Below are 57671 nucleotides of genomic sequence, written 5' to 3' on the forward strand. Positions count from 1 at the left end.
CGCCCCGTTGACGGCGCACAACGGCCGCGCCTGGAAGTGCGGCGCCCACTCCTCGACCGGTGGCGTGATGCCGAACTCCGCGGCGAGCCGGAACCCGAAGCGCGAGTAGTAATCCGGACTCCCCAGCAGCACCACCAGCGGCTCGTCCAGCGCGTCGGCGGCCCCCAGCACCGCGTGCACCAAGGCCTTCCCGACCCCCGCCCGCTGGTGCGACGGCAGCACGCTCAACGGCCCCAACCCCAGCGCCGGAGCACCGTCCACAGTGGCCCGCGTGCACACCACGTGCCCCACGACGGCGTCACCCGCCACCGCTACCAGCGACAGCGCCGGGATCCACCCCGCGTCGGCCCGCAGCCGGTCGACCAGCTCGTGCTCCCCGCCGGGACGCGCGGCGAACGCCGCCTCGGTCACCGATCGGATGGCGTCCACGTCACCGGGCACTTCGCGTCGAATCAGCACGGGACCCACCCTAGGTACCGCCCGCCGGAGCACCACCGAATATCCGAACGGCGGATGTGAGTAAGATTCACCTTCCCTACGCTGGCCCGCATGAGGCTGATCGCCCTGCTCCTGGCGGCGCTGCTGGTCCCGGTTCCCACGGCGGGAGCGGCCCAGGACGACACCGCCGTCCACGTCCAGGCGGGCGCGTTCCGCGACGACCGGGGCCGCGAGGTCACCCTCCGCGGCTTCAGCGTCTCCGGCACCGCGAAGCTCGCCGAGAACCGCGGCCTGCCGTTCGCGACCACGGCCGACGCGCGGAGGTCGGCCAGGGCCATGAAGGAGATGACCGGCGCGAACTCGGCCCGGTTCCTGGTCACCTGGGCCTGGGTCGAACCGGAGCCCGGTCGGATCGACCACGCCTACCTCGACCGCGTCACCGAGCAGGTCAGCGCGTTCACCGACGAGGGGATCCTGGTCTACCTGGACTTCCACCAGGACCTCTACTCGCGGTACCTCTTCAACCCCGACAGCTGGTACACCGGCGACGGCGCGCCCGCGTGGGTCGTGCGGGCGGGCGGCTACCCGCGCGAGTCGTGCGGCCTGTGCGTGCACTGGGGCCAGAACATGAAGAGCAACCGGGCCGTCACCGACGCCACGTACGACTTCTGGCACAACCGCGAGATCACCACGGCCGCGGGCCCGGTCCGGATCCGCGACGCCTTCCTCCGCCAGGCGGGGGAGACCCTGCGGCACCTCAGGGCGAACCTGTCCGCGAGCGCGTTCCGGCTGCTGCTCGGCGTCGACCCGATCAACGAGCCCTACGCGGGCCGCTACGACGCCGGCCAGTCGAGCACCGACTGGGAACGCGACCTGCTGTGGCCGTTCTACCAGCGGTTCCGGGCGGTGATGGACGCCGAGGGCTGGGCGGGCAAGGCCGCCTTCGTGGAACCGCTGGTGTTCTGGAACCAGAACGTCGAGTCCTTCGCCGAACCGGGCGGCTTCCCGGCGGTCCAGCACCTCGGCGACCGCTACGCGTTCAACTCCCACTTCTACGACGGCAGGGCGCAGTCCGGAATCCTCAAGCCCGGCAAGGCGAAGGACGGCGAGTACTCGGCGGACTTCCGCCGGATCGCCGACCGGGCCACTGCCCTCGGCACGACGTCGATCGTCTCGGAGTTCGGCCACCCGGTCGCCGGCTACACCTCCGACAAGACGCCGACGATCCTGAAGGCGATCTACCAGTCGCTCGACTCCCGCCTCTCCGGTGCGGACTGGTGGGCCCGCCCCGCCGACTCCGGTCCGGCGCTGTCGGGCAGCCAGTGGCACTGGGACGTCAACCACGGCAGGCACCGCGAGTTGATGAACGACAACCCGAACAAGGTCAAGACCGACGGCGACGCCATGAACGACGAGCACTTCTCCGCCGTGCGGCTGGACGACGCGGGCACCCCGCTGCTCACCGTCGACAGCAGGTTGGTCGACCGGCTCTACCCGCTCGCGGTCGCGGGCGACACCGTCGCGTTCACCTACGAGGACCTGGCCAGGGACGGCTCGACCACGCCGGTCTGGAACCGGGTCCCGGCGACCATGCCCGCCGTGCGGGCCCTGGTCGGCGGCGGCCGGTACGGCGTCCTGGTGTGGCGTTCGACGGGCAGTGCCCCGACCGAGCTGCACCTGCCGCGGACGTTCACGACGACCACCGTGGTGACCGACGCCGACGCGACGACGACGGGGGACCGGCTGCTGCTCACCGCGTCCGACGGCCTGCGCTTCGCGCTGGTCGCGAACACCCCGGCGTCACCCGAGCAGCGCGCCGCGGCCGCGGCCGAGCTTCGCGACTGGGTCGGCCGCACGAACCCCTGACGGCAGTTCCGCACCGCGCAGGAAGCTCAGCAGCACCGAGCGGAACGCCCGCGCCGCACCCGTCGGCGCGACGTCCGTGCGGTGCGCCAGCGCGATGGTCCGCCTGATGCCCGGCGCCGCCAGCGGGGTGCCGTGCAGCAGGGGCCGGGTGGCCAGCACCATGCTCGGCACCAGCGCGACGCCCAGCCCGGCCTCGACGAACCGCAGCACCGCGTCCATCTCGCCGCCCTCCACCGAGAACCGCGGCTCGAACCCGGCCGCGCGGCAGGCGGCGACGGTGGTCTCCCGCAGGTCGTAGCCCTCGCGGAACATCACCACCGGCTCGTCCCTCAGGTCGCTCAACCGCACCCGGTCGCGGCCCAGCGGCCGGGCGGAGGCGACCACCAGTTCCTCCGACAGCACCGGCACGGCGGTGAGCGACAGCCCCGGCGACGCGATGACCAGCGCCAGGTCCAGCGCGCCCGCGGTCAGGTCCCGCTCCAGGTCGCGCGACCCGGACTCGGTCACCAGCAGCCGGATCCCCGGATAGGCGTCGTGGTAGCGCTTCAGCACGTCCGCGAACAGGCTGGCGCACAGGCTCGGCGGCGCGCCGACCCGCACCCGGCCGCTGCGCAGCCCGACCAGCTCGGCCACCTCAAGGTGCGCGGTGTCCACATCGGACAGGATCCGCAGCGCGATCGGCAGCAGCGCCTCACCGGCGGGCGTCAGCGCCACGTTCCCGCGCGCCCGGCTGAACAGCTCGGCCCCCAGCTCCTTCTCCAGCGCCTGGATCTGCTTGCTCAGTGAGGGCTGCGCCACACGGGACTCCTCCGCGGCGCGGGTGAAGTGCCGCGTCCTGGCCACGGCCAGGAAGTACGCGAGCTGCTGGAGCGTCATAGCCCAAGGCTATCGAACCGAGGCTTTCGATGTATTGGACGACTCGTCAAAACCGCGCCTACCGTCGCTGACGTGCACACACTCCGCCTGTACCGGTCGACGGTCGGCAAGAAGGCCGTGATGGCCGTGACCGGCGTCGGGATGCTGCTGTTCGTCGTCGGGCACATGATCGGCAACCTGACGGTGTTCTCCGGACCGGCCGCCATCGACGGCTACGCCCGCTGGCTGCGCGAGATCGGCGTCGTCTGGCCGCTGCGCTTCGGGCTCCTGCTCTGCGTCGGCGCGCACATGGTCGCGGCGGTCCAACTCGCCCGCCGCGCCCGGAGGGCCCGCCCGCGGGGGTACGAGCACGGCCGCCGCCCGCAGAGCTACGCGGCGCGCACGATGCGCTGGGGCGGCGTGATCATCACCCTCTTCGTCGTCTACCACCTGCTCGACCTCACGGCGGGCGTCGCGAACCCCCACGGCGTCCAGGGCGAGGTCTACGACAACCTCGTCGCCGACTTCCAGCTCTGGTACGTCGTCCTGGCGTACGCGGTCGCCGTCCTGGCGCTGGGCCTGCACATCCGCCACGGCGCGTGGAGCGCGTTGCAGAGCCTCGGCGTCACGGCCCCGCGCGGCATCGCGCTCGTCATCGCCTGCGCGATCTGCGCCGGCTACCTGTCCGTCCCCGCGGCAATCGTCCTCGGAGTGGTGAAGTGATGTACACCGAAGGCACCCCCATCGCCGACACCAGGGCTCCCGGCGGCCCCGTCGAGAACCGCTGGGAGCAGCGCAGGCTGTCCGCCCGGCTGGTCAACCCGGCCAACAAGCGCAAGCTGTCCGTGATCGTCGTCGGCACCGGGCTGGCCGGTGCGTCGGCCGCCGCGTCGCTCGGCGAACTCGGCTACCGCGTCACGTCGTTCTGCTACCAGGACAGCCCGCGCCGGGCCCACAGCATCGCCGCGCAGGGCGGCATCAACGCGGCCAAGAACTACCGCAACGACGGCGACAGCGTGCGGCGGCTGTTCCAGGACACGGTGAAGGGCGGCGACTTCCGGTCGCGCGAGTCGAACGTGCACCGGCTGGCCGAGCTGAGCGTGCGGATCATCGACCAGTGCGTCGCGCAGGGCGTGCCGTTCGCCCGCGAGTACGGCGGACTGCTGGACACCCGGTCGTTCGGCGGCGCGCAGGTGTCCCGGACGTTCTACGCGCGCGGCCAGACCGGCCAGCAGCTCCTGCTGGGGGCCTACCAGGCGATGGCGAGGCAGATCGCCGCCGGGACCGTGACCTCGTTCCCCCGCACGGAGATGCTCGACCTGGTGGTGCACGAGGGCCGCGCCCGCGGCGTGGTCGTCCGGGACCTGGTCACCGGCGAGGTGTCCGCGCACACCGCCGACGCCGTCGTGCTCGCGACCGGCGGCTACGGCAACGTGTTCCACCTGTCCACCAACGCCAAGGGTTGCAACACCACCGCGATCTGGCGGGCCCACCGCCGCGGCGCGCTGTTCGCGAACCCCTGCTTCACCCAGATCCACCCGACGTGCATCCCGATCTCCGGCGACCACCAGTCGAAGCTGACGCTGATGAGCGAGTCGCTGCGCAACGACGGCCGGGTGTGGGTGCCGGTGGAGCGGGACGACCCCCGCCCGCCCAACGACATCCCGGAGGCCGAGCGCGACTACTACCTGGAGCGGATGTACCCGAGCTTCGGCAACCTGGTGCCGCGCGACATCGCCTCGCGGGCCGCCAAGAACATCTCCGACGAACGCCGGGGCGTCTACCTGGACTTCGCCGACGCCATCGCGCGACTCGGCCGGGACACCGTGGAAGCCCGCTACGGCAACCTGTTCGAGATGTACCAGCGGATCACCGGCGAGGACCCGTACACCGCGCCGATGCGGATCTACCCGGCCGTGCACTACACGATGGGCGGCCTGTGGGTCGACTACGACCTGCGCAGCACCATCCCCGGCCTGTTCGTCGTCGGCGAGGCCAACTTCTCCGACCACGGCGCGAACCGGCTCGGCGCGAGCGCGCTGATGCAGGGCCTCGCGGACGGCTACTTCGTGCTGCCCAACACGATCGGCGACTACCTGGCCGACGGCCCGTTCGGCCCGTGCACGCCCGACGTGAGCGAGGTCGAGGACCGCGTGGCCGCGCTGCTCGCCGTCCAGGGGGACCGCACCGCCGAGTCGTTCCACCGCGAGCTGGGCAGGCTCATGTGGGACGAGTGCGGCATGGAGCGCGACGAGGCTGGCCTGCGCAAGGCGCTGGAACGGATCCCGGAGCTGCGCGCGGAGTTCTGGCGGCGGGTCAAGGTCCCCGGCACCGGGGAAGCCCTCAACCAGGAGCTGGAGAAGGCCGGACGGGTGGCCGACTTCCTCGAACTGGCCGAGCTGATGTGCGTGGACGCGCTGCACCGCACCGAGTCGTGCGGCGGCCACTTCCGGTCCGAGAGCCAGACCCCGGAGGGCGAGGCGCTGCGCGACGACGAGGCGTTCGCCTACGTGGCCGCGTGGGAGTACACCGGCGGCGAACCCGTGCTGCACAAGGAACAACTGACCTTCGAGCACGTGCGCCCCAGCACGAGGAGCTACAAGTGAAGCTGACCCTGCGGATCTGGCGGCAGTCCGGCCCGACCGGCGCGCTCGTCACCTACCCGGTGGACGACCTGTCGCCCGACATGTCGTTCCTGGAGATGCTGGACGTCCTCAACGAGTCGCTGGTGGTGCGCGGCGAGGAACCCGTCGCGTTCGACCACGACTGCCGCGAGGGCATCTGCGGCATGTGCGGGCTGATGATCAACGGCGTCGCGCACGGCCCGGAGAAGGCCACGACCGCGTGCCAGCTCCACCTCCGGCACTTCTCCGACGGCGACACGATCACCGTGGAACCGTGGCGCGCCAAGCCGTTCCCGGTGCTGCGCGACCTGGTCGTGGACCGCTCAGCCCTGGACCGGATCGTGGAGTCCGGCGGCTACATCAGCGTCCCCACGGGCAGCGCGCCCGACGCCCACGCCACCCCGGTCCCGAAGGAGGCCGCCGACACGGCGTTCACCTCCGCCGCGTGCATCGGCTGCGGCGCCTGCGTGGCCGCCTGCCCGAACGGCTCGGCGATGCTGTTCACGGCCGCCAAGGCCACCCACCTCGGCGCGCTCCCGCAGGGCCAGCCCGAACGCTGGAGCCGCGCGCAGGACATGGTCCAGACCCACGACGACCTGGGCTTCGGCGGCTGCACCAACGCGGGCGAGTGCACCCCGGCGTGCCCGAAGGGCATCCCGCTGACCACGATCGCGCAGCTCAACCGCGACCTGCTGCGTTCCCACCTCCGGTGACGGGCGCACGGGGTTCAATGGGGGCATGAGCTGGTTCCGCCGACGCCGTCCCGAGCCGTTGCCCCCGGTCCACCTGCCGAGCCCCCACGAGGCCGCGGTGGCGTTCTGGCGGGGCTGGTTCGACCTGCTGCCGACGGTCAGCGCGGCCATCGGCGACGGCGAGCCGCACCGGGTCGAGAACGAGCTGTGCGAGCTGGTCGCCGCCGTCCACCCCGACCTGCACTTCTCCCTGGAACGCGGCCACCGGGCGATCTACGCGCTGGTCGTGAGCGGCCAGGAGGACCCGCGGCTGCGCCCGTACACCGACGCGTGGATCGAGGCCGCGCCGCCGGAGGACATGATCTGGGAGTACCACGACTCGGTCCCGCCGGTGCCCGACCCGACCGGGGTCACGGTGAACCTCGCGGGCCACCACCTCCGCCTCGGCGACTTCCGGATCGTCGCGCAGGTGACCGACGGCGCGGTCGACGTGGCCGTCTACCACCCGGAGCTGGCCGAGCTGGAGGAGGAGGCCCGCAGGGCGATGACGTTCCTCCCCCTGGACGTCACGCTCGGTGAGCGCCTGGCGGGGGAGTGGCTCGGACGGGTGGAAACGGCCGCGCAGGAGCCGTCGGACACCATCGACCTCCTGGAACTGCGGGAACTCGTCCGCTCACTGGCCCGTGTGGACGAACCGCCCCTCCCGGAGTCGTAGCCCGGAATTGTCGGACCCCCTCGTTACGCTCCACCCGTGACCAGCAACGAGGATCTCAACCCCACCTCAGCGACCGCCGAGGGCGTCGAGGACGTGCCCACCGAGTCGCGTGAGCGCCACGCCGCCCTGGCGGAGGAACTGCTGGGCCACCAGTTCCGCTACTACGTGCTCGACTCGCCGACGGTGACCGACGGCGAGTTCGACGCGCTGCTCAAGGAGCTGGAGGCCCTGGAGGCGGCGCACCCGTCCCTGGTCACCCCCGAGTCGCCGTCGCAGCGCGTCGGCGGCACGTTCTCCACCGAGTTCACCGCGGTCGACCACCTCGAACGCATGCTCAGCCTCGACAACGTGTTCGACCTGGAGGAGCTGCGCGGCTGGTTCGAGCGCATCGAGAAGGCGTTCAGCGGCGAGACGCACTACCTGTGCGAGCTGAAGATCGACGGGCTCGCCATCAACCTGCTCTACCGCGACGGCAGGCTCGTGCGGGCCCTGACCAGGGGCGACGGCCGCACCGGTGAGGACGTCACGCTGAACGTCCGCACGATGGCCTGCGTGCCGCAGCGGCTGACGGGCACCGCCGAGTACCCCGTGCCCGCGCTGGTCGAGGTGCGCGGCGAGGTGTTCATGCCCGTCGAGGGCTTCACGGAGCTGAACGCGAAGCTGGTCGAGGCGGGCAAACCGCCGTACGCGAACCCCCGCAACACCGCGGCGGGCTCGTTGCGGCAGAAGGACCCCAAGATCACCGCGAGCAGGCCGCTGGGGCTGATCTGCCACGGCATCGGCAAGCGCGAGGGCTTCGAGCCCAGCAGGCAGTCCGAGTCGTACGAGGCGCTCAGGGCGTGGGGCCTGCCCGTGTCGACGCACACCGTGGTCCTCGACTCGTTCGAGGAGGTCGCCAAGCACGTCGAGCACTGGGGCACCCACCGCCACGACGCCGAGCACGAGATCGACGGCATCGTCATCAAGGTCGACGAGGTCTCGCTCCAGCGCCGCCTCGGCACCACCTCCCGCGCCCCGAGGTGGGCCATCGCCTTCAAGTACCCGCCGGAGGAGGCGACCACCACGCTGCTGGACATCCAGGTGCAGGTGGGCCGCACCGGCCGCGTCACCCCGTACGCCGTGATGGAGCCGGTGAAGGTGGCGGGCTCGACGGTCGCCAGGGCCACCCTCCACAACGCCAGCGAGGTCGAGCGCAAGGGCGTCTGGATCGGCGACCGCATCGTCATCCGCAAGGCGGGCGACGTCATCCCCGAGGTGCTGGGCCCGGTCATCGACGTCCGCCCGCCCGACGCTCACCCGTTCGTGATGCCCCTGGCGTGCCCCGAGTGCGGCTGGCAGTTGCGCCCCATGAAGGAGGGCGACGTCGACATCCGCTGCCCCAACGCCCAGGCGTGCCCCGGCCAGCTCCGCGAGCGCCTGGCGTACCTGGGCAGCCGTTCGGCCCTGGACATCGAGGTGCTGGGCTACGAGGCGGCCGTCGCCCTCGCCGATTCGGACGCCTACGGCGACGAGGGCGACCTCTTCACCCTGGACGCGGACAAGCTGCTGGAGGTGGACCTGTTCCGCACCATGCAGGGCACCCTCAACGCCAACGCGCAGAAGCTGCTCGACAACCTGGAGACCGCCAAGCAGCGTCCACTGTGGAGAATCATCGTCTCCCTCTCGATCCGCCACGTGGGCCCGACGGCGTCCCGCGCCCTGGCCAGGGAGTTCGGCTCCATCGAGCGCATGACCACCGCGTCCGAGGACGAGTTGGCGTCCGCCGAGGGCGTCGGCCCGACCATCGCCCTGGCCGTCCGCGAGTGGGCGGAAACCGAGTGGCGCCAGGAGGTCGTCCGCAAGTGGCGGGCCGCTGGCGTCCGCATGGAGGAGGCCAGGGACACCAGCGTCCCCCGCAACCTGGAGGGCTTGTCCATCGTCGTCACCGGTTCCCTGGAGTCCTTCTCCAGGGACGAGGCGAAGGAGGCCATCCTCTCCAGGGGCGGCAAGGCAGCGGGCGCGGTCTCGAAGAAGACGGCGTTCGTCGTGGTCGGCGACGCCCCCGGCTCCAAGTACGACAAGGCCGTCCAGCTCAAGGTCCCGGTGCTGGACGAGAACGGCTTCCGCACCCTCCTCGCCGAGGGCCCGGCGGCGGCCACCGAACAGGCCACCATCGGTGCGGAGGCTGAGGATGAGTGACGTCACCGTCCGCCAGGCCACCCCGGACGAGTGGGAGGCGGTGGCCCGCATCACCGTCGCCGCCTACCTGGCGGACAACCACATCGACTCCCACACCGGCGGCTACGCGGACCAGTTGGCCAACGCCGCCGCCCGTGCCAGGGAAGCCGAACTCCTGGTGGCCGTCGCCGACAACGAGGTCGTGGGCACGGTGACCGTGGTCCAGCCCAACAGCCCGTGGTCAGAGATCTCCCGCGAGGGCGAACTGGAATTCCGCATGCTCGCGGTGGCCCCGGAAGCCAGGGGCAGGGGCATCGGCGAACTCCTCGTGCGAGCGGTGCTGGCCAAGGCCAAGGAACAGGGCGCCCACCACCTGGTGCTCAGCAGCTCAGAACACATGAAACCAGCCCACCGCCTCTACACCCGCCAGGGCTTCACCCGCCTACCAGCCCGCGACTGGCAACCACGCCCAGACCTGACCATCCACGCCTTCATCCTCGAACTCTGACGAGGACGAGACGCGACCTCCGGTGAGGTGGTGGGTGGGCGAGAGGCCGGGCCGGGGGGGTGGGGTCGGGAAAGTCTGGGCTGGCGGGGTGGAGTCGGAAAGTCTGGGCTGGCGGGGTGGAGTCGGAAGGGCTGGGGGCGAATTCCGGGCAGGCCGGGGCAGCTGAGCGAGGCGACCTTCAGACCAGCCCAACCCGGACCAACCCAGGTCGGCCCAACCCAATCCGGACCAGGCCAACCCGGCCCAACCTGGATCAGCCCAACTCGAACCGGCCAATCCGGACCAACTCGGACCGGCCCGGACCAAACCAACCCAGGTCAATCCAAACCAACCCAGGTCGGCCCAACCTGGCCAGGTTGGCCGAACCTGGGTTGGCTCAGCCTCCAACCAATCTGGGCCGAACCAACCTGATCGGCGGCGCGAAGTGTGATCGCCTCACCGCCCATCAGTGTCTTGACCAGCAAAAGCAAGGACGCTGCCCTGAACCGTGGCCGATTTTACTCGGAGGATTTGACCCTTACCCTCGTTGATCGGGCAGGTTGCTACCACCTGCCCTTTAGCCCGATCAAAGGGTCAAATCGAGGGGTCCCCGAGTCAAATCGGCCACACCACAACGGCAGCCGCGCCTACCGCGCACCCCCACCCGCACCAGCCCCGCCCGTAGATCAATCAGTCCCCAATCTCCTTGCGGGGACACAACATCCCCCCTCTCTAAGATCCCCACGTGATCTGCTTCGAGACTGATCAGCTGACCGGTCTGCACCGCTTCGCCTACCTCCCCGGCGAGGACCTCCCCCTGGACGACCCCTGGCCAGGTCTCTTCGACGAGTGGACCGACAACGGCGTCCTCCTGAACCGCACCCCGATGACCGAGTACGCCGTCAACAACGTCAACTGCGAGGAGGTGGCGGTCTACCTGGGCCTCCTCTGGCGCCTCACCGAAGGCGGCAACAGGTTCGCCATCCCCGCCTACTACCGGGACGAGGCGACGCGGCTCACCGGGCAGGACCCGGCCTTCGTCGACTGGGAGTACAACGTCGAGGCGACCGCTCCCGACGTGGTGGCCAGGGACCAGGGCTTCGTCCCGGCCAGGGCGTGCGTCCCCTTCCGCCCGGAACCCACCCCGTGGCAACTGGAGCACGCCGCGCGGGCCGGCCTGTTCGCCCTCACCTCGCCCACCGACCTGATCGCCATGCTCCGCGCCACCATCGGCGACGCGACGGCGGAGGTCACGGTCTTCGCCGTCCAGGACCACGAACGACTGCTGGCGGGCCTGCGAAGCCCCGACAGACCCAGCCTGGCCGACCTGCTCCAGCCGGGTGACGTCTTCGCCGACCTGACGATCGGCGTGGACGAGCCCTACTCCGACTCCCTCATCGTCGTGGCCCACGAGGACCTGACCCCGAGGGTCACCGAGGTCGTCCTGCACGCCGAACGCCGGATCGCCGAGTACGAGCCGGCGGGACTAGCGGACATGTCCGCGTTCCTCGACGCCATGGGCAGGCTCAGCGGGTTCGCCTGAGTCGTAGATCAGCTCGTACAGCGACCGGTCGCGCCCCGCCTGGTGGTAGAGCAGCTCCACCAGCCGCTCGTGGTCCAGCGTCCGCAGGTGCGACCTCAGCTCCACGTCCTCGGCGTCGGCGGGAGGCACCTCGTGCCCGCGGTCCAGCAGCACCAACCCGACCGCCACGAGGTGCTTGCAGAAGAACCCCTGCTCCCCGTACGGGCACGAGCACTCGCCCGCCAGCTGCCCGTCCCGCCAGGCCAGCTCCACCGAGTACGAATCGGCCCCGTCGACCCGCGCCGCGACGTGCCTGCGCAGCACCCGCAGTTCGACCACCGAGTCGCGGTAGCCCAGTCCGCGCCAGAACGACTTGGCGCCCGCTTTGTGCTGAAGCATCTCGGTGGTGAGCGTCGGCATGATCGTATTCAACTACGAGCTGACATTTCACCCACAAGGATGGTGTTCCTAACCCGTCACCGACCGGCGGGGGAGCACCGGTCGGTGACGGCGGGAAGAACACCGGCCGGCGACGGCGGGAGAGCACCGGTCGATGACAGCGGGAGAGCACCGCCGGCGACGGCGGAGAGCACCGACCGGTGACGCGGACCGCGCCTCAGCCGGAGTTCTTCTCCAGGTCCAGCAACGTCACCGCTGCCCGGAAGTACTTGTTCGTGCCCAGGTCCCGCACCGTCTTGATGTTGAACGCCGCCTTCAACTTCTCCGCGTCGCCCTCGCTGACCCCGGACAGCGCCGCCACCGGCGCGTCGAGGATGTCGGTGAGCGGCAGGTTCTCGTACGCCTTGTCCAGCAGCGAGTCGAGGTTGACCGAAACAGCCATGATCGCGTCCTCCTGGTACCCGAAGGGGATCGTGCGCGCCGATTGTCACCGCCCCGCGCCGAACCCGCAGCGCGTGATGACGCGAGGGCCGCCCTGCGGCCTGGTGACCGGGAACCGCCTGTGGTTACGTGGATCGCGTGCTGCAAGCCTGCCTGAACGGCGCTCGCCCGCTCGGAAGCCACCCGGCCCTGCCGGTCTCACCGGCCCAACTCGCGGCGGACGCCGCGAAGGTCGCGGAGCTGGGTGTCACGGCGCTGCACCTGCACCCTCGCGACCTGGTCGGGCTGGAGGTCCTCGCCGGGCCGGAGGTGGCGACGACGGTGTCCGTGGTCCGCGCCGCCGTTCCCGGCGTGGAGATCGGGGTGGCCACGGGAGCGTGGATCCGGCCCGACCCGGTCCGGCGGGCCGAGCTGGTGGCGGGCTGGGCGGGGCTGGCGGCGGGGCGGCCGGACGTCGCCTCGGTCACCGTGCACGAGGACGGCTGGTCGGAGGTGTGCGCCGCGCTGCACCAGGCCGGGATCGGGATCGAACTGGGCGTCTTCCACGGGGAGGCCGCGCGGGCGCTGGCCGCCGCGGGCCCGCCGCCCGGCACCAGGCGGGTCTCGGCCGGGGTCCGTCCGGGACCCGACCCGATCCCACGAGCCGAGGCGCTGCTGAGCGTCCTGGAACCGCTGGGCCTACCGGTGCTGCTGCACGGCGAGGACGACACGGCCTGGCCCGTCCTCGGCCACGCGGGCCGCCTGGAACTCGACACCCGCATCGGCCTGGAGGACACCCTCCACCTGCCCGACGGGACCCCGGCCAGGGACAACGCGGCCCTGGTCACCCTCGCCCGCCGCACCCTCCGCAACCTGGGCGTTCGCTGACGAGATCCGACGCCCCCACGGGCCAGGGCGCCCGACGTCCTCCGCAAACCGGCACCGGCTACCGCGACGAGACCGCCCAGCCACCCGCCACCGAGCCACGACCACCCCGCCACCGAGCCACGACCACCCCGCCACGCGACACCCGCCACCGCGGCACGACCGCTCCGCCACCCGTCTACCGAGCCACGAGCGTCTGCCACCCCCTACCGCGACGAGACCGCTCCGCCGCCCGCTCCCGCGACGAGACCGCCCCGCCACCGCTACCGAGCCGAGACCGCCCCGCCACCCGCTACCGAGCCGAGATCGGTTCCTGCAACTCCGTCACCCACTGGCCGCGGTCGTCGGGGCACTCCAGGTACAGCTCCCGCGAGTACCCCGTGGACCGGTACCCGTGGTCGTCGATCCACCGCCCCAGAGCCTGCCCCGTCGGCATCACGTCGTCCATCGAGCCGCGGTGCACGATCGTCGCCGCCCGCTCCAACCCCGGCAGGTCGACCACCTCGAAGTCCCCGGCACCGGGAGCGCACGAGACGGTGACCCCGGCGTGCACCACGACCCCGTCGGGCGCGTCCTCGTAGTACGCGACGCTCGGCCCGCTCGGCACGACCCCCGCGGCCCCCAGCCTGCGGTGCAGCTCCCGGTACAGCGGCTGGATCACCGGCCCGACGTCCTCCGGGCCGAAGCTCGCCGCCAGACCGCTCAGTTCGGCCAGCCGGACGGCCGGAACGCTCTTCACCACCACGTCGTCGGAAGGCATGAGCCCCTCCCTCTCGATAGTCCGGAGCCTCGCCTCGACCCCCACCAGCCTGGCCTGGTCCGCGACGATCGACGCCGCCAGCTCGGCCTGCCGCAACCGGAGCATCCCGCGCAGCGCCTCGACGCCGACCTTCTCGTCGAGGATCTCCCCGACCTGGACGAGCGTGAACCCGAGGTCCTTGAGCGCGATGATCCGGTTGAGCCTGGCGAGCTGCGAACCCTCGTACGTGCGGTAGCCGGTGAACCGGTCGACGTGCGCGGGCGTGAGCAGGCCCGTCTCGTCGTAGTGGCGGAGCATGCGCACCGACACACGACCGTGCTTGGCGAAGTCCCCGATGCTGAACACAACACCCCCGAGTCAACGGCCTCACACGGTGTCAGGGTCAATCCGGCAGCACGACCGCCACGATCCCGGCGAGGTGGGCGAGCCGCGCGACCTCGGCGGCGCGGAACATCGGACCGCCGGGACGGCCGACGAGCAGCACGCGGTCCGGCTTGCCCAGCGGCGTGGCGGCCAGTTCGGTGCCCAGCTCCTGCCACGTCTCGGGGACCCAGTCCTCCTCGCCGTCGAGCACGGTCGCGCGCTGGAGCGGGAACCACGGCGGGTTCGTCATGCGGGTCTCCGGGGCCGCCGAGCTGGCGGTGATCCGGTGGACGCCCTTGGCGTCGTGGCCGAGCACGACCGCCCAGCCCGCACGGATGATCTTCGGGACGCCCTCGGTGAAGACGGCGAGGCCCTTCGCGGGCTCCTCGGCCACCTCCTCCACCAGCTCCAGCTCGCGGTGCGTGTCCAGCACGCCCGCGTACGGGCGCACCGCGTCGACCTCGACACCCTCGATGGACTCGGCCGCGGTGATGAGCACGTCGGGGAGGCGGCCGGAGGGCAGTTCGACCACGAGGTCGTCGATCGCCACACCGCCGCCGCGTTCCACCACGTCCACGCTGAGGATGTCTGCCCCGATCTCGCCGAGCGCCGAAGCGACCGCGCCGAGCGTGCCGGGACGGTCCGGGAGTTGAACCCGGATCAGGAAGGACACGGTGAACGCCTCCATGCTCATGCGCGGGAGATGATCACCCGAGCGGTTTCGGTGAGCGGTACGCGCCACGTGCCGTTACCGCCGACCGGTGATTCTCGCAGACGAACTATCGCTTTCCGACTCTCCTCCGACAGTTGCGCTCCGGTAAAATCGCGCACCGCCCGATCGGCCGCCCCCGGCAACCCGGTCGGAGCCGGTGCTGACCTCGCCATAGACTCGTGTAGTCCAAAAATCCGACTACCGACCCACGGGGGTTGACGAGGTGCCCAGCATCTCCCGCGACGAGGTCGCGCACCTGGCCAAGCTGGCCAGGCTGGCCGTCACCGACGACGAGCTCGACCTGTTCGCCGGTCAGCTCGACGTCATCCTGCAGTCGGTGTCCGCGGTGGGCGACATCGCCACCGCCGACATCCCGCCGACGTCGCACGCCGTTCCGCTGACCAACGTGTTCCGCGAGGACGTGGTGCGCCCGAGCCTCGGCCAGGCCAAGACGCTCGCGGGCGCCCCCGCCGCCGAGGACGGCCGCTTCCGCGTGCCCCGAATCTTGGGTGAGGAAGCATGAGCCTGATCCGCAGCACGGCCGCCGAGCTGGCCGCCAAGATCCACGGTGGCGAGGTGTCGGCGGTCGAGGTCGCCCAGGCGCACCTCGACCGCATCGCCTCGGTCGACAAGGGGATCAACGCGTTCCTGCACGTCGACGCCGAGGGCGCTCTCGCCGCCGCGAAGGAGGTCGACGACGACGTCGCCGCGGGCCGACCGGTGGCGTCCCCGCTGGCGGGCGTCCCGCTGGCGCTCAAGGACGTGCTCGTCGCCGAGGGCATGCCGACCACGTGCGGGTCGAAGATCCTGGAGGGCTGGCACTCGCCGTACGACTCGACGGTGACCCGCAAGCTCCGCGCCGCGGGCGTCGTCATCCTCGGCAAGACCAACATGGACGAGTTCGCGATGGGCTCCTCCACCGAGAACTCCGCCTACGGCCCGACCCGCAACCCGTGGGACACCGACCGGATCCCCGGCGGCTCGGGCGGCGGCTCCTCCGCGGCGCTGGCCGCGTTCGAGGCGCCGCTGGCCATCGGCACCGACACCGGCGGCTCCATCCGCCAGCCGGGCGCGGTGACCGGCACGGTCGGCGTGAAGCCGACCTACGGCTCGGTGTCCCGCTACGGCCTGGTCGCGTTCTCCTCGTCGCTGGACCAGGCCGGGCCGTGCGCCCGCACGGTCCTCGACACGGCGCTGCTGCACGAGGTCATCGCGGGCTACGACCACATGGACTCCACGTCCATCGACGCCCCGGTGCCCCCGGTCGTGGCCGCGGCCCTCGAAGGCGCGTCCGGCGACCTGTCCGGCGTCCGCGTCGGCGTCGTCGCGCAGTTCAGCGGCGACGGCTACCAGCCGGGTGTGCTGGCGTCGTTCGAGGCGGCCGTCGAGCAGCTCCGGCAGCTCGGCGCGGAGGTCGTCCAGGTCTCCTGCCCCAGCTTCGACTACGCGCTGCCCGCGTACTACCTCATCGCGCCCAGCGAGGCCTCGTCCAACCTGGCCCGCTTCGACGCGATGCGGTACGGCCTGCGGGTCGGCGACGACGGCACGCACGGCGCGGAGGAGGTTATGTCGCTGACCCGCGAAGCGGGCTTCGGCGCGGAGGTCAAGCGCCGCATCATGATCGGCACGTACGCGCTGTCGTCCGGCTACTACGACGCCTACTACGGCTCGGCGCAGAAGGTCCGCACGCTCATCTCGCGGGACTTCGACGCCGCGTTCGCGACCGTCGACGTGCTGGTGTCGCCGACCACGCCCACCACGGCGTTCAAGATCGGCGAGCGCTCCGGCGACCCGATGGCCATGTACAAGGCCGACCTCTGCACCATCCCGTCGAACCTGGCGGGCAACGCGGCGATGAACGTCCCGAGTGGACTTTCCGCCGACGACGGGCTGCCCGTCGGTCTCCAGATCATGGCTCCGCCGCTCCAGGACCACCGCATGTACCGGGTCGCCGCCGCCTACGAGGTCGCCCGCGACGCGGCCCAGGGCGGTCCGCTCATCCAGCGCGTCCCGCAGTTGGAAGGGATCTGACCATGAGGAAAGCCCGAGGGCTCTTCGGCCTGCTCGGCGCGGCCGCCGCCGCCGCGAGCGCGTTCTCCACCCTGCGCACCGCCAGGGGTGAGAAGGACAAGCTGGCGCTCGCGAACGCGGTGGCCAGCGTCGTCGTGGCCATCACCGGCGCGGCGCTGACCGTGCGCGGGTTCCGGAAGGACGGGAAAGCGTGACGAGCGTGGCTGACCTGATGGACTACGCCGAGGTCGTCGAGCGCTTCGACCCGGTGCTGGGCTTGGAGGTGCACGTCGAGCTGCACACCAGGACCAAGATGTTCTGCGGCTGCGCCAACGAGTTCGGCGGCGAGCCGAACACGCACGTGTGCCCCGTCTGCCTCGCCGCGCCCGGCGCGCTGCCGGTCGTCAACGGCGTCGCGGTCGAGTCGGCGATCCGGATCGGTCTCGCGCTCAACTGCGAGATCGCCGAGTGGTGCCGCTTCGCGCGGAAGAACTACTTCTACCCGGACATGCCGAAGAACTTCCAGACGTCCCAGTACGACGAGCCGATCGCGTTCAACGGCTACCTCGACGTGACGCTGGACGACGGTGAGATCTTCCGCGTGGAGATCGAGCGCGCGCACATGGAGGAGGACACCGGCAAGTCGCTGCACGTCGGCGGCACGGCCGGTCGCATCCACGGCGCCGAGCACTCCCTGCTCGACTACAACCGCGCGGGCGTGCCGCTGATCGAGATCGTCACGAAGATGATCCCCGGCACCGGCGAGCGCGCACCCGAGGTGGCCCGCGCGTACGTCAGCGCGCTGCGCGACCTGCTCAAGGCGCTCGACGTGTCCGACGTCCGGATGGACCAGGGCTCGCTGCGCTGCGACGCGAACGTCTCCCTGAGCCCCAAGGACTCCGGAGTGCTCGGCACCCGCACGGAGACGAAGAACGTCAACTCGCTGCGCAGCGTCGAGCGGGCCGTGCGCTTCGAGATGACCCGCCAGGCGGCGATCCTCGCCGAGGGCGGCGAGATCGTGCAGGAGACGCGGCACTTCGAGGAGGCCTCCGGCACGACCCGCGCGGGCCGTCGCAAGGAGACCGCCGAGGACTACCGGTACTTCCCGGAGCCCGACCTCGTCCCGATCGCGCCGTCGCGCGAGTGGGTCGAGGAGCTGCGCCTCACGCTGCCGGAGATGCCCGCGCAGCGGCGCAAGCGCATCCAGACCGAGTGGAAGCTCACCGACGCCGAGCTGCGCGACCTGGTCAACGCGGACGCCGTCGACCTCGTCGCGGCCACCGTCGAGGCGGGCGCGACGTCCGTCGAGGCGCGGTCGTGGTGGGTGTCGTACCTGATGCAGCAGGCCAACACCCGCGGCGTGGAGCTCGGCGCGCTGCCGATCACCCCGGCGCAGGTGGCGAAGGTGGTCGCGCTGGTCAACTCCGGTGCGCTGACCAACAAGCTCGCCCGCGAGGTCGTCATCGGCGTCCTCGACGGCGAGGGTGAGCCGGAGCAGGTCGTCGAGGCCCGCGGGCTGAAGGTCGTCTCGGACGACTCGGCCCTGGAGAAGGCCGTCGACGAGGCCCTGGCCGCGCAGCCGGACGTGGCGGACAAGATCCGCGACGGCAAGGTGGCCGCCGCGGGTGCGATCGTCGGTGCGGTCATGAAGGCCACGAAGGGCCAGGCCGACGCCAAGCGGGTGCGCGAACTCGTGATCTCCCGCTGTTCCTAGGTATTCCACGTCGGAGGCGTTGTCCAGTCCGCTTTATGCGGTCGGGCAACGCCTCCGTTGTGTTATCCCCTTGCTCCGATCGGGTGGTCCAAAGTCTCTTTGATGGGCCGTAAACCCTGGTCAGCGATGATCTGAGTCATATTTTCGGTCGCAATGGGTGAAAATACTCATCGAAGACGCGTCCATCTGTGTCAGGCTTGACCCGTTCGCCAAGCCGGGGGGCTTGGGAATGATCATGAATAAACCGGATCAGGTAACCGACCCGAACGGGTCGCCTGTTGTTAGGGGAGAACAACTCATGGCTGAAACCGACCCGAAGCTCATCGAGGAGATCGACGCGATCGTGCCGGACGAGAACGGGACGGCGCCTGACCAGTCGCCGAAGGACCCCGCTCCCGTGGTGCCGAACGGCGGCCCGTACGAGACCCAGACCGAGCCGCAGCCCGCGAACTAGCGACTCCGGAGGCCGGATGCCGCTGGCGGACGGGTGTACCCCGATCAGCCTGCGGTGTCCGGCTTTCGTTTGTGCTCTGATATGACGGTGGCTGTGTCGATCCGCGTTGCGTCGTCACGCGGTGCGTCCCGTGTCGATCCCGCTGGTGCCGTCGAACGCGCGCGTGAGTTCCACCGCCGCGCTCGGAAGGCCGCCGTCGCCAAGCGCTACCTCGACGGGGCGCGCCTGCTCGAACGGGGACTCGCGGTCCTCGAAGCGCCCGACGTCGACCCGGACCAGCGCCTGGAGCTGCGCACCAGGCAGCTCGTCACGCTGTCCTTCTGCCTGGCCGAGACCGGCAGCCTCGACGACGGCCTGACGCTCCTCGCCTCCGCCCGCCACGACCTGACCGCGTTGTCGGACCAGCGGTTGCGCGACGAGCTCTACGGACTGGTCGACTCCAACCACGGCGTCCTGCTGTGCCGCGTGGGGCGGATCGAGGAGGGCATCTACCACCTCGACCTGCACATCGCCTACCAGGAACGCCGCGTGGCCGAGCACGCCGACGACCTGAAGCCGCGCGTCGAGTCGCTCATCATCTCCTTGTCCAACCGGGGGAACGCCTACGGCGAGGTGCACCGGACCGCGCAGGCCACGGCGGACCTCGACCGGGTCGTCGCGCTCGCGAAGAGCCACGACCTCCCCGTCCGCGCCGCCATCGCGACCCACGCGCTCGGCAACGTGCTCCAGCGAGCGGGTGACCTGCCCGCGGCCCTCCAGCGCTACGAGGAGGCCAACCGGGTCTACCAGGAGCTGGAGCCGGGGATGCTGCTCCGGCTGCGGATCGACCAGGCTGAGGCCCTGATCAGCGCGGGTCTCGTCGACGAGGCCGGGCGCCACCTCGACGAGGTGCTGCCGGAGCTGCGCAGGCAGCGCATCGGCCAGGACATCGCCGAGGCCGAGCTGCTCCGCGCCGCCGCGGCCCTGCTCGACGGCGAACTCCGCACGGCCAAGCGGATGGCGAACTCGGCGCAGCGCAAGCTGGCCCGGCGCGGCAGCCCGGCGTGGGCGGCGGTCGCGGGGCTGATCGCGCTGCGCGCGGACGTGCTCCGCGCCCTCGACAGCCGCCGACCGTCGGGGCGGGTCGTCGACCGCGCGCTCGAACTCGCCGAACGGCTCTCCGCCCTGAAGCTGCCCGACCAGGCCACCGTCGCGCAGGCCCTCGCCGCGCGCCTGGAGGTGCGCCGCGGCAACACCGACCGCGCCGCCGAACTGCTGCGCTCGGTGCCGCGCGTCCGCCGCACCAGCACGATCGACCAGCGGATGCTCGTGCGCCTGTCCAGGGCCGAACTGGCGCTGGCCACCGGCAACCGCCGCGTCGCGCTGGCGCAGGCCAAGGCAGGGCTGGCCGAACTCGGCCGGATGCGCGACCAGATGGGCGGCCTGGAGCTGGTGTCCGGCACCGCGCTGCACGGCCGTGAGCTGGGCGAGCTGGCGGTGCGGCTGGTGCTGGACGGCGCGGGCTCCGCCGCCTCGGCCAAGCGCCTGTTCACCTGGCTGGAGCGCACCCGCGCCCAGATGTACCGCTACCAGCCGGTCGAGTCCACGGTGGACGCCGAACTGGTCGAGAGCATCGCCGAGGTCCGCCAGCTCAGCCGCGCGCTGCTCCGCGCCCGCCTCGACGGCCACCCGACCTCCACCCTGGAGGCCCGCTACGCCACCAGCCAGCGCGACGCGATGCGCCTGGGCTGGAGCGCCAGCCCGTGGGGCAAGGCCCGCCCGGTCGCGGACCTGCGGGCCGTCCAGGCCGAGCTGGGCGACCGCGCGATGATCAGCTTCGCGACGTCCGACGACGACCTGGTCGCCGTCGTCGTGGCGGGCGGGAGGGTCCGGATGGTCCGCCTCGGCTCCGCGCCCGCCGCCACCGAGGCCGCGCTGCGCCTGCACGCCGACCTCAACGCCCTGGCCCCCGACTACCTCCCCGCCGCGCTGGCCGACGTCATCGCCACGTCCGCCCGCCGCCAGGCCGACCTCCTCGACCGGCAGCTCCTCCAGCCCCTCGCCGACCTGCTCGGCGACCGCGAACTCGTCATCGTCCCCACCGGCGCCCTGTACGTGGTGCCGTGGGGCGTGCTCGGCCAGTGCAAGTCCCGCCCCACCACCGTCGTCCCCTCCGCCACCGCGTGGCTCGCCACCAGCCAGGCAGGGCCCGACTCGACGTCGGGCGTCCTCCTGGTCCGCGGCCCCGGCCTCCAGGCCGCCGAGGGCGAGATCGACAAGCTGGCCGGCTACCACGCCGACGCCACCTCGCTGGGCGGCACCGAGGCCAGGGTCGGCCCGGTGCTCGACGCGCTGGACGGCGTCTCGCTCGCCCACATCGCCGCGCACGGTGAGCACGAACCCGAGAACGCCCTGTTCTCCCGCCTGGAACTCGCCGACGGCGCCCTCTTCGCGCACGAGGTGGGCCGCGTCAGGCGACCGCCGAAGCAGGTCGTGCTGGCCGCGTGCGAGCTGGCCCTCAACCGCATCCGGCCGGGTGACGAGGCGCTGGGGTTCGCGGGGGCGATGCTCGCCAGCGGCGCGCACACCGTGATCGCGGCCAGCAGCCGCGTGGGCGACGAGCCCGCGGCGGCCGCCATGGGCGACTACCACCGCGGCCTGTCGTCGGGGGCGTCCCCGGCCGTGGCGCTCGCCGACGCCATCGCGATCGACCCGCTGCGGCGGCCGTTCGTGTGCCTGGGGTCGGGCTGATATGGGTTGCGGGTTCCAGAACTCGTCACCCCCGGCGCGCGGACCGGCCGCCGGGCGCACGCCGTGCACCCGAACAGCGACCTCCGGATCGAGTGCTCGCCGTTCAGCGAGGACGGCCTCGCCGACGTGCGCCCTCGTCGTGAACGGCCCGAGGCCCTAGTCCTTGCTCCCGCCGCTGGAGCTGTCGCGCAGCACGATCACCACGCGGTCGTCGCTGGAGATCGGCGTGCCGCCCGCGGCCTTGTTCACCGTGCCCACCAGCGCGGTGTTGTCGTCCAGCGCCACCAGCGGGCCGATGCGGCCGAAGCCGGTCTCCTTGTCCAGGAACGGTTCCGGCTTGCCGGTGAAGCCGCCCTCGGCGTTCATGGCGATCATCTGCGTGCCGGGCACGTTCGACGTGGCGACCCACATCGTGTTCGACAGCGACGCGCACCCGCCGACACCCGGCTTGTCCGGCCACGTCCACGCGGGCGAGCCGAGCGGCTTGCCCGCGGTGATCCGGTACAGCACGTCGGCGGAGGCGGTGGAGTCCGTGACCCACGTCTTCGTGCCGTCGGCCGACACGCACACGCCGCCGGGCGAGCGGAAGCCGCTGGCGACGACCGCGGAGCCGGTGGTGGGGTTGCCCGCCGCGGGCTGGCCGGAAGCGTCGATGCGGAGCAGCTTGCCCGCGAGCGAGGCCGGGTCGGCGGCGAGGGCGGGGTCGCCCGCGTCGCCGGTCGCGACCAGGAGGGCGCCCTCGCGGTCGTGGCCCAGGACGCCGCGGTTGCCGGTCGCGCCCTTCGGGATGCCCGTGAGCACCGGCTTCGGCGTGTCGCCCGGCGCGATCCGCATGACCCGGTTGTCCGTGTCGGTGGTCAGGTAGACGTAGACGAGCTGGTCCTCGCCGTAGGTCGGCGACAGGGTGAGGCCGGTCAGGCCGCCGTCGCCGGTCGCGTCGACGGCGAAGCTGCCCACCTCGACCGGGTCGACGTCCTTGCTGACCTTGAGCAGCTTGCCGGTGGTCCGCTCGGTCGCCAGCGCCGTGACGACGCCGGTCGACTGGTTCACGTCCATCAGCGCCACGCCGGAGAGGGGGTTCAGGCAGGTCGCCACGACGGCGGGGTTGAAGTCCTTGCAGCCCTCGGGCGGTGGCACCGACGTCGGCGGCTGCCCGCCCGGCTGCTGGCCGCCGCCCTGCGGCAGACCGCCCGGCATCTCGGGCGTCGGACCCGCCTGCGGCGTGAGCTGCGGCTGGGCGCTCCACCCGGCGGCCGACGGCTGCTCCGGGAAGTCGGCGCAGCCCGCCGCGAGCAGGCCGATGGCCGTGCTCGCGAGCACCGCGCGGAGCAACCGCTGAGGACGTGACACGGGTGTTGACCCTAGGCGCGGGGCCGTGAACCCGAGGTGAGCGGCGACGGCGGGTCCAGGTCGTAGAGCGCCCGGTGCACGGCGTCGACCCGGTCGATCAGGAGCAGCAGCTCCTCGGAGAGCACCTCCGGAGCCTCCAGCGGCAGGAAGTGGCTGGTCGGGAGCACCCTGACCCGCGCCTGCGGGAGCGCACCGGCCGGTCCGGCCATGCTCTCCGGCGAGGCCAGCACGTCGTACCGGCCCGCCAGGACCGTTGTGGGGCACGTCACGCCCGCCAGGTCCTGCCGGGGCGTCCGCCCGAGCGCGAGCGCCAGCGTGAAGTACCAGCTCCAGTCGTGCCGCAGGAACCGCCTCATCGACCCGGCCACGGCCTCGGGCGCGCTCGACGCCAGCATCAGCCCGCTGTGCCGCAGCAGGAACGTCGTCACGTCGTTGATCGGCAGCCGGTGCAGCACGAGGTCCAGCAGGGGACCCGCGGCGCGCAGCGCCCTCGTGCCGGTCAGACCGATGAGCCTGCGCACGTCCGGCGGCAGGCCGGAGATGCCGAGCATGCTCTCGAACGAGTCGCCCGGCGCGCCCGCGACCAGCATCAACCCCGACACGCGGTCCGGGTGCCCCAGCGCCAGCTCGGCCGCCACCGTCACGCCCATCGACCAGCCGAGCACGACGCACGACTCGACGCCCGCGTCGTCCAGGACGGCGAGCGCGTCGGCGACGTGGTCGGCCAGCGCGATCCGCGACTCGTCCTCCGGCCGCTCCGACCCCATCGTGCCGCGGTGGTACCAGCTCAGCGCCCGCACGCCCGCCGAGGGCAGCAGCAGCGCGGGCCACGTCTCCGGCGTGGTGCCCAGGCCGGGGCACAGCAGCACGGTGGGACCTTCCGACGAGGTCTGCCACACCCTGATCCGCGTGCCGTCCTCGCTCGTGACGTCGTGCTCCTGCATGGGGGGCAGTGTGCCGTAGGTTTCGGGGGTGACGCTCATCGTGTTGGTCCCCGACGACTACGGCGTGACGGCGCTGTCCTCCGTGGACGGTGTCCGCGCGGTCCGCTACCAGCCGGGTGAACCCCTGCCACCGGACGCCGCCGACGCGCGGGTGTTCGTGCCCAAGTTCCTCCAGGGCACCAATCCGCGCGAGGTCTACGCCCAGCTGCCGAAGCTCGAACTGGTGCAGCTGCTCAGCGCGGGCGCGGAGCGCTTCGTCGGTCAGCTCCCGGAGGGCGTGCTGCTCTCCACGTGCCGCGGCGCGCACGGCGGCAGCACGGCGGAGTGGGCGATCGGCGCGCTGATCGCGATCTACCGCGACTTCCCGGCGTTCGAGGCCGCCCGCCAGGAGCGCCGCTGGGACTACCACGTCACCGACACCCTCCAGGACAAGCGCGTCCTCGTCGTCGGCGCGGGCGACCTCGCCGAGCAGTTCCGCCGCAGGCTCGAACCGTTCGACGCGACCGCCACCCTCGTCGGCCGCACGGCCCGCGACGGCGTCCGAGGCATGGACGAGCTGCCCGCGCTGCTGCCCGAGCACGACGCCGTGCTGGTCGTCGTCCCGCTGACCGACGAGACGACGGGCATGGTCGACGCCGACTTCCTCGCCGCCATGCCCGACGGCGCGATCCTGGTCAACGGCGCCCGCGGCCCCGTGGTCGACACCGACGCCCTGCTGGCCGAGCTGACGAGCGGTCGGCTGCGCGCCGCGCTGGACGTGACCGAGCCGGAGCCGCTGCCCGCCGAACATCCACTGTGGACCGCGCCCGGCCTGTTCCTGACGCCCCACGTGGCGGGCAGCTGCACGGGCTCCCAACGCCGTTCGTACGCCGTCGTCGTCTCCGAGATGACCAGGTTCGCGGCCGGTGAGCAGCCCGCCAACCTGGTGAAAGGCGACTACTGACCCGCTCGGTCGGCGTTCGCGCCGGTCGGTCGGGCGGAATGGGCTCTCGCCAACGCCGCCGGAGTCTCCTATCGTGCCGGGTCGTGGCTACTCACGACGACCGCTCGGCCAGCTCCGGCGGTTACCCCGACGACGGCTTCTACCCGGCGAGCGGTTCCGGCGGAGGCGTGCACCACTTCGACGACGGGACGCAGTCGTTCGACGCCTCCACGAAGGCCTTCGACGACACCGGCTACACACCCCTCGACCAGGTCGAGCCGCACTACGAGGACGACGACGACCACCGCAGGGTGTTCGGCTGGAACGGCGGCACCGACCTCGGCCTGCTCGTGCTGCGGGTCGGCCTCGGCGCAGCGTTCGTCGTGCACGGCCTCCAGAAGGTGTTCGGCCTGTTCGGCGGCCCCGGCATCGACGGCTTCGCGAAGTTCCTGGAGTCCTCCGGCTTCCGCGAGGCCCGCATCCTGTCCTGGGTCACCGGCATCACCGAGCTGGGCGGCGGCATCCTGCTGGTCTTCGGCCTGTTCACCCCGCTGGCCGCGGCGGGCATCCTCGGCGTGATGGCCAACGCCATCGTGGTGAAGTGGGGCGGCGGCTTCTTCGGCGCGCCGGGCGTGGAGCAGGAGGCGTCGTTCGCCGTGATGGCGTTCGCCCTGCTGTTCACCGGCCCCGGCCGGGCCGCCCTCGACTACGGCAGGTCCTGGTTCCGCCGTCCCCTGCTCAGCGGCTCCGTCTTCCTGGTCATCGCCGCCGCGGCGGTCGTGGCGACGCTGTACGTGTTCCGGTCCGTCTGACGCCGGGGTCGGGCCCGCGGTCGCCCTCGGCGGCGGGCCCGACCCCCGGTGGGACTACCGCGAGGGGTCGCGCACGGCCCCGGTCGACGCGTCCGTGGTGAGCCGCGCGTACGCCCGCAGCGCCGCCGTCACCGGGCGCACCCGGTCGACCGGCTGCCACGGCCGCTCGCTCGCCTCCATCTTCGCGCGGCGCTCGGCCAGCACGTCCTCGTCCACGAGCAGTTCGAGCCTGCGCTCGTGCACGTCGATGAGGATCCGGTCGCCGTCCCGCACGAGCCCGATCGCGCCGCCGCCCGCGGCCTCGGGCGAGACGTGCCCGATCGACAGCCCCGACGACCCGCCGGAGAACCGCCCGTCGGTGATCAGCGCGCACTTCTTGCCGAGCCCCGAGCCCTTGAGGAACGCGGTCGGGTGCAGCATCTCCTGCATACCGGGCCCGCCCGCCGGACCCTCGTAGCGGACCACGAGCACGTCACCGGCCTGGATCTCCTTCTTCAGGATCACCGACACGGCCTCTTCCTGGCTCTCCACGACCCGCGCCGGGCCCTCGAAGTGCCACAGCTCCTCGTCGATGCCCGCGGCCTTGATCACCGCGCCGCGCTCGGCCAGGTTGCCGCGCAGCACCGCCAGGCCGCCGTCCTTGGTGAACGCGTGCTCGACGTCGTGGATGCAGCCCGCCGCCGCGTCGGTGTCCAAAGAGGACCAGCGGTTGGACGTGGAGAACGCCTCGGTCGTGCGGACGCCGCCGGGGGCGGCGTGGAACAGCTCCACCGCCCGCTCGGACGGGTTCGGCCCGCGGACGTCCCACTCGGTCAGCCACTGCTCCAGCGACGGGCTGTGCACCGAGTGCACGTCCCGGTGCAGCAGGCCACCGCGGTCCAGCTCACCGAGCAGCGCGGGGATCCCGCCCGCCCGGTGCACGTCCTCCATGTGGTAGTCGGAGTTCGGCGACACCTTCGACAGGCACGGCACGCGGCGGCTGATGTCGTCGATGTCCTGGAGGGTGAAGTCGATCTCGCCCTCCTGCGCGGCGGCGAGGATGTGCAGCACCGTGTTGGTCGAGCCGCCCATCGCCATGTCCAGCGCCATCGCGTTCTCGAACGCCTTGCGGTTCGCGATCGTCCGCGGCAGCGCCGTCTCGTCGTCGTCCTCGTACCAGCGGCGGCACAGCTCCACGACGGTCTTGCCCGCGTCGACGAACAGCTCCCGGCGCGCGGCGTGCGTCGCCAGCGTGGAACCGTTGCCCGGCAGCGCCAGCCCGAGCGCCTCGGTCAGGCAGTTCATCGAGTTCGCGGTGAACATGCCGGAGCACGACCCGCACGTCGGGCACGCCGACCGCTCGACCTCGTCCAGACCGGCCTGGTCGACGTTCGAGTTCGCCGACGCGGAGATCGTCGTGATCAGGTCGGACGAGGGGATCGCCACCCCGTCCACGACGACGGCCTTGCCCGCCTCCATCGGCCCGCCCGACACGAACACCACCGGGACGTTCAGCCGCAGCGCCGCGTTCAACATGCCCGGCGTGATCTTGTCGCAGTTCGAGATGCAGACGATCGCGTCGGCCTGGTGCGCGTTCACCATGTACTCGACGGCGTCCGCGATCACCTCGCGCGAGGGCAGGGAGTACAGCATCCCGCTGTGCCCCATCGCGATCCCGTCGTCCACCGCGATCGTGTGGAACTCGCGCGGCACCCCGCCCGCCTCGCGGATGCCCTCGGCGACGATGTCGCCGAGGTCGCGCAGGTGCACGTGGCCCGGCACGAACTGCGTGTAGGAGTTCGCGATGGCGATGATCGGCTTGCCGAAGTCGGAATCCGTCATGCCGGTCGCCCGCCAGAGCGAACGGGCGCCTGCGGCGTTGCGGCCATGAGTGGTGGTGCGGGACCGGAGCGGGGGCACGGCTCCTCCAGAATCTGCGAACAGCGTGAGGTGATCAGACGCCTGGTGGGCGTGACGTGCGGGTGGGGCCGGGGTCCCTCAGACGTTACTCGTGCGCAGCTCGGCCGTGACCAGCAGAGCGGCCAGTGCGAGCGTGATCACGTGCACCACCGTGCACCACAGGCAGATCTTCCCGATCAGGAACAGCTCGGCCGCCACGAGGTAGACGACCATCAGCACGCCGACGCCCAGCGACCCCAGCCGCACCCACCCGACCCACGGGTTCGCGGAGCGCCACGCCCACGGCAGGCACAGGACGGTCAGGAACGCGTAGAACGCCGTGCCGAGGTCGGCCACCGCGATGCCGAACAGCTCCGACTGCTCGCTGCTGGTCACCGACGCGCAGTCGACGACGCTGTTCTCCGCGCAGACCAGCAGGTTCGAGGTGCTGTGGTGCGCGATGGTGAGGTAGATCGACACGGCCAGCCCCGCGAGCGCCAGCAGGAGGCTGACCAGCGGGACGCGGGAAGTCTTGAGCACGGCCCCGACTGTACGGAGGGCGCGGGTTGGACCGGTGTGAACCGCGGCCCGGTGCTACTCGATCGAGTGATCTTCTGGCAGGGGGCCGATCCCGCGCCCGCGGTGCGGAACCCCGAACCGCGGTGCCGGGGTCCCTCAGGGACGTTCGGAGCGTTCCCGGTCGGTGTCGGCGCCGTCGGTCGGGGTCTCCGCTCCGGCCTCGGCCTCGCCGGGCTCGGCGGCGGTGTCGGCCGCCCCGTCCTCCCCGCCCCCCTCGTCGGCGACGGGCTCCCGCACCTCGACCGCGGGAACGGTGATCCGGCCGCCGCTCACGGCCGCCAGCGCGGGCAGGTGCATCATCCGCACACCGGGCAGCGGGATGAGCTCGTCGTCGGCCAGCACCACGCTCAACCAGGACTTCTCCGACAGCTTGACGGCCTTGACGTCGTCCCAGGCCACGGTCTTCGAGCCGAACGCCCCGCGCGCGACGATCCGCTCACGGGTCACCGTCGTGCGCAGCCGGACCACCCACGCGGCGAACGCCAGCGGCAGCACGTACAGCACCTGGAGGCCGGGCACGGCGAACGCCACGGGCGTCACGCAGATCAACCCCACCCCGGAGGCGAGGAGGGCGACGGCGGGGATTCGGAAGACCAGCTTGTCCACGTCCGCCATGGTCGCACCGGGCCTCCGAGCGGGTGATCCGGGGCCGGACCGTGGACCACGTCACGTCCACGATCCGGGATTTCGATCCCGCCCAGTTGACGATGCCGCGGATTCACCGTTAACGTCACCCCCATGCAGCGCACGCTCGTTCTCGTACTTCCCAGGCGCGTCGACGCCTAGGCAGTAGAAGCTGCGTCGACGCGCGACCCTCGTACGACCCGTTCGGGTTGTCGAGGGTTTTTTCGTGCCCGGACCCCCAGGTGGGCCCACCACCGCATCCGACACCACGAGGCAGACAGATGACTAGCGCAACCTCGCGACAGGCCACCGGCGAGTCGCCCCGCCCCGGCCCGCGGCCCAAACCGGCCCCGCCGAGCGGAGCCCCGATCCGCGTAACCGGCGCCCAGTCGCTCGTCCGTTCACTCGAAGCCGTCGGCTGCGAAATCGTCTTCGGCATCCCCGGCGGGACGATCCTGCCCGCGTACGACCCGCTGCTCGACTCGACCAAGGTCCGCCACGTCCTCGTGCGCCACGAGCAGGGCGCGGGCCACGCCGCGACCGGCTACGCGCAGGCCACCGGCAAGGTCGGCGTCTGCATGGCCACCTCGGGTCCCGGCGCGACGAACCTCGTCACCCCCCTCGCGGACGCGAACATGGACTCCGTCCCCGTCGTCGCGATCACCGGGCAGCAGAGCCGCCCGCTGATCGGCACGGACGCGTTCCAGGAGGCCGACATCTGCGGCATCACGATGCCGATCACCAAGCACAACGTCCTCGTCACCGACCCGGCGGAGATCCCGAGGGCCATCGCCGAGGCGTTCCACCTGGCGGCGACGGGCCGACCCGGCCCCGTGCTGGTGGACATCCCCAAGGACGTGCTCCAGGAGATGACGACGTTCTCCTGGCCGCCGGAGCTGCGCCTGCCGGGCTACCGCCCGACGACGAGGCCCCACGGGAAGCAGGTGCGCGAGGCCGCGAAGCTGATCGCGGCCGCGAGGAAGCCCGTGCTCTACGTCGGCGGCGGCGTCATCAAGGCCAACGCCAACGCGGAACTGCTGAAGCTCGCGGAGTCCACGGGCATCCCGGTCGTCACGACGCTGATGGCGAAGGGCGCGTTCCCGGACTCGCACCCGCAGCACATGGGCATGCCGGGCATGCACGGCTCGGTCGGCGCGGTCGCCGCGATGCAGGAGGCCGACCTCCTGGTCGCGCTCGGCGCGCGGTTCGACGACCGGGTCACCGGCCAGCTCTCGTCGTTCGCGCCGCACGCCGCCGTCGTGCACGCGGACATCGACCCGGCGGAGATCTCGAAGAACCGCCGCGCCGACGTGCCGATCGTGGGCGACTGCAAGGAGATCATCACCGAGCTGGTCGACGCCATCAGGGTCGAGGTGGAGCACTCCTCCAAGACCGTCGACCTGGGGCCGTGGTGGGACCACCTCAACGGCCTCAAGGAGACCTACCCGCTGGGCTACGACTGGCCCGACGACGGGACCCTGTCGCCGCAGTTCGTGATCGAGCGCATCGGCGCGCTGGTCGGCCCGGACGCGCTCTACACCGCGGGCGTCGGCCAGCACCAGATGTGGGCGGCGCAGTTCATCAAGTACGAGAACCCGCGCACGTGGATCAACTCCGGCGGTCTCGGCACCATGGGCTACGCGGTCCCCGCGGCCATGGGCGCCAAGGCGGGCGCGCCGGACAAGCAGGTCTGGGCGATCGACGGCGACGGCTGCTTCCAGATGACCAACCAGGAACTGGCCACCTGCGCCATCGAGGGCCTGCCCATCAAGGTCGCCGTCATCAACAACGGCAACCTGGGCATGGTCCGCCAGTGGCAGAACCTCTTCTACGAGGGCCGCTACTCGCAGACCGACCTCGGCACGCACAAGCACCGCATCCCGGACTTCAAGCTGCTCGGCGAGGCCATGGGCTGCGCGGGCCTGCGCGCGGAGTCCCGCGAGGAGGTCGACGCGGTCATCAAGCAGGCCATGGAGATCAACGACCGGCCGGTCGTCATCGACTTCGTGGTCGGCAAGGACGCCCAGGTGTGGCCGATGGTCGCGGCGGGCACCGGCAACTCCGAGATCATGGCCGCGCGCGGCATCCGCCCACTGTTCGATGAGGACCTGTGATGACCCGGCACACCCTGAGCGTTCTGGTCGAGGACAAGCCCGGTGTGCTCGCGCGCGTCGCGGGCCTGTTCTCCCGGCGGGGGTTCAACATCGAATCCCTCGCCGTCGGCCGCACCGAGTACCCCGACATCTCCCGGATGACCATCGTCGTCTCGGTCGACGAACTACCCCTGGAACAGGTCACCAAGCAGCTCAACAAGCTGATCAACGTGATCAAGATCGTGGAGCTGGAGCCGACCGCTTCCGTTCAACGGCAACTGCTGCTCGTGAAGGTCAGAGCCGACGCGACCGTGCGCAGCCAGGTGCTCGAAACCGTGCAGCTGTTCCGCGCCAAGGTCGTCGACGTGTCGCCCGAGGCGGTCACCGTCGAGGCGACCGGCACGTCTGACAAGCTCGACGCGCTGCTCCGAATGCTGGAGCCCTACGGGCTCCGTGAGATCGTGCAGTCCGGCATGGTCGCGATCGGCCGCGGCGCTCGTTCCATCACCGCCACCGCGGTGCGCTAACCCGAGTTTTCCGCTGTAGGGAAGGATGAAGTAACACCATGAGCGTCGAGATCTTCTATGACGACGATGCGGACCTGAGCATCATCCAGGGCCGCAAGGTCGCCGTGATCGGCTACGGCAGCCAGGGCCACGCGCACGCGCTGAGCCTGCGCGACTCCGGCGTCGACGTGCGGATCGGTCTCCTGGAGACCTCGAAGTCGCGGGCCAAGGCCGAGGAAGAGGGTCTCCGCGTGCTCACGCCCGCCGAGGCGTCCGCCGAAGCCGACCTGATCATGATCCTGGCGCCGGACACCGCCCAGCGGCACATCTACGCCCAGGACATCGCGCCGAACCTGAAGGACGGCGACGCGATCTTCTTCGGCCACGGCTTCAACATCCGCTACGGCCTCATCGAGGCTCCGTCCGGTGTGGACGTCGCCATGGTGGCCCCGAAGGGCCCCGGTCACCTCGTGCGCCGCCAGTTCGTCGACGGCAAGGGCGTTCCCGCGCTCATCGCCATCCACCAGGACGCGACCGGTGGCGCCCAGGCGCTGGCGCTCTCGTACGCGGCGGGCATCGGCGGCACCCGCGCCGGCGTCATCAAGACCACGTTCAAGGAAGAGACCGAGACCGACCTCTTCGGCGAGCAGGCCGTTCTCTGCGGTGGCGCGTCCGCGCTCGTGCAGACCGGTTTCGAGGTGCTGACCGAGGCCGGTTACGCCCCCGAGATCGCGTACTTCGAGGTCCTCCACGAGCTCAAGCTCATCGTCGACCTCATGTACGAGGGCGGCATCGCCCGGATGCGCTACTCCATCTCCGACACGGCCGAGTACGGCGACCTGACCCGCGGCCCGCGCGTGGTCAACGCCGCGGTCAAGGAGGAGATGAAGAAGATCCTGGGCGAGATCCAGGACGGCACCTTCGCGACCGAGTGGGTCGCCGAGGACGAGGCGGGCCGCAACAACTACAAGAAGTTGCAGGCCGAGGGTGAACAGCACCCGATCGAGGAGGTCGGCAAGAAGCTGCGCGGCCTGATGTCCTGGGTCGACCGCCCGCTGACCGACACGGTCTGATCAGCGCTTTTCCCAACGGAGCCCGCGACGCCGACGGTGTCGCGGGCTCCGGTATACCTAGGGACATGACCGAGAGCGCGCCGATCTACGACGACAAGGCTCACGTACGCGGCAACCTCGACCTCACCAAGGCCGAGTGGCAGCGCGGCGGTGACGACTCCGACCCGGACGGCGAACACGTGGAGATCGCCTTCGTCGAGCACACGGACGGCGTCACGTACGTGGCGATGCGCAACTCGGCCCACCCGGAGGGCCCGGTCCTGGTCTTCACGCCCGCGGAGTGGGACGCGTTCATCCTCGGCGCGAAGGACGGCGAGTTCGACGAGCCCTGGTGAGTCGCGCGCAGGACCCCTGGTCCGCGCCGGGCCGCCGTGAGGCAACTCGGAGGTCGCGGCGGAGGACCAGCGGCGGACGCGGTTCCCGCCACCCCGTCACGGCGCGGTCGCCCCACCGCCCCCGATCCGCGCGATGAGGAGTTCGAGCCGCTCCTCCTGGCGCTCGGCCGGGATGCGCCCGCTGTCGGACAGCACGGCCATGCCGTGCAGCGCACTCCAGACGACCTCGGCGAACAGCTCACGCCGGTCGTCCTCCGGGGAGAAGCAGGCGACGAACTCGTCGAACCCGGCCCGTAGCGGCGCGGGCGTCTCGGCGCTCGCGAACGCCAGGTCGGTCGGCAGGACGAACATGGCCTGGTACAGGGCGGGCCGCTCGGTCGCGAACTCCAGGTAGGCGCGGCACACGGCACGCAACGCCTCCCCGAGCCCGGACGCGGTCTGCCGCGCGCGCCGCAGGTGGGCGCCGAGCTCACCGAAGCCGTCGAGCGCGACAGCGCTGACGATGGCCTCCTTGCCGTCGAAGTGGCTGTACAGCACCGGCTGGCTGTACTCCACGCGCTCGGCCAGCCGCCGCGTGGTCACCGCCTCCCACCCCTCGCTCTCCGCGAGTTCGCGCGCGGCCGTGACGATCAGCTGATGACGGTGGGCGCGTTCACGCTCGCGCCGCGACTGGATGGCGGACATGCCCACATCCTAGCAACGCTAGACATCGTGTCGCCGCTTGTTCTATCGTTGCTAGCAACACTAGCGCCGACAGAACCCAGCACGGGCCCTGCGGCTGGGAGGGGAAGAGATCCATGCTCACGAACATCGCCTACGTGCTGGCCGGACTGATCGGCGCGGGCATCATCGTCATCGGCGCACGTGCCCTGTGGTCACCGAGGGCCGCGGTGGGTTTCGGCATCCCCAACACCCCGGTGGAAGACCGGAACTTCCAGTCCTGGCTGTCGGTCAAGGCGGTCCGGGACATCGCCTCGGGGCTCTTCACCTTCATCCTGATGGCGGGAGGGACGCCAGAACTGCTCGGCTGGTTCATCCTCGCCGCGGCGGGCATCCCCGTGGGCGACGCCCTGATCGTGCTGCGCGGCAAGGGTCCGAAATCCGCCGCCTACGGCATCCACGGAGTCACGGCGGCGGTGATGCTGGTGACCAGCGTGCTGCTGCTGGCGACGTAACGGCTCCGGGCTGCAACGGCGGCACGTCACCGGCCCCCCGGCCCCACTGATCTCCCGAGCCGTCTCGATCGCGCTTCTTGGGAAACCCTTTCCCCGGTCGGACCTCGATTTTTGGCATGGGGATGATCGCGCGATCGGGGTTTGATCGGGGAGTCATTCCTTCGGTGATGTGCCGGCCCTGGTCGGAGGTTGCGGCTGTGTGGTTGCGTGCCGCTTTTGGTTGGTTCTCGCTGTGCTTGATGTGGGCCGGGTCCTGTCCCACCCCGATTGCGCGATTGTCTCGATGCCTGATTTCGTTTGTCAAGGCGGGAAAGATGCCTTGACAAACTAAATCAGGCACGACGTGCGCAAGGCATCGGGGTGGGTGCGGGGGAGGAACGGTTCACGAGAAGTGTGATCGAGATGGTGTCGGGGTTTGGTCGGGGCCGGGGGCCCGGTCGGGTTTGGTTGCTTTGTTGGCGGGGTGGCGGGGTGGCGGGGTGGCGGGGTGGCGGCTAGCTGGCGAGTGGTTGTGGTCCGGTGGCCGGCTGGCGGCTGTGGGTTGGTGGGCTGTTGGGCGGCTGTGGGTTGGTGGGCCAGGGGTGTGGGTCGGTGTGGTGGCTGGCGGGTGTGGGCGGTGAGGTGGCTGCGGCGGGGTGGCTGTGGTTGCTTCGGGTCGGGCTCGTCGCGTCGGCGGGTGGGTGCCTTGGGCGTGAGGCCTGTTGCGGGCACATCCGCGGCGGCTGAACAAGCCCTGGCCCGAAGGTGTCCGGAACTCAACCCGAAGGTGGTCACCCCTAACTTCCGGGGAACCGCGTTCGCCCCTCCCACACCATGAGACCGCAGGTCAGCGGGACGGCCGTACGGTTGAATCCGCTGGTGAGGTGGGACACCCGACGTCGGTGGACGAGACCTCGCTGACTAGACTCGTTAACAGTCCGGACACATTGCCGTGGCCGGTCGGCGCGGCTGCCGACGGCGCCATTCCGGCCGCGGCCCGCGCTCCCCATCTGATCCCCGATGCCCTGGGAGCAACGTCCGTGAGCACGAGCCGACCTGTTGTCCTGATCGCCGAGAAGCTGGCCCCCTCGGTGCTCGACGTTTTCGGTGACGGGATCGAGGTGCGCCACGTGGACGGCACCGACCGTCCCGCGCTGCTCGAAGCCGTCGCCGACGCCGACGCGCTGCTCGTCCGTTCCGCCACCAAGGTGAACGCCGAGGTGCTCGCCGCGTCGACGCGGCTGAAGGTCGTGGCGCGCGCCGGCGTCGGGCTCGACAACGTCGAGGTGCCCGCGGCGACCGAGCGCGGTGTCATGGTGGTGAACGCGCCCACGTCGAACATCGTGTCGGCCGCCGAGCACGCCGTCGCGCTGCTGCTCTCGGTCGCGCGGCAGGTGCCCGCCGCGCACGCGACCCTCCAGGAAGGCACCTGGAAGCGCAGCTCCTTCAACGGCATCGAGCTCAACGGCAAGACCGTCGGCGTCGTCGGCCTCGGCAAGATCGGGCAGCTCTTCGCGGCCCGCATCGCCGCGTTCGGCGTCACGCTCATCGCCTACGACCCGTACGTGTCGGCGGCCCGCGCGGCGCAGCTCGGCATCGAGCTGGTCACCCTCGAAGAGCTGCTGGAGCGCTCGGACGCGATCTCCATCCACCTCCCGAAGACCCCCGAGACCAAGGGTCTGATCGGCGCCGACCAGCTCGCCAAGGCGAAGCGCGGCGTGATCATCGTCAACGCCGCGCGCGGCGGCCTCGTCGACGAGCAGGCGCTGGCCGACGCGGTCCGCGAGGGCCAGGTCGGCGGTGCGGGCATCGACGTGTTCTCCACCGAGCCGACCACCGAGAGCCCGCTGTTCGGCGTGCCCGGCATCGTCGTGACGCCGCACCTCGGCGCCTCCACGACCGAGGCGCAGGACCGCGCGGGCACGGACGTCGCGCGCTCGGTGCTGCTCGCGCTCGCCGGTGACTTCGTGCCGGACGCGGTCAACGTGCAGGGCGGTGGCGTGGTGGGCGAGGAGGTCCGCCCGTACCTGCCGCTGGTGCAGAAGCTCGGCACCGTGCTGGCCGCGCTGTCGACCAAGGCCCCGACCTCGGTCACCGTCGAGGTGCGCGGCGAGCTGTCCAACGAGGACGTCGCCGTGCTGCCGCTGGCCGCGCTGCGCGGCGTGTTCTCGCGCGTCGTGGAGGAGCAGGTCACCTTCGTCAACGCGCCGAACCTGGCGTCGTCGCTGGGTGTCGCGGTCGACCTGGTGAAGGAGCCGGAGAGCGCGAACCACCGCAGCCTCGTCACGGTGCGCGCCGTGCAGGCCGACGCGAGCGTGCTCAGCGTGTCGGGCACCCTGACCGGTCTCGACCAGGTCGAGAAGATCGTCGGCATCAACGGCCGCAGCTTCGACCTGCGGGCCGAGGGCAACGTCCTGCTGCTGGAGTACCCGGACCGGCCGGGCGTCATGGGCACCGTCGGCACGCTCCTCGGCGAGGCGGGCGTGAACGTCGAGGCCGCCCAGATCAGCCAGACCACCGACGGCTCGGACGCGTTCATGCTGCTGCGCGTGGACCGCCCGGTGGACAACCAGGTGCTGGACCCGATCGGCGCCTCGGTCGGCGCGCACAAGGTCAGCTCCGTCAGCTTCGAGCAGTGATCGCCCAGGGGGCGTTCCGGCCCCGGAACGCCCCCTGGAGCTTTGCCTGGATTGGGTATATCGCGCGGACACCCGCCCGAGTGACAGTTGACATCTGGTAAGCAATTCTGTGGGTGCCGTCACTCGTTCGGAGTAATATCCGGGTGATGTTCACCGATTAAATTCGCTCCAACGAGGTTGACCGAGGTGCCGTAGAGGGCACGGCACCCCCGCGGGCAGTTCCTACCTGGTCTCTCCCTTCTGCCCGCGCGGTCGTATCCGGCCTCGGTTGGGGCATGTTGTGAGTCGATCTCGCATTCTCGCCAGATCCGCGGGCCCTGTGCTCGCCGCGATGCTGGTAGTCGGCACCACCGCGGGCACCGCGGTCGCCGCAGACGACCCGAAGGCGGAGGCCGTCGCCGCCGCCAGCGGTCTTCCCGCCGCTTCCCTGCAGCTCAAGGTCTCGCCACGGCTGAAGACCACGACCGGCAAGGTCACCGCGTTCGTCGAGCTGGAGGCGAAGCCCGCCGTCGACGCGTACGACGAGAAGAAGAACCAGGGCGGGAGCAAGGAGCAGGCCAAGCAGGCCGCCAAGGACTCCAAGACCGACACGGCCAAGGTCACCGACCAGGTCGTGGGTCAGCTCAAGAGCACGGACTCCTCCACCAAGGAGGTCTCCCGGACCTCGAACGGCGTCCCCGGTGTCATCGTCACCGCCGACGCGCAGAAGGTCCGCGAGCTGGCGAACCGCTCGGACGTGAAGTCCGTGCGCGCCGTGGTGCCGAAGACCCGCACCAACTCCAGCGCGGTGCAGCTCACCAACACCATCAAGGCGTGGCAGCAGTACGGCAGGCTGGGTGAGAACGTCCGGGTCGGCATCATCGACACCGGCATCGACTACACCCACGCCGACTTCGGCGGCCCCGGCACGCCCGAGGCCTTCGAGGCGATCGACGAGACCAAGGTCGATCCGTCGTACTTCCCGACGGCCAAGGTCGTCGGCGGCATGGACTTCGTCGGCAACGGCTACGACGGCGAGAGCGACGACCCGGCGGTCAACACGCCGAAGCCGGACCCGAACCCGATCGACTGCAACAGCCACGGCTCGCACGTCGCGGGCACGACGGCGGGCTTCGGCGTCAACGCCGACGGCACCACGTTCACCGGCGACTACACGAAGCTGACGCCCGAGGCGCTCAACGCCATGAAGATCGGCCCCGGCACGGCCCCCAAGGCGCTGCTGTACGCGCTGAAGGTGTTCGGCTGCGAGGGCTCGACCAACGTGACCTCCGTGGCGCTCGACTGGGCGCTCGACCCCGACGGTGACGGCGACTTCTCCGACCACCTCGACGTGGTCAACCTGTCGCTGGGCCAGGACTACGGCGCACCGGACGACCCCGACAGCCTCTTCGTGAAGAAGCTGAACAAGAAGAACGTGCTGACCGTGTTCTCCGCGGGCAACGGCGGCGACCTCTACGACATCGGCGGCTCGCCGGGTTCCTCGCCCGAGGCCCTGACCGTCGCCAGCACCCGCGACGCGTTCGTGCTGCGCGACGGCGCCGAGGTCACGGCCCCCGCTGGCGCGACGGGTGTGAAGCCCGGCCAGTACAGCCAGAACTACACCGGCTACGCCACGCTCGACCTGACCAAGCCGGTCGTGAAGCTGACCGACCCGACGAACCTCGACGGCTGCCAGCCGTTCTCGGCCGCCGACAAGGCGCTCGTCGCGGGCAAGTTCGCCTGGCTGGAGTGGGACGACGTCGACGCGACCCGCCGCTGCGGTTCCGGCGCGCGCACGAACAACGCCCAGGCCGCCGGTGCGGTCGGCGCGCTGTTCTCGTCCTCGCTGGAGAACTTCAACGCGGGCATCGCGGGCAACGCGACCATCCCGGTCTTCCAGTTCACCGGCACGGCCACCGCGGCCGTCCGCCCCGCGCTGGACGCGGGCACGCTCCAGGTCCGCCTCGCTGGCGCCCTGCGCACGTCGACCCCGACCTACGACCAGTCCATCAGCGACACCCCGAGCTCGTTCACCTCACGCGGTGTGCGCGGCCCGGTCGTGAAGCCGGACATCGCCGCCCCCGGTGACACCATCGCCTCGGCGCTGGTCGGCTCCGGCAACGGCACCCTGGTCATCTCCGGCACCTCGATGGCCGCCCCGCACACCTCGGGCATCTCCGCCCTGGTCCGCGAGGCGCACCCGGACTGGACGACCGAAGAGGTCAAGGCCGCCATCATGAACAGCGCGAGCGCCGACGTGAAGGAGAACGGCAAGACCTTCGCGCCCAACCGAGTGGGTTCCGGCCGGATCGACGGCAAGGCCGCGCTGGACAACCAGGTCCTCGCGATGGTGCAGGACGATCCCGGCAACGTGAGCGTCTCCTTCGGCACCGTCGAGGTCGGCGGTCCGGTGTCGCTGTCCAAGACCATCAAGGTGGTCAACAAGAGCACCAAGTGGGTCGAGTACAGCGCGGGCTACGAGGCCATCACCTCCATCCCCGGCGTGAGCTACCAGCTCTCCTCGGGCTCGCTGAAGATCAGCCCCCGCGGCGTCGCCAGGGTCAAGGTGACCCTGAAGATCGACAACCCGGCCGCGCTGCGCAAGACGATCGACTCCACGGTGGAGCCGCTCCAGCTCGACGTGCCGCGCCAGTTCCTGGCCGACGCGTCCGGTCGCGTCGTCCTCACGCCGAAGGCGGGCACCACGGTTCCGCTGCGGGTGCCGGTCTACTCGGCCCCGAAGCCGGTCTCGAAGATCACCACGGCGGACTCCCTCCAGTTCAAGGGCAAGGACAAGCAGGCCGTCCTGAACCTCAAGGGCAAGGGCGTCAACCAGGGTTCCGGTTCGCAGGCGTACCGCTCGCTGATCAGCGTCCTGGAGCTCCAGGGCACCTCGCCCAAGCTCAAGGAGTGCGGCAAGAAGGTCACCGAGAACTGCACGATCAACGACACCGCCAAGGGCGGCGACCTCCGCTACGTCGGCGCCGCGTCCACCGCGCCGCTGGCCAAGGCGCAGGGCGTCCCCGAGGAGTCGCTGCTCGCGTTCGGCGTCGCGACCTGGGGCAACTGGTACAACATCGGCAGCAACACCATCCCGTTCGTCGACATCGACACCACGGGTGACGGGGTGCCGGACTTCGAGACGTTCGCCACCAAGCTGACCGACACGGACCTGGTGGTCGCCACCACCGTGAACCTCGCGACCGGTGCGACCGTCGACATCCAGGGCCTCAACGGCCAGTTCGGCGACGTCGACACGAACATCTTCGACACCAACGTCGTCGTCCTGCCGGTGCTGCTCACGGCGCTGGGCCTCGACCCGACCGAGGACACCTCGCGGGTGACCTACCAGGTGGGCGTCGCGGGTCTGTACGTCGCTCCGGGCACCACGAACGGCCTGATCGACTCGATCCCCGGCTCGTTCTCGTTCGACCCGCTCAAGCCGGGCCTGTCCGCGCAGGGTGGCGGTGACGCCGCGCTGTCGTACCTGGCGAAGCCGGGCACGGCGCTCGTGGTCAACCGCGACGCCGCCTCGCTGGCCAAGGACAAGGCCGACAGCCTGCTCGTCCTCAACCACCACAACGCCACCGGTGACAAGGTCTCCGTGGTGAAGGTGCGGGGCGGTTCGGGCGGCGGTTACTAGTCAGTACTGCTCCATCCGAGTGCCGGCCGGCCGGGGACTTCCCCGGCCGGCCGGTGTCGTTACACACTGCGGGTGACACCCGAAAGAGTGGTATGGACCGTGTAGGTGTCCCGCAGTACGGGAGAAGTGGCCACGAAAGTGTGTCCGAGAACCGTTTGAACTCCGGATAACCGGTAGCCTTTCGCAAAGGAAAGTAAGTCCCGACAATTGGGACTGATACCTGGGAGGTGTGTGGATGCGGCTCGCAGTGATCCCAGGAGACGGGATCGGGCCCGAGGTCATCGCCGAAGCGCTGAAGGTGCTCGGGGAGGTCGTTCCGGCGGCCGAGATCACGCGTTACGACCTCGGTGCGGCGCGCTGGCACGCCACAGGGGAGTTGTTGCCCGAGTCCGTGCTCGGAGAGTTGCGCCAGCACGACGGGATCTTGCTCGGTGCTGTCGGCGATCCGTCGGTGCCCAGCGGAATCCTGGAGCGGGGGCTGCTGCTGCGGCTCCGCTTCGAACTCGACCACCACGTGAACCTGCGGCCCGCGCGGCTGTACCCCGGCGTGCGCAGCCCGTTGGCCGACGCGCCGGAGATCGACCTGGTCGTCGTGCGGGAGGGCACCGAGGGCCTGTACGCGGGCAACGGCGGCCTCCTGCGCAAGGACACCCCGCACGAGATCGCCACCGAGGTCAGCATCAACACCTCGTTCGGCGTCGAGCGGGTCGTCCGCGACGCGTTCGCCCGCGCGTCCAACAGGCCGCGCAGGCACGTCACGCTGGTGCACAAGACGAACGTCCTGACCCACGCGGGCTCGCTGTGGTCGCGCGTGGTGGAGGAGGTGTCCCTCCAGCACCCGGAGGTCACCGTCTCCTACCAGCACGTCGACGCGGCCACGATCCACCTCGTCACCGACCCCGGCCGCTACGACGTGATCGTCACCGACAACCTGTTCGGCGACATCCTCACGGACCTCGCGGCGGCGGTGACCGGCGGCATCGGCCTCGCGGCCAGCGGCAACCTCGACGTGACCCGGCGCAACCCGAGCATGTTCGAGCCGGTGCACGGCAGCGCGCCGGACATCGCGGGCCAGGGCATCGCGGACCCGACGGCCGCCGTGCTGTCGGTCGCGCTGATGCTCGACCACCTCGGCGAGCACGAGTCGGCGCGGCGGATCGAGGCCTCCGTGGCCTTCGACCTCGCCACCAGGGACCACCAGTCGCCGGGGGCCACCTACGCGATCGGCGACCGCCTCGCGGCGCTGGTCTCCTCGAACGTCCGGACCTGATTCCCCGCACGGCACGGAAGCGCCCGCCCGACCACCGGTCCGGCGGGCGCTTCCGCGTCCAGGACCGGAAACTCCACGACTGTCGCCTCTTTGCGTGATTCTGCTCACTTCTTGCGCAACACTGGTCCGCGAGCACCTCCAACGAAGGAGATCGCGGTGGTTGTGTCACGCAGGACTTTCCTCGGATCCGCGCTGGCGGCGTCGGCCCTGGCGGGGGTGGTCCCCGCGGCGGCGCGGGCCGCCAGCCCGCCCGGCGACGTCGTCGGCAAGATCACCGTCGGCTACCAGGGCTGGTTCGCCGCCCCCGGCGACGGCTCGCCCATCAACGCCTGGTGGCACTGGAGCGACAACTGGGGCCGGCCGCCGTCCCCGTCCAACACCGCCATCACCGCCTGGCCGGACATGGGGGACTACGCCCGCGGCTACCCGACGGCGTACGGCAACCTGGGCGACGGCAGGCCCGCGACGCTGTTCTCCAGCTACGACCAGCAGACCGTGGACACCCACTTCCGCTGGATGCGCGAGAACGGCTGCGACACCGCGGCGCTCCAGCGGTTCAACCCGTTCGGCGGCGAGGGCCCGACCCGCGACGCCATGGCCGCGAAGGTCCGCTCGGCCGCGGAGGCCAACGGCCGCAAGTTCTACCTCATGTACGACGTCACCAACTGGCTCGCCATGCAGTCGGAGATCAAGACCGACTGGACCACCAAGATGTCCGCGCACACGGCGTCGCCCGCCTACGCCCGGCAGAACGGCAAACCCGTCGTCTGCATCTGGGGCTTCGGCTTCAACGACGACGGCCGACCGTTCGCCCCCGGCCCCTGCCAGGACGTCGTCGACTGGTTCAAGGCGCGGGGCTGCTACGTCATCGGTGGCGTCCCGACCCACTGGCGCACCGGGACCGAGGACTCCCGGACCGGTTTCGCCGGGGTGTACCGCTCCTTCGACATGCTCTCGCCGTGGATGGTCGGCCGGATCGGGAACGTCGCCGACACCGACCGCTTCCACACCGACGTCAACCGGCCCGACCAGGCCGAGTGCGACGCCCGCGGCATCGACTACCAGCCCTGCGTCCTGCCGGGGGACCTCCCGGCCCGGCACCGCGCGCACGGCGACTTCATGTGGCGGCAGTTCTACAACATGGTCCGCCTCGGGGCCCAGGGCATCTACATCTCCATGTTCGACGAGTACAACGAGGGCAACCAGATCGCCAAGACGGCGGAGACGCAGGCGTCCGTCCCGGTGGGATCGGGTTTCCTCGCGCTGGACGAGGACGGCACCGCCTGCTCCGCCGACTACTACCTCCGCCTCACCGGGGACGGCGGCCGGATGCTCAAGGGGGAGATCCCGCTGACGCCCGTGCGGCCGACGCCGCCGGTGATCGGGGGACCGCCGCCCGTCGTGGACCTGGCGCGCGGCAAGCCGACCGCGCAGAGCGGCCAGACCCAGGGCTACGGCAGCGCCAACACCGTCGACGGCAACCCCGACACCTACTGGGAGAGCACCAACAACGCCTTCCCGCAGTGGGTCCAGGTCGACCTGGGAACGCAGGTCGCGCCGCGGCGGCTGGAACTGGCGCTGCCGTCGTCCTGGGGCCCGAGGACGCAGACCCTCGCGGTGGAGGGCAGCCAGGACGGCGCGTCGTTCACGCCGCTGGTCGGCGCGGCCGGGTACTCGTTCGCGCCGGGCACCGCGATCACCCTGCCGGGTCGTGGGGTCCGGTACCTGAGGCTGGTGTTCACCGCCAACACCGGCTGGCCCGCGGGCCAGCTGTCGGTGCTGCGGGCCTTCGCCTGACGGGTCGCCGGGTCACCCCCCTCCGGGGTGACCTGGCACACGGCGGGTTGACACCCGATCGCCCGAGCGAACAGCATCACAGCGCTGCCCGTGGGGGAAGTCCGGTCGAAATCCGGCGCTGACCCGCAACGGTAGGTCCGGCCCCCCGGGGTCGGACGAGCCCGATCACCCATCGGCGGCGTGCTGCTCCAGCTCCTGCCGTGGTTCGCGGGACGGGGACCACTGCGGTCGCTCGCGCTCAGGCCACCCGTTAGAGAGGTGACCGTGACCGCGGTGCGCGTGGCCCGAACCAGTCCACTGGTGGTGCTCCTGGTGGTCGTGCTGGCCGCGTCCGTCGTGGCCGGCGTGGCCCTGGGGCCGGTGAGCATCCCGTTCGGCCGGGTCGTCGGCTTCCTCCAGGCCGCGTTCACCGGCGGGCGGGTCGAGGCCGTCGACGCCGCCCAGTACCGGATCGTCTGGGACATCCGCCTCCCGCGCGTGCTGCTCGCCGCGGTCGTCGGCGCCGGGCTGAGCGTCGTCGGCGTCGCCGTCCAGGCGATGGTGCGCAACGCGCTGGCCGACCCGTACGTCCTGGGCATCTCCTCCGGCGCGTCGGTGGGCGCGGTCGCCGTGGCCACGCTCGGCCTGTTCGCCTCGCTGGGGATCTACGCCTTGTCCGCCGCCGCGTTCCTCTCGGCGCTCGGCGCCACCGCCCTGGTGTACCTGGCCGCTCGCACGCGGGCGGGCCTCACGCCGTTGCGGCTGGTGCTGACCGGGACCGCCATGGCCTACGGCTTCCAGGCGCTGACGCTGCTGCTGGTGTTCCAGGCGCCGCACGGGGAAGCGGCCCGCGCCGCCATGTTCTGGCTGCTGGGCAGCCTCGGCGGCGTGACGTGGGGGGCGCTGCCGGTGGCCGCCGCGGTGGTGGCGGCCGGGACCGCGTTCCTGCTCGCGAGCGCCCGGCGGCTCAACGGGCTGTCCATGGGTGACGAGACCGCCACGACGCTGGGGATCGACGTGGTGCGGATGAGGCGGCGGCTGTTCGTCGTGACGGCCGGGATGACCGGTGTGCTGGTCGCCGTGAGCGGCGCCGTCGGGTTCGTCGGGCTGATGCTGCCGCACCTCGTCCGCATGGTCGTCGGCTCCGACCACCGCCGGGTGCTGGTCGTGGCACCGCTGGCGGGCGCGAGCTTCCTGATCTGGGTGGACGTCGCCGCGCGCCTGGTCGCGGCACCGGAGGAGCTGCCGCTGGGGGTGATCACGGCGGCGCTGGGCGTGCCGTGCTTCGTGTTCCTCATGCGCCGCCGCGGCTACGTGTTCGGGGGCGGCTGATGGACCTGGAACTCGACCGGGTCTCGGTCGACGGCATCGTGCGCGACGTCTCCCTGTCCGCCGGGACCGGTGAGGTCGTCGGCGTCGTGGGCCCCAACGGGAGCGGCAAGTCGACGACACTGCGGTGCGTCTACCGGGCGCTGAGGCCCAGCGGCGGCGCGGTGCTGCTGGACGGGCGCGACCTGCTGTCCCTGCCGCCGCGGGAGAGCGCGCGCAGCCTCGCGGCGCTGACCCAGGACAGCCACGTGGAGTTCGACTTCACCGTGACCGAGGTCGTCGCGATGGGACGGTTGCCGCACAAGGGCGCGTTCGACCGGGACACCGGGCGCGACCGCGACCTCGTCGCCGACTCGCTGCGGCGGGTGGACGCCGGGCACCTCGCCGAGCGCAGCTTCCTCACGCTCTCGGGCGGGGAGCGCCAGCGCGTGCTGGTCGCGCGGGCGCTCGTGCAGGAGCCCGACGTCCTCGTGCTGGACGAACCGACGAACCACCTCGACATCAGGCACCAGCTCGACGTCCTCGCGCTGGTGCGGGGCACCGGGCTGACCGTCCTGATGGTCCTGCACGACCTCAACCTCGCGGCCGCCTACTGCGACCGCATCCACGTGCTCGACGGCGGTCGGGTGGTCGCGGGCGGCAAACCCGTCGACGTGCTCACGCCCGACCTGGTCGAGGCCGTCTTCGGCGTGCGGGCGCACCTCGTGCCCCACCCCGTCAGCGGCGTGCCGCAGCTCCTCTTCGAACACCCGGAGGTTTCCCCGTGAGACGACTGCTCGCCCTCTTCCTGGTCCTGGGCACCACCGCGTGCGGTGCGACCGTCGCGCGGGACACCTCCGCCACCGACCCGGTGACCGTGGAGAACTGCGGGCAGGACGTCACGTTCGACCGCGTGCCCGCCAAGGTCGTCACCAACGACACCGGCATCACCGAGCTGATGTTCGCGCTCGGCCTGGCCGACCGGATGGCCGGGTACGTGGTCGGCAGCGGTCAGACCGCCGACCTCGCCACGTCGCCGTTCAAGTCCGACTGGGACCGGGTGGCCAAGCTCGGCGAGAAGATCAACAAGGAGGTCGTGCAGGCCGCGGGCGCCGACCTCGTCTTCGCGGGCTGGAACTACGGGTTCTCCGAGAGCACCGGGTTCACGCCGGACGCGCTGGCGGAGCTGGGCATCCCGACCTACCAGCTCACGGAGGCGTGCCGCAACGGCGTCGGCAAGCAGCGCGGCATCATGCCGCCGCTCGACGCGCTCTACGAGGACCTGCGCAACCTCGGCGCGGTCTTCCGCGTGTCCGACCGGGCCGAGCGGCTCATCGCCGGCTACCAGGAGCAGGTCGCGGCGGCCGAGAAGCTCATGGCGGGCAAGCCGAGGCCGAAGGTCTTCCTCTACGACAGCGGGCTCGACCAGCCGTTCACGTCCGGCCGCAACGCGGCCCCGCAGGACATCATCACCAGGGCCGGTGGCGACAACGTCTTCGGCGACCTCGACGACAGCTGGACCACCGTCGGCTGGGAGCCCGTCGTGCAGAGCAACCCCGACGTCATCCTCATCAACGACTACGCCGACGGCGACAACAACACCCCCGAGCAGAAGCGGGCGTTCCTGGAGGGCTACGCGCCGCTGGCGGGCGTGCCCGCTATCCGGGACAGGCGGTTCTTCGTCCTGCCCTACGCGGCCCTGGTCGAGAGTCCCCGCAACCCCGCCGCCATCGAGGCCTTCGCGAAGTTCCTCGCCGGATGACCGACTGGCTCGCCAGGTGCGACGAGCTCCTGCCGCGCGCGGCCGTCGGCGAGGCGGTGCCGTGGCGCGACTTCTGCTCGGCGGGCGGCCCCCACCTCACGACGTGCGTGGAGGAGTGGCAGCGGCGCGGCGGTTTCCGCCACCACCGCGCCGCCGTCGTGCTCGTCGCGTTCCGCGCGGGCTGGCTCGCGTGCTGCGCGACGGTCCCGGAGGTCCACTGGGGACTCCCGGTCCCGGTGCTGGCGTCGGCGGACGCGGTGCTGGGGCCCGACGGCAGGCTGGCGGGCCTGGCGGTGCGGGAGCGGCGACCGGTGGACGTCCGCGGGTGGTGGGCCGACGTCGACGCCTTCTTCGCCCCGCTGGCCCGCTCGCTCGTCGCGCTCGGGGCGCGGGAGAAGGAGCTGTGGGGCAATCCCGTGGGCCTCATCGGCGCGGTGGCCGCGCGGATGGCGGCCGGTGGCGTGCCGGGCGACCTGCTGGCGACCGCGACGGCGATGCGCGCCGCGACCGGGCGCGCGGAGCTGCTGACCCTCACCGGCACGGCGGAGGGGTGGCGGGCGCGGCGGCGCACCTGCTGCCAGTGGTGGCGGGCGGGCGGCGGCTACTGCGGCGAGTGCGTGCTGCTGGACTCGCCGTCCCGGCGGTGACACGGGCGTCCTGTTCACCCACCCGAACACCCACCCAGGATGTGGGAACTCTCGTCCGACGCTTGGTACCGACGCCGAACCTGTGGCACCATCGCCGGGTGGCTCAGAACACCGTGATCATTATTGATGAGCGCGCCGGGTAGGTGCTTCCCCAGCACCCGGCGCGCTGACCTCTCGCATCCCGCGGGGGGTCTTTTTGTTTTCCGGACACCGCCACCCACCACCACTGGCCAGGAGAAACCCGTGAGCAGCCTCCCGCTCGGCGACACCTTCCACGTCTTCGACACCACGCTGCGGGACGGTGCGCAGCGCGAGGGCATCACGTACTCCGTGACGGACAAGCTGGCCGTCGCACGCCTGCTGGACGGCCTCGGCGTGGGGTTCGTGGAGGGCGGCTGGCCGGGTGCGATGCCGAAGGACACGGAGTTCTTCGCGCGGGCGGCGGCCGGGGAGCTGGAACTGCGGCACGCCAAGCTCGTCGCGTTCGGCGCCACCCGCAGGGCAGGCGTGAAGGCCCACGAGGACCCGCAGGTCAAGGCCCTGCTGGACGCGCGGACCGAGGTCGTCACGCTCGTGGCGAAGTCGGACCGCAGGCACGTGGAACTGGCCCTGCGCACGGACGTCGAGGAGAACTGCGCGATGGTCCGCGACACCGTGCGCCACCTGGTGGAGCACGGCAGGCGGGTCTTCGTCGACGCCGAGCACTTCTTCGACGGCTACGCCTACGACCCCGACTGCGCGCTGCGGGTCTTGCAGTCCGCGGTGGACGGTGGGGCGGACGTCGTCGTCCTGTGCGACACGAACGGCGGCCAGCTCCCGCTGGGGCTCGCCGAGACGGTCGAGCAGGTGATCTCCCGCACGGGATTCCGCGTCGGGATCCACTGCCAGGACGACACGTCCTGCGCGGTGGCGAACACCGTGGCGGCGGTGCAGGCGGGGGCGACCCACGTCCAGTGCACCGCGAACGGGTACGGCGAACGGGCGGGCAACGCCGACCTGTTCGCCGTCGTCGGGAACCTCGTGACCAAGCTCGGCCTTCCGGTGCTACCCACCGAATCGCTGGCCGAGCTCACCCGCGTCTCCCATGCCCTCGCCGAGATCGCGAACATCGCCCCCCACACCCACCAGGCGTACGTGGGGGCGTCGGCCTTCGCCCACAAGGCGGGACTGCACGCGAGCGCGATCAAGGTCGATCCGGAGCTGTACAACCACATCGATCCGGACACCGTCGGCAACGGCATGCGGGTACTGGTCACCGAGATGGCGGGCCGGGCGAGTCTCGAGCTCAAGGGACGTGAGTTCGGAATGGACCTGGCCCGTCGGCCCGAAGCGGTCACGAACGCCGTGCGCAGGGTGAAGGAGCTGGAGGCGCGGGGCTGGTCGTTCGAGGCCGCGGACGCCTCCCTCGAACTGCTGCTCCGCGGCGAGCTGTCCGAACTGGACGAGGCGCCGTTCCTGCTGGAGTCCTACCGGGTCGTGCTGGACCGGCGCCCGGACGGCGAGATCGTGTCCGAGGCCACGGTGAAGGTGCACGTGGCGGGCGAGCGGGTCATCGAGACGGCCGAGGGCAACGGGCCGGTGCACGCGCTGGACGCCGCGCTGCGCAAGGCGCTGCTGCCGCACCTGTCCTGGTTGGACAGTGTGGAGCTGTCCGACTACAAGGTGCGCATCCTCGCCGAGGACCCCGGCACGGACGCGGTCACCCGCGTGCTCGTGGAGTCGACCGACGGCGAGCGCACGTGGACGACGGTCGGCGTGCACGGCAACATCGTGGAGGCGAGCTGGCTGGCCCTCTGCGACGCTCTCGTGCACAAGGCGATGCGGGTGCGCGCCCTGGTTTAGGCTGGGTGTCGTGCGCATCGCCCGAATCGCCCAGCCCGATGGACTCGCCTTCGCCAAGATCGAGGGCGAGGGCGACGACCTGACGGCCGTCGAGATCAAGGACGAACCCTTCGGCGGCACGCCGACCCTCACGGGTCGGCGCTGGCCGCTGGCGGACGTCCGGCTGCTCGCCCCGTTCCTCCCGCCCAAGATCATCGGCGTCGGCCGCAACTACGCCGCGCACGCCGCCGAACTGGGCAACGAGGTCCCCGAGAACCCGCTGCTCTTCTTCAAGCCGAACACCGCGGTCATCGGCCCGAACGCCGAGATCAAGCTGCCCGCCGTCTCCGAGCGCGTCGACTTCGAGGGCGAGCTGGCCGTCGTGATCGGCATGGGCGGTCGCGACATCCCCGCCGCGCGCGCCCGGCAGTCGATCCTCGGCTACACGATCGCGAACGACGTGACCGCGCGCGACCTCCAGAAGGCCGACGTGCAGTTCACCCGCGCCAAGGGCTTCGACACGTTCTGCCCGCTCGGCCCGTGGGTGGAGACCGAGTTCGACCCCAGCGACGTCGCCATCCGCACCGAGCTGGACGGCGAGGTCGTGCAGGAGGGCCGGACCTCGCAGCTGATCTTCGACATCGGCGAGCTGATCGAGTACATCAGCGCGGTCATGACGCTCCGCCCGCTGGACGTCATCCTGACCGGCACCCCCGCGGGCGTCGGGCCGATGAAGGCGGGCCAGTCGGTGTCCGTGACCGTCGAGGGCCTCGGCACGCTGACCAACGCCGTGGCCAACCGCTAGGACGGTCACCGCGCCAGGTCGCTCAACTGGCGAAAGCCCACCCGCAAAGGTTTGCGCCGACCAGCGGGGCCGCGTTCGGCCTGAGCTGGTCGGCCCAACCTCGCGGGCGCGGGTACCGCGTTGCCGTACTCGCGGGTAACTTCCCCTGTTCCTCAGCGCGGACACGGTGGAATCGCACGTCCGGGCGATCCTCCGCGAGCTCTGCGCCAGGGACCGGGCCCACGCCGTGGCGATGGTGCTCGACGAGTCGGGCGCGGTGGAGCCGGGCGCCTAGGTCCGCTCGATCCTCGCGGGCTCCCGGCGGGCGAACGCGGGCGCGTGCTCGGGCCGCAGCCCGATGGCGACCGCGTACGCCGGAACGGCCTGGAGCGCGGGGAACCGCTGGAGCACGCGCAGCGGCAGGGGCGTGCCCGCGCCGCCGACGTCGACCTCCCCGTCGAGCGCGCGCCGCAGGAAGGCGTTCTGGACCACCCGCTGCACGGTCTGGGTGACGGCGGTCGGCAGCAGGCGCCTGCGCCGCACCTTCGCGAGTTCCGCGGGTGTGACCCGCCCGCGCCGCAGCGGCGCCGCGAGGAGCGTGGCGGCGGCGACCGCGTCCTGCACCGCCAGGTTGATGCCGACGCCGCCGATCGGCGACATGGCGTGCGCCGCGTCACCGATGCACAGCACCCCGTCGGCGTGCCAGCGGCGCAACCGGTCGAGCTTCACGTCGAGCAGCTTCACGTCGTCGAGCGAGGTGACCGCGTCCACCCGGTCGGCGAGCATCGGCACCAGCGCGACCACGCGGTCGCGGAACGACTGGACGCCCGCGTCGCGCAGCATCCGGTCCGAGCCCTTGCGGATCAGGAACGCGATCTGGAAGTAGTCGCCCCGGTCGAGCATGACCAGCCCGCTGCCCCTGCCGAACCGCCCCAGACCGCCCGCGGGGTCGTCCTCCCGGCGCGGCACGCGGAACCACCACACGTCCATCGGCGTGCCGAACGAGTGCACGGGCAGGCCCGCTTCCGCGCGCACCAGCGACCCGCGGCCGTCGGCGGCCACGACCAGGTCCGCGGCGATCTCGCCCTCGACGCCGTCCGCGGTGCGGTAGCGGACGCCGGTGACCTTCGAGCCCTGCCTGCGCAGCCCGGTGAACGCGGTGCCCATCCGCAGCGAGAAGGTCGGCTCCAGCCTGCCCGCGTCGGCCAGCAGGTCGAGGAAGTCCCACTGCGGCACGAACGCGATGTGCTTGTGCGGACCGGGCAGCCTCCTCAGGTCCGCCACGGTCGCGGGCCCGCTGTCCAGCAGCACCCGGATCCGCTCCAGGAGCTGGTGGGGGACCTCGGCGAACGCCGGGCCGAGCCCCAGTTCGTCCAGCAGCGTGAGCGTGGACGCGTGGACCGTGTCGCCCCGGAAGTCCCGCAGGAAGTCGGCGTGCTTCTCCAGCACGGTGACCTCCACGCCCGCCCTGGCGAGCAGCAGCCCCAGCACCATCCCGGCCGGTCCGCCCCCGACGACGACGCACGTGCTCCGTTCCATGACCCCTCATTTCAACGGTAGTTGAATAAGCTCAGGGTGCTCCCGCGGTACTCGTGCGGTCAAGGGGGAAACGGGCGGATACGCTGATCGGGCCATGAGCAACGCATCCGTAACCCCAGAGGTCCGCGTCCGCTTCTGCCCGTCGCCGACGGGTACGCCGCACGTCGGGCTGATCCGCACCGCCCTGTTCAACTGGGCTTTCGCCCGGCACAGCGGCGGCAAGGTCGTCTTCCGCGTCGAGGACACCGACGCCGCGCGCGACTCCGAGGAGTCGTACGAATCACTCCTGGAAGCCCTGCGCTGGCTGGGCCTCGACTGGGACGAGGGCCCCGAGGTCGGCGGCCCCCACGAGCCGTACCGGCAGAGCCTGCGGCGCTCGATCCACGAGGACGTGGCCAAGCGCCTGTTCGCCGCCGACGAGCTCTACGAGTCGTTCTCCACCAACGACGAGGTCGAGGCCCGGCGCAAGGCCGCGGGCCAGGACCCGAAGCTCGGCTACGACAACTTCGACCGCGACCTCACCGAGGAGCGGAAGGCCGCGTTCCGCGCCGAGGGCCGCGAACCCGTGCTGCGCCTGCGGATGCCCGACAGCGACATCACGTGGACCGACCTCGTCCGCGGCGAGATCACCTTCAAGGCGGGCAGCACGCCGGACCCGGTCATGGTGCGGGCCAACGGGGTTCCGCTCTACCCGTTCGTGAACCCGGTCGACGACGCGCTGATGGGGATCACCCACGTCCTGCGCGGCGAGGACCTCCTGCCGTCCACGCCCCGCCAGATCGGGCTGTACCAGGCGCTCCAGCGCATCGGCGTGACCGGGTTCACCCCCGAGTTCGGCCACCTGCCCACCGTGACGGGCGACGGCAACAAGAAGCTGTCCAAGCGGGACCCCCAGTCGAACCTGTTCCACTACCGCGATCTGGGCTTCCTGCCCGAGGGCCTGCTGAACTACCTCGCGCTGCTCGGCTGGTCCATCGCCGAGGACAACGACATCTTCAGCGTCGAGGAGATGTACGCGGCCTTCGACATCGCCAAGGTCAGCTCGAACCCCGCCCGCTTCGACCTCAAGAAGGCCGAGGCGATCAACGGGACGCACCTGCGCGCGCTGCCCGTCGAGCAGTTCACCAGCGCCGTGCTGCCCTACCTCGCGGCGGACGGCGTGCTGCCCGTCGAGCCGAGCACCGAGCAGGTCGCCACGCTGGCCGCCATCGCGCCGCTCGTCCAAGAACGACTCGGTCTGCTGTCCGAATGTTCGGAGATGGTCCGATTCCTGTTCGTGGCCGAGGAGGACTTCGCGCCGGAGCCCGCGTCCGCCGCCAAGGCCCTGGGTCCTGATGCCGAACCCGTGCTGCGTGCGGCGATCGACGCCCTCCGGGCCCTCGACGAGTGGACCACCGAGTCGATCCAGGACGCGCTCAAGACGTCCCTTGTGGACGGACTGGGCCTCAAGCCGAAGAAGGCGTTCGCCCCCGTGCGGGTCGCCGTCACCGGCCGGACGGTGTCGCCGCCGCTCTACGAATCCATGGAACTGCTGGGCGAGGATCGCTCGATCGGCCGATTGCTTCGTGCGCTCGGGGCAGCCTGACTGGTGCGTTCGGTGGCTCCAGCGGTGCTTGACCGTGCAAGAGTCACCAGATATCACCTCCTTAGCCGAATCGGCCGAGGGGTGATCGCACCTAGCCTCACGGGGTGACAACTGCGTCCCCGACTTTCACGCTCAAGAGAACCGGCGAAATCCGCGCAATCTCGCTCGACGTCGACGACACGCTCGTCGACTACAGCACCTCGTCTCGAGCCGCGTTGGCCTCGATGGTGGGTAACGCCGACGCGTGGACGTTGTGGCAGCGGATCACCGACGACCACTGCGCCAGGCTGCTGGCGGGAGAACTGCGGTACGAGACGATGCGGAACATCCGCACCCGTGCCTTCTTCGCCGCCCTCGGCGAGGACCTCGACCAGGCGGAGGCCACGCGTCGCGAGATGCGCCGCCAGGAGGTCCTCGCCGACGGCTGGAGCCTGTTCCCGGACGTCGTCCCCTGCTTGGAGTGGCTCCGCGCCACCGGCCTGCCCATCGCCGCCGTGAGCAACGCCTCCGGTCACCACCAGCGGGTCAAGATCGCCGCGCTGGGGCTCGCCGAGTACTTCGACACCGTGCTGATCGCGGGCGAGGTCGGCGCCGCGAAGCCGGACCGCATGATCTTCGACACCGCCTGCTCCGACCTCGGTGTCCCGCTCACCGAGACCGTGCACGTGGGCGACCGGCTGCACGCCGACGCCATCGGGGCGCGCGACGCCGGGATGCGCGGTGTGTGGCTCAACCGCCAGGGGCCCCGCGAGGGCGCGATGCCCGCGGGCATCAGCACCATCAGCACGCTCGCCGAGTTGCCCGAACTGCTCGTCTGCGAACTCTCCACCGCGCACGCCTGAACGGCTCCACACCGGCCCTCACCTCGCCCGATGGGTTGGGGTGGGGGCCGATTTCACTTCTGCGGCCACCGTGGTCTAGTATTCATCTCGTTGGAACGAGCGGCCCTCAGCGCGAAGAGCGGGAGAGCGGATCGGGAAAACATTGGGGTATGGTGTAATTGGCAGCACGGCTGATTCTGGTTCAGTCAGTCTAGGTTCGAGTCCTGGTACCCCAGCTGCAGAGTAGAAATCAGAGTCTGATACGCTACTCCCGCACCGAGCAAGACCGGTAAGTGCAAGACAATTGAATTACCTAGGGCCCCGTCGTCTAGCGGCCTAGGACGCCGCCCTCTCAAGGCGGTAGCGTGGGTTCGAATCCCATCGGGGCTACAGATTGAAAGATCCCCATACGCGGATAGCGCGTATGGGGATCTTTCGCTTTTGTTCTGGGCTCTCGCCCCAGACCCCGGGCAGGGCGGGCTTCGCCCTCCTGCGCCCCCGGTATGTGCAGGTGAGAAGTGTGCGCCGGGATCGTGGTGCCTACTCGGGTGCTGCTGGCGCCAAAGGCCGTGAGGTGGTGCTCACGGCCTTTGGTAAACGTGGCTGGTGGTGGGAGCGGGATTCTTGGGAGTCCCTCTTGGTGCTTCCTCGAGTTCTTGGTCAGAGGCGGGATTGCAACGCTTCCGCCGCTGCCAGTAGATCTGCTGCCCACCTCGCGCCGGGGCGTCTGCCCATGCGGTCTATCGGGCCCGATACCGAGATCGCCGCCACTACTTGGCCCGCGCTGTCCCTTACCGGGGCGCTGACGCTGGCCACGCCTGGTTCGCGTTCTGCGACGCTTTGGGCCCAGCCGCGGCGGCGGACCTCCAGGAGGGTGCGTTCGCCGTAGACGGCGTCCGCCAGGACCGAGCGTTGGGTGCCCGGATCGGACCACGCCGCCAGGACCTTCGCGCCCGAGCCTGCGGTCATGGGGAGCCTGGCGCCTATGGGGACGGTGTCCCGCAGGCCGCTGGGCGGTTCGGCCGCCGAGACGCAGATCCGTTGCATGCCGTCCCGGCGGTAGAGCTGGACGCTCTCACCGGTGATGTCGCGCAGGCGGGGCAGCACCGAGGCCGCCGCGTCGAGCAGGGGGTCGGTCGCGCCGCCCGCCAGTTCCGCCAGTGCCGCGCCTGGACGCCAGCGGCCGTCTGAGCCCCGTCGGAGGAGGCGGTGGACCTCCAGGCCCACTGCCAGGCGGTGTGCCGTCGCCCTGGGCAAGCCTGTTCGGTTGCAGAGTTCTGCCAGTCCACACGGATCCTTCGCGACGGCGTTCAACACGGCCACAGCCTTGTCCAGCACGCCGATCCCGCTATGCTGTCCCACAGCGCGATACTAACTTCCCGGTATCTGGGAAGTCCAGAAGTTATCGGGAGCCCCCGCTCCGGATGGAGCTCCCACCCACGGACCGATGGGGATGAAGCGATGGGCCGCACACTCGCGGAGAAGGTGTGGGAGGCGCACGTCGTGCGCCACGGAGACGGTGCTGAGCCGGACCTCCTCTACATCGACCTCCACCTGCTGCACGAAGTGACCAGTCCGCAGGCGTTCGACGGGCTGCGGCTCGCCGGGCGCGGGCTGCGGCGGGTCGACCTGACGATCGCGACCGAGGACCACAACGTCCCGACGGTCGACATCGACCAGCCGATCGCGGACCTCGTGTCGCGCACGCAGGTGGACACGCTGCGCGCGAACTGCGCCGAGTTCGGGGTGCGGCTGCACCCCATGGGCGACGTGGAGCAGGGCATCGTGCACGTCGTCGGGCCGCAGCTCGGGCTCACGCAGCCCGGCATGACGGTGGTGTGCGGCGACAGCCACACCTCCACGCACGGCGCGTTCGGCGCGCTCGCCTTCGGCATCGGCACGTCCGAGGTCGAGCACGTGATGGCGACGCAGACGTTGCCGCTGCGGCCGTTCAAGACCATGGCCATCACGGTCGACGGCGAGCTGCGCGAGGGGGTGACGGCGAAGGACGTGATCCTCGCGGTCATCGCGGAGATCGGCACCGGTGGCGGGCAGGGCTACGTGCTCGAATACCGGGGCGCGGCCATCGAGGCGCTGTCGGTGGAAGCCCGGATGACGGTGTGCAACATGTCCATCGAGGCTGGTGCGCGGGCCGGGATGATCGCACCGGACGAGGTGACGTTCGAGTACCTCAAGGGGCGTCCGCACGCTTCCGTTGGTGCCGAATGGGATGCCGCGGTCGAGTACTGGAAGACCCTGCGCACGGACGAGGACGCGGTCTTCGACCGCGAGGTCCACATCGACGCGAGCAGCCTGACCCCCTTCGTCACGTGGGGCACGAACCCCGGACAGGGGCTGCCGTTGAGCGCCTCCGTGCCGGACCCCGAGGCGATCGGCGACGACAACGAGCGGGTCGCGGCCGAGAAGGCGCTGACCTACATGGGCCTCGAACCGGGCACGCCGCTGCGGGACATCAGCGTGGACACGGTGTTCCTCGGGTCGTGCACGAACGGGCGCATCGAGGACCTCAGGGCCGCCGCGGCCGTGCTGCGCGGGCACCGGGTGGCCGACGGCGTGCGCATGCTCGTGGTGCCCGGCTCCATGCGCGTCCGGGCCCAGGCGGAATCCGAAGGGCTGCACGAGGTCTTCCTGGAGGCGGGTGCCGAGTGGCGCCAGGCGGGCTGTTCCATGTGCCTCGGCATGAACCCGGACCAGCTCAAACCCGGTGAGCGCAGCGCCTCCACGTCCAACCGGAACTTCGAGGGCAGGCAGGGCAAGGGCGGGCGCACCCACCTCGTCTCGCCGCTCGTGGCGGCCGCCACGGCCGTGCGCGGCACCCTCTCCTCCCCCGATGACCTGGCCTGAGAAGGGATCACGGACACCATGGACGCGTTCACCACCCACACCGGCGTCGGCGTGCCGCTGCGCAGGTCCAACGTGGACACCGACCAGATCATCCCGGCCGTCTACCTGAAGCGGGTCACCCGCACCGGGTTCGAGGACGGCCTGTTCGCCGCCTGGCGGGGTGACGAGCACTTCATCCTCAACCAGGAGCCGTTCAAGGCGGGCTCCGTGCTGGTCGCCGGCCCCGACTTCGGCACCGGGTCCTCCCGCGAGCACGCCGTCTGGGCGCTCATGGACTACGGCTTCCGGGTGGTGATCTCCTCCCGGTTCGCCGACATCTTCCGCGGCAACTCCGGCAAGCAGGGGCTCGTGGCCGCCGAGGTCGAGCAGTCGGACGTCGAGCTGCTCTGGAAGCTGCTGGAGACCGAGCCGGGCACCGAGGTGACCGTTGACCTGGTCGAGAAGACAGTTCGGGCAAAGGACTTCACCGCCGCCTTCCGGATCGACGACTACACCCGCTGGCGCCTGCTCGAGGGATTGGACGACATCGCCCTGACCCTGCGCCACGCCGATCTGATCGACGAGTTCGAGTCCCGCCGCCAAGGTTGGCTGCCCACCACGGATCCGCTTCCGGCCACCTGAGGTCGAGCCTCGGATTCCTCCCCGACGAGGGGGAATCCGAGGCCCCCGAGCCCCTCCCAAAGTGCCCCAGGAGGGGGTTTCTGTCCCTCGACAGAGCGCAATTGCCCACGCCACAACGAAAAATATGGCGTGGCGATTGGTATTTCCCTTCATATGGGCTTACCGTGGCCACCAGTCGGCCCGACTAATGGGCCGTAAGCGTCCTGGGAGGGACTGACGGTGAACAAGGCCCAGCTCATCGAGGCGCTCGCCGAGCGTCTTGGCGACAAGAAGAACGCCGCTGCTGCAGTGGACGGGCTCGTCGACGTGATCGTTCGCAGCGTCCACAAGGGCGAGAAGGTGAACATCACCGGGTTCGGCGTCTTCGAGAAGCGTGCCCGTGCGGCGCGCACCGCTCGCAACCCCCGCACCGGTGAGACCGTGAAGGTCAAGAAGACGAACGTGCCCGCGTTCCGCGCCGGTTCGACGTTCAAGGACGTCGTGAGCGGCGCGAAGAAGCTGCCGCGCGTCACCGCTGCCGCGAAGGCTCCGGCCGCTG

Annotated in this window: 51 protein-coding genes and 2 tRNA genes (1 of these 53 running past the window's edge); 39 read left to right on the forward strand and 14 right to left on the reverse strand. The window is 71.0% G+C overall.

The window, feature by feature from the left end:
* Positions 1-459 (reverse strand): GNAT family N-acetyltransferase (locus AC156L_RS08550; protein WP_484406735.1); only part of this gene is annotated, 459 nt, incomplete at its 3' end.
* Positions 460-549: 90 nt separating this feature from the next.
* On the opposite strand from AC156L_RS08550, the gene AC156L_RS08555 reads away from it, so the two are divergent.
* Positions 550-2304: a cellulase family glycosylhydrolase gene (locus tag AC156L_RS08555; protein ID WP_330881573.1), complete on the forward strand. Its 1755-nt coding sequence runs from the start codon at positions 550-552 to the stop codon at positions 2302-2304.
* On the opposite strand, the gene AC156L_RS08560 is transcribed toward AC156L_RS08555, so the two are convergent.
* Positions 2239-3180: a LysR family transcriptional regulator gene (locus AC156L_RS08560; protein WP_330881571.1), complete on the reverse strand. Its 942-nt coding sequence runs from the start codon at positions 3178-3180 to the stop codon at positions 2239-2241. The genes AC156L_RS08555 and AC156L_RS08560 overlap by 66 nt on opposite strands.
* A gap of 72 nt (positions 3181-3252) precedes the next feature.
* Here AC156L_RS08560 and AC156L_RS08565 point away from each other — a divergent pair, with 72 nt between their 5' ends.
* The 7 genes from AC156L_RS08565 (at position 3253) to AC156L_RS08595 (ending at position 11377) form a co-directional block, all read left to right on the forward strand.
* Complete coding sequence (locus AC156L_RS08565; RefSeq protein ID WP_330881569.1) at positions 3253-3882, forward strand: succinate dehydrogenase cytochrome b subunit; 630 nt, start codon at positions 3253-3255, stop codon at positions 3880-3882.
* Positions 3882-5765, forward strand: a complete 1884-nt coding sequence (locus AC156L_RS08570) for a fumarate reductase/succinate dehydrogenase flavoprotein subunit (protein WP_330881567.1) — start codon at positions 3882-3884, stop codon at positions 5763-5765. Before AC156L_RS08565 ends, AC156L_RS08570 begins: the two co-directional genes overlap by 1 nt.
* A complete protein-coding gene (locus AC156L_RS08575; protein WP_330881565.1) occupies positions 5762-6496 on the forward strand; it encodes a succinate dehydrogenase/fumarate reductase iron-sulfur subunit in 735 nt (244 codons plus the stop codon). Before AC156L_RS08570 ends, AC156L_RS08575 begins: the two co-directional genes overlap by 4 nt.
* A 25-nt stretch (positions 6497-6521) precedes the next feature.
* Positions 6522-7190, forward strand: a complete 669-nt coding sequence (locus tag AC156L_RS08580) for a hypothetical protein (protein WP_330881563.1) — start codon at positions 6522-6524, stop codon at positions 7188-7190.
* A gap of 36 nt (positions 7191-7226) precedes the next feature.
* Positions 7227-9368 (forward strand): NAD-dependent DNA ligase LigA, encoded by a 2142-nt coding sequence (ligA, locus tag AC156L_RS08585; protein ID WP_330881561.1) that lies wholly within the window; start codon positions 7227-7229, stop codon positions 9366-9368.
* Positions 9361-9855 carry a GNAT family N-acetyltransferase gene (locus AC156L_RS08590; protein WP_330881559.1) on the forward strand — a complete coding sequence of 165 codons (495 nt, stop codon included), beginning with the start codon at positions 9361-9363 and terminating at the stop codon, positions 9853-9855. Before ligA ends, AC156L_RS08590 begins: the two co-directional genes overlap by 8 nt.
* 724 nt (positions 9856-10579) lie before the next feature.
* A complete protein-coding gene (locus AC156L_RS08595) occupies positions 10580-11377 on the forward strand; it encodes a hypothetical protein (protein ID WP_330881557.1) in 798 nt (265 codons plus the stop codon).
* On the opposite strand, the gene AC156L_RS08600 is transcribed toward AC156L_RS08595, so the two are convergent.
* On the reverse strand, positions 11321-11776 hold the full coding sequence (locus AC156L_RS08600; RefSeq protein WP_330881555.1) for an SWIM zinc finger family protein: 456 nt from the start codon (positions 11774-11776) through the stop codon (positions 11321-11323). The two genes, AC156L_RS08595 and AC156L_RS08600, sit on opposite strands and share 57 nt — an antisense overlap.
* A 196-nt stretch (positions 11777-11972) precedes the next feature.
* On the reverse strand, positions 11973-12197 hold the full coding sequence (locus AC156L_RS08605; RefSeq protein WP_330881553.1) for a hypothetical protein: 225 nt from the start codon (positions 12195-12197) through the stop codon (positions 11973-11975).
* A gap of 137 nt (positions 12198-12334) precedes the next feature.
* Here AC156L_RS08605 and AC156L_RS08610 point away from each other — a divergent pair, with 137 nt between their 5' ends.
* Complete coding sequence (locus tag AC156L_RS08610; protein ID WP_330881551.1) at positions 12335-13063, forward strand: 3-keto-5-aminohexanoate cleavage protein; 729 nt, start codon at positions 12335-12337, stop codon at positions 13061-13063.
* A gap of 289 nt (positions 13064-13352) precedes the next feature.
* Here AC156L_RS08610 and AC156L_RS08615 read toward each other — a convergent pair whose 3' ends face one another.
* The gene (locus tag AC156L_RS08615; protein ID WP_330881549.1) at positions 13353-14165 is read right to left on the reverse strand and encodes a MerR family transcriptional regulator; all 813 of its coding nucleotides are present in this window, start codon (positions 14163-14165) and stop codon (positions 13353-13355) included.
* Between the two features lie 37 nt (positions 14166-14202).
* On the reverse strand, positions 14203-14856 hold the full coding sequence (locus AC156L_RS08620; protein WP_259625734.1) for an ACT domain-containing protein: 654 nt from the start codon (positions 14854-14856) through the stop codon (positions 14203-14205).
* Positions 14857-15118: 262 nt separating this feature from the next.
* On the opposite strand from AC156L_RS08620, the gene gatC reads away from it, so the two are divergent.
* The 6 genes from gatC (at position 15119) to AC156L_RS08650 (ending at position 21803) form a co-directional block, all read left to right on the forward strand.
* A complete protein-coding gene (gatC, locus tag AC156L_RS08625) occupies positions 15119-15418 on the forward strand; it encodes an Asp-tRNA(Asn)/Glu-tRNA(Gln) amidotransferase subunit GatC (RefSeq protein ID WP_330881548.1) in 300 nt (99 codons plus the stop codon).
* Positions 15415-16926: an Asp-tRNA(Asn)/Glu-tRNA(Gln) amidotransferase subunit GatA gene (gene gatA, locus AC156L_RS08630; protein ID WP_330881547.1), complete on the forward strand. Its 1512-nt coding sequence runs from the start codon at positions 15415-15417 to the stop codon at positions 16924-16926. Before gatC ends, gatA begins: the two co-directional genes overlap by 4 nt.
* 2 nt (positions 16927-16928) lie before the next feature.
* Positions 16929-17120 carry a hypothetical protein gene (locus AC156L_RS08635; protein ID WP_330881546.1) on the forward strand — a complete coding sequence of 64 codons (192 nt, stop codon included), beginning with the start codon at positions 16929-16931 and terminating at the stop codon, positions 17118-17120.
* The gene (gatB, locus tag AC156L_RS08640) at positions 17117-18619 is read left to right on the forward strand and encodes an Asp-tRNA(Asn)/Glu-tRNA(Gln) amidotransferase subunit GatB (RefSeq protein ID WP_330881544.1); all 1503 of its coding nucleotides are present in this window, start codon (positions 17117-17119) and stop codon (positions 18617-18619) included. Before AC156L_RS08635 ends, gatB begins: the two co-directional genes overlap by 4 nt.
* A 298-nt stretch (positions 18620-18917) precedes the next feature.
* Positions 18918-19073, forward strand: coding sequence for a hypothetical protein (locus AC156L_RS08645; protein WP_330881543.1), 156 nt, complete (start codon positions 18918-18920; stop codon positions 19071-19073).
* 93 nt (positions 19074-19166) lie between these two features.
* Positions 19167-21803 (forward strand): CHAT domain-containing protein, encoded by a 2637-nt coding sequence (locus AC156L_RS08650; RefSeq protein ID WP_330881541.1) that lies wholly within the window; start codon positions 19167-19169, stop codon positions 21801-21803.
* Between the two features lie 156 nt (positions 21804-21959).
* Here AC156L_RS08650 and AC156L_RS08655 read toward each other — a convergent pair whose 3' ends face one another.
* Together AC156L_RS08655 and AC156L_RS08660 are read right to left on the reverse strand one after the other, a co-directional pair.
* A complete protein-coding gene (locus tag AC156L_RS08655) occupies positions 21960-23153 on the reverse strand; it encodes a PQQ-dependent sugar dehydrogenase (protein WP_330881539.1) in 1194 nt (397 codons plus the stop codon).
* Between the two features lie 11 nt (positions 23154-23164).
* Positions 23165-24097 carry an alpha/beta fold hydrolase gene (locus AC156L_RS08660; RefSeq protein WP_330881537.1) on the reverse strand — a complete coding sequence of 311 codons (933 nt, stop codon included), beginning with the start codon at positions 24095-24097 and terminating at the stop codon, positions 23165-23167.
* Positions 24098-24125: 28 nt separating this feature from the next.
* On the opposite strand from AC156L_RS08660, the gene AC156L_RS08665 reads away from it, so the two are divergent.
* Both AC156L_RS08665 and AC156L_RS08670 read left to right on the forward strand, forming a co-directional pair.
* Complete coding sequence (locus tag AC156L_RS08665; RefSeq protein ID WP_330881535.1) at positions 24126-25040, forward strand: 2-hydroxyacid dehydrogenase; 915 nt, start codon at positions 24126-24128, stop codon at positions 25038-25040.
* 83 nt (positions 25041-25123) lie between these two features.
* Complete coding sequence (locus AC156L_RS08670; RefSeq protein ID WP_330881533.1) at positions 25124-25831, forward strand: DoxX family protein; 708 nt, start codon at positions 25124-25126, stop codon at positions 25829-25831.
* A 54-nt stretch (positions 25832-25885) separates the two neighbouring features.
* On the opposite strand, the gene ilvD is transcribed toward AC156L_RS08670, so the two are convergent.
* From ilvD to AC156L_RS08685, 3 genes are all read right to left on the reverse strand, one after another.
* Complete coding sequence (gene ilvD, locus AC156L_RS08675) at positions 25886-27730, reverse strand: dihydroxy-acid dehydratase (protein WP_330881531.1); 1845 nt, start codon at positions 27728-27730, stop codon at positions 25886-25888.
* A 78-nt stretch (positions 27731-27808) separates the two neighbouring features.
* Positions 27809-28249 (reverse strand): vitamin K epoxide reductase family protein, encoded by a 441-nt coding sequence (locus AC156L_RS08680; RefSeq protein WP_330881529.1) that lies wholly within the window; start codon positions 28247-28249, stop codon positions 27809-27811.
* Positions 28250-28384: 135 nt separating this feature from the next.
* Positions 28385-28894 carry a PH domain-containing protein gene (locus AC156L_RS08685; protein ID WP_330881527.1) on the reverse strand — a complete coding sequence of 170 codons (510 nt, stop codon included), beginning with the start codon at positions 28892-28894 and terminating at the stop codon, positions 28385-28387.
* A gap of 299 nt (positions 28895-29193) precedes the next feature.
* Here AC156L_RS08685 and AC156L_RS08690 point away from each other — a divergent pair, with 299 nt between their 5' ends.
* The 4 genes from AC156L_RS08690 to AC156L_RS08705 all read left to right on the forward strand — a co-directional run bounded on the left by AC156L_RS08690 (position 29194) and on the right by AC156L_RS08705 (position 32919).
* Complete coding sequence (locus tag AC156L_RS08690) at positions 29194-31026, forward strand: acetolactate synthase large subunit (protein WP_330881525.1); 1833 nt, start codon at positions 29194-29196, stop codon at positions 31024-31026.
* Positions 31026-31532, forward strand: a complete 507-nt coding sequence (ilvN, locus tag AC156L_RS08695) for an acetolactate synthase small subunit (RefSeq protein WP_106188137.1) — start codon at positions 31026-31028, stop codon at positions 31530-31532. Before AC156L_RS08690 ends, ilvN begins: the two co-directional genes overlap by 1 nt.
* 38 nt (positions 31533-31570) lie before the next feature.
* Positions 31571-32584 carry a ketol-acid reductoisomerase gene (gene ilvC / locus AC156L_RS08700; RefSeq protein ID WP_330881522.1) on the forward strand — a complete coding sequence of 338 codons (1014 nt, stop codon included), beginning with the start codon at positions 31571-31573 and terminating at the stop codon, positions 32582-32584.
* Positions 32585-32649: 65 nt separating this feature from the next.
* On the forward strand, positions 32650-32919 hold the full coding sequence (locus AC156L_RS08705) for a DUF397 domain-containing protein (protein ID WP_330881521.1): 270 nt from the start codon (positions 32650-32652) through the stop codon (positions 32917-32919).
* 96 nt (positions 32920-33015) lie between these two features.
* Here AC156L_RS08705 and AC156L_RS08710 read toward each other — a convergent pair whose 3' ends face one another.
* Positions 33016-33603 carry a TetR/AcrR family transcriptional regulator gene (locus AC156L_RS08710; RefSeq protein WP_330881520.1) on the reverse strand — a complete coding sequence of 196 codons (588 nt, stop codon included), beginning with the start codon at positions 33601-33603 and terminating at the stop codon, positions 33016-33018.
* 113 nt (positions 33604-33716) lie between these two features.
* On the opposite strand from AC156L_RS08710, the gene AC156L_RS08715 reads away from it, so the two are divergent.
* The 11 genes from AC156L_RS08715 (at position 33717) to AC156L_RS08765 (ending at position 49723) form a co-directional block, all read left to right on the forward strand.
* The gene (locus AC156L_RS08715) at positions 33717-34094 is read left to right on the forward strand and encodes a DUF4267 domain-containing protein (protein WP_330881519.1); all 378 of its coding nucleotides are present in this window, start codon (positions 33717-33719) and stop codon (positions 34092-34094) included.
* Positions 34095-35113: 1019 nt separating this feature from the next.
* Complete coding sequence (gene serA, locus AC156L_RS08720) at positions 35114-36712, forward strand: phosphoglycerate dehydrogenase (RefSeq protein ID WP_330877256.1); 1599 nt, start codon at positions 35114-35116, stop codon at positions 36710-36712.
* Between the two features lie 331 nt (positions 36713-37043).
* Positions 37044-40334 carry a S8 family peptidase gene (locus AC156L_RS08725; RefSeq protein ID WP_330877255.1) on the forward strand — a complete coding sequence of 1097 codons (3291 nt, stop codon included), beginning with the start codon at positions 37044-37046 and terminating at the stop codon, positions 40332-40334.
* A 235-nt stretch (positions 40335-40569) separates the two neighbouring features.
* On the forward strand, positions 40570-41604 hold the full coding sequence (locus AC156L_RS08730; RefSeq protein ID WP_330877254.1) for a 3-isopropylmalate dehydrogenase: 1035 nt from the start codon (positions 40570-40572) through the stop codon (positions 41602-41604).
* A gap of 162 nt (positions 41605-41766) precedes the next feature.
* Positions 41767-43401 carry a glycoside hydrolase family 99 protein gene (locus AC156L_RS08735; protein ID WP_330877253.1) on the forward strand — a complete coding sequence of 545 codons (1635 nt, stop codon included), beginning with the start codon at positions 41767-41769 and terminating at the stop codon, positions 43399-43401.
* A 258-nt stretch (positions 43402-43659) separates the two neighbouring features.
* Complete coding sequence (locus tag AC156L_RS08740) at positions 43660-44712, forward strand: FecCD family ABC transporter permease (protein ID WP_484406738.1); 1053 nt, start codon at positions 43660-43662, stop codon at positions 44710-44712.
* Entirely contained in the window at positions 44712-45476 is a 765-nt protein-coding gene (locus AC156L_RS08745; protein ID WP_330877251.1) for an ABC transporter ATP-binding protein, read from the forward strand. Before AC156L_RS08740 ends, AC156L_RS08745 begins: the two co-directional genes overlap by 1 nt.
* Positions 45473-46450 carry an ABC transporter substrate-binding protein gene (locus AC156L_RS08750; RefSeq protein WP_330877250.1) on the forward strand — a complete coding sequence of 326 codons (978 nt, stop codon included), beginning with the start codon at positions 45473-45475 and terminating at the stop codon, positions 46448-46450. Before AC156L_RS08745 ends, AC156L_RS08750 begins: the two co-directional genes overlap by 4 nt.
* A complete protein-coding gene (locus tag AC156L_RS08755) occupies positions 46447-47097 on the forward strand; it encodes a hypothetical protein (protein ID WP_330877249.1) in 651 nt (216 codons plus the stop codon). The genes AC156L_RS08750 and AC156L_RS08755 overlap by 4 nt, the downstream gene beginning before the upstream one ends.
* A 243-nt stretch (positions 47098-47340) precedes the next feature.
* Positions 47341-48939 carry a citramalate synthase gene (cimA, locus tag AC156L_RS08760; RefSeq protein ID WP_330877248.1) on the forward strand — a complete coding sequence of 533 codons (1599 nt, stop codon included), beginning with the start codon at positions 47341-47343 and terminating at the stop codon, positions 48937-48939.
* 10 nt (positions 48940-48949) lie between these two features.
* Positions 48950-49723, forward strand: coding sequence for a fumarylacetoacetate hydrolase family protein (locus AC156L_RS08765; RefSeq protein WP_330877247.1), 774 nt, complete (start codon positions 48950-48952; stop codon positions 49721-49723).
* 270 nt (positions 49724-49993) lie between these two features.
* Here the strand turns inward: AC156L_RS08765 and AC156L_RS08770 are convergent, their stop codons facing one another.
* Positions 49994-51241: an FAD-dependent oxidoreductase gene (locus AC156L_RS08770; protein WP_330877246.1), complete on the reverse strand. Its 1248-nt coding sequence runs from the start codon at positions 51239-51241 to the stop codon at positions 49994-49996.
* Positions 51242-51335: 94 nt separating this feature from the next.
* Between AC156L_RS08770 and gltX the strand changes: the two genes are divergently transcribed.
* From gltX to AC156L_RS08790, 4 genes are all read left to right on the forward strand, one after another.
* Complete coding sequence (gltX, locus tag AC156L_RS08775) at positions 51336-52826, forward strand: glutamate--tRNA ligase (protein WP_330877245.1); 1491 nt, start codon at positions 51336-51338, stop codon at positions 52824-52826.
* A 158-nt stretch (positions 52827-52984) separates the two neighbouring features.
* Entirely contained in the window at positions 52985-53668 is a 684-nt protein-coding gene (locus AC156L_RS08780; protein ID WP_330877257.1) for an HAD family hydrolase, read from the forward strand.
* A 143-nt stretch (positions 53669-53811) separates the two neighbouring features.
* Positions 53812-53883: transfer RNA gene (locus AC156L_RS08785), tRNA-Gln, on the forward strand.
* A gap of 81 nt (positions 53884-53964) precedes the next feature.
* Positions 53965-54037: transfer RNA gene (locus AC156L_RS08790), tRNA-Glu, on the forward strand.
* Positions 54038-54307: 270 nt separating this feature from the next.
* Here the strand turns inward: AC156L_RS08790 and AC156L_RS08795 are convergent.
* Entirely contained in the window at positions 54308-55009 is a 702-nt protein-coding gene (locus tag AC156L_RS08795) for an IclR family transcriptional regulator (RefSeq protein ID WP_330877244.1), read from the reverse strand.
* A gap of 99 nt (positions 55010-55108) precedes the next feature.
* On the opposite strand from AC156L_RS08795, the gene leuC reads away from it, so the two are divergent.
* From leuC to AC156L_RS08810, 3 genes are all read left to right on the forward strand, one after another.
* Entirely contained in the window at positions 55109-56512 is a 1404-nt protein-coding gene (gene leuC, locus AC156L_RS08800) for a 3-isopropylmalate dehydratase large subunit (RefSeq protein ID WP_330877243.1), read from the forward strand.
* Positions 56513-56530: 18 nt separating this feature from the next.
* Positions 56531-57133 (forward strand): 3-isopropylmalate dehydratase small subunit, encoded by a 603-nt coding sequence (gene leuD / locus AC156L_RS08805; protein WP_484406740.1) that lies wholly within the window; start codon positions 56531-56533, stop codon positions 57131-57133.
* Between the two features lie 219 nt (positions 57134-57352).
* Positions 57353-57671, forward strand: the 5' end (the start) of a protein-coding gene (locus AC156L_RS08810) for an HU family DNA-binding protein (protein ID WP_330883437.1). It continues 395 nt past the right edge of the window; 319 of the gene's 714 nt are visible here — the first part of the coding sequence; the start codon lies at positions 57353-57355; its stop codon lies off the right edge, out of view.

The organism is Umezawaea sp. (genome assembly GCF_057122925.1).

Bases quoted from the DNA above. Each gene is read 5' to 3' on its own strand.
- AC156L_RS08555 (WP_330881573.1), top strand. From the start codon at position 550: ATGAGGCTGATCGCCCTGCTCCTGGCGGCGCTGCTGGTCCCGGTTCCC.
- AC156L_RS08560 (WP_330881571.1), bottom strand. From the start codon at position 3,180: ATGACGCTCCAGCAGCTCGCGTACTTCCTGGCCGTGGCCAGGACGCGG.
- AC156L_RS08570 (WP_330881567.1), top strand. From the start codon at position 3,882: ATGTACACCGAAGGCACCCCCATCGCCGACACCAGGGCTCCCGGCGGC.
- AC156L_RS08580 (WP_330881563.1), top strand. From the start codon at position 6,522: ATGAGCTGGTTCCGCCGACGCCGTCCCGAGCCGTTGCCCCCGGTCCAC.
- AC156L_RS08590 (WP_330881559.1), top strand. From the start codon at position 9,361: ATGAGTGACGTCACCGTCCGCCAGGCCACCCCGGACGAGTGGGAGGCG.
- AC156L_RS08600 (WP_330881555.1), bottom strand. From the start codon at position 11,776: ATGCCGACGCTCACCACCGAGATGCTTCAGCACAAAGCGGGCGCCAAG.
- AC156L_RS08605 (WP_330881553.1), bottom strand. From the start codon at position 12,197: ATGGCTGTTTCGGTCAACCTCGACTCGCTGCTGGACAAGGCGTACGAG.
- gatA (WP_330881547.1), top strand. From the start codon at position 15,415: ATGAGCCTGATCCGCAGCACGGCCGCCGAGCTGGCCGCCAAGATCCAC.
- AC156L_RS08635 (WP_330881546.1), top strand. From the start codon at position 16,929: ATGAGGAAAGCCCGAGGGCTCTTCGGCCTGCTCGGCGCGGCCGCCGCC.
- AC156L_RS08645 (WP_330881543.1), top strand. From the start codon at position 18,918: ATGGCTGAAACCGACCCGAAGCTCATCGAGGAGATCGACGCGATCGTG.
- AC156L_RS08660 (WP_330881537.1), bottom strand. From the start codon at position 24,097: ATGCAGGAGCACGACGTCACGAGCGAGGACGGCACGCGGATCAGGGTG.
- AC156L_RS08690 (WP_330881525.1), top strand. From the start codon at position 29,194: ATGACTAGCGCAACCTCGCGACAGGCCACCGGCGAGTCGCCCCGCCCC.
- ilvN (WP_106188137.1), top strand. From the start codon at position 31,026: ATGACCCGGCACACCCTGAGCGTTCTGGTCGAGGACAAGCCCGGTGTG.
- ilvC (WP_330881522.1), top strand. From the start codon at position 31,571: ATGAGCGTCGAGATCTTCTATGACGACGATGCGGACCTGAGCATCATC.
- AC156L_RS08705 (WP_330881521.1), top strand. From the start codon at position 32,650: ATGACCGAGAGCGCGCCGATCTACGACGACAAGGCTCACGTACGCGGC.
- AC156L_RS08710 (WP_330881520.1), bottom strand. From the start codon at position 33,603: ATGTCCGCCATCCAGTCGCGGCGCGAGCGTGAACGCGCCCACCGTCAT.
- AC156L_RS08715 (WP_330881519.1), top strand. From the start codon at position 33,717: ATGCTCACGAACATCGCCTACGTGCTGGCCGGACTGATCGGCGCGGGC.
- AC156L_RS08725 (WP_330877255.1), top strand. From the start codon at position 37,044: ATGCTGGTAGTCGGCACCACCGCGGGCACCGCGGTCGCCGCAGACGAC.
- AC156L_RS08730 (WP_330877254.1), top strand. From the start codon at position 40,570: ATGCGGCTCGCAGTGATCCCAGGAGACGGGATCGGGCCCGAGGTCATC.
- AC156L_RS08745 (WP_330877251.1), top strand. From the start codon at position 44,712: ATGGACCTGGAACTCGACCGGGTCTCGGTCGACGGCATCGTGCGCGAC.
- AC156L_RS08755 (WP_330877249.1), top strand. From the start codon at position 46,447: ATGACCGACTGGCTCGCCAGGTGCGACGAGCTCCTGCCGCGCGCGGCC.
- AC156L_RS08770 (WP_330877246.1), bottom strand. From the start codon at position 51,241: ATGGAACGGAGCACGTGCGTCGTCGTCGGGGGCGGACCGGCCGGGATG.
- gltX (WP_330877245.1), top strand. From the start codon at position 51,336: ATGAGCAACGCATCCGTAACCCCAGAGGTCCGCGTCCGCTTCTGCCCG.
- leuC (WP_330877243.1), top strand. From the start codon at position 55,109: ATGGGCCGCACACTCGCGGAGAAGGTGTGGGAGGCGCACGTCGTGCGC.
- leuD (WP_484406740.1), top strand. From the start codon at position 56,531: ATGGACGCGTTCACCACCCACACCGGCGTCGGCGTGCCGCTGCGCAGG.